The sequence below is a fragment of the Clostridium sp. CS1-1 genome (assembly GCF_056135525.1).
Genome location: NZ_CM148680.1, coordinates 3,517,963 through 3,575,633 on the forward strand (window position 1 = coordinate 3,517,963; position 57,671 = coordinate 3,575,633).

Sequence of the window (57,671 nt, forward strand, 5' to 3'; positions counted from 1 at the left end):
TCTTTGGTTGTATATTTAGCCCCATGCTTTGAGGTTCCATCTTTGGTTGTATATTTAGCCCCATGCTCTGAGGTTCCATCTTTGGTTGTATATTTAGTCCCATGCTTTGAGGCTCCATTTTTGGTTGTATATTTAGTCCCATATTTTGTGGTTCCATTTTTGGTTGTATGCTTACGCCCATAACTTGAGGTTGCATTTTTACCTCTTGTTTCACTGGCGCTTGTTGCTGTGGCATAGGTTGTGGCATCTGATGATATTGCATTGGCTGCGCTGGCGGCCTAATCGCTCTTTCATCCTCTAGATTTTCCATTCTGTACATCATCATTGGGCACATTACAGGATACTGGTAAGGTACATAATCTGTCATTCCATAATTTATATACATAACTTTCCTCCCACTAAACTTTGCATCAATTTATTATATGAATATCTTTCTATTATGTTCATGATTGTTTTTTTAAAATACTACTACTCAAAAGTAATATTTTAATATATAATAATTATTATTTAATTATTACTTTCAATATAAAATTAATAATTTAATAAAAACTTTTCATCAATTAAAATAACTAACTTAAAAGGAGTAATTTTATATGCTATTGTTATTAACAATAATTTTGTCTTTACTATACTCTTCTTTAGTTGAATACTGCATTCATAGATTTCTCCTTCATCATTCTTATAAACACAGTCATATAAAAGATCATCATAGGATCTTCCATGGGGTTAAATCTTATGAATTTAATGAACCGAATCCAGGAGATGTTGTTTCAAGTAAAAAGGATATTCTAATAAGTATTACTTTTTCGTTACCTATTGTTCTAGTTATATTTACTGAAAATAAACTTTTTGCAGTATTATTTCTATTGACGAGCTTTATTTATAATTTATGGGGGGAATACGTGCATCTTTGCTTTCATAGAACTAGTAATAGTACCTTAGATAGATTTACATTCTTCAAAAACTTAAAGAAGCATCATCGTATACATCATTACATTTATAATACTAATTACGGTATATCTTCAAATTTTTGGGACAAGATATTTAAAACAAAAAAATACCCTCATAATACAAAAGTTAGGATATGATTAAAAACCATCTCCTAACTTTTGTATTATTATATTTAACTATGCATAGTTAAATATAATTTTTTAATGTACTATTAAGGCAAATATAGTTATTAAATTAAAGGTTATATGTAGCCAATTTGTAATACGTATTGCGCTAGTTTTGGGCATAGCAACCTTCTTATAAGACTTAATAGCTATAGGTAAGGTTACATAAACTAATAGGGTTAACATAGGTAATCCTTTCACAATAACCAGCATTGTCGTCATTAAATATGCGACAACTATTAATGAAACATAAATTGCCTTACCAGCTTTAACACCTAGGATAACGGTAAGTGTTCTTATACCAAGATTTTTATCTCTTTCAAAATCTCTTATCTCGTTTGACATCATCATCAGAGGAATCATAAGCCCTGCCGGTAGTGCTAGTATTACAGGAGTTATAGAATAATAGCCTGTAAATACAACATAAGAACCTAATACCATTAAAGGCCCCATAAGTATAAGAGATAGAACAGCTCCTAACCCCCTTCTTTTATATACAAATGGTTCACCGGTATAGGCATAGGACCCAATAATGCCAGCTAGTCCAATATAAATCAACTTTGGGGTACTTAAGTACATTAATATTAACCCTATAAGACCTGTTCCTGCTATACACAACATACTAAAAGCAAATACTAAAAGGTCAAAAGCAGTTCTTTCGTATTTTAAAAACCTATATGTCTTTTCTCCTGGTCTGTGGTACTTAAAAGACCCCTCATAAAAATCATTTATTAAATTTGCACACCCTTGTACAAGCATTCCTCCAATTGTAACTAAAACTATTTTAAGCATATCTATAGTTAAATGTTCTGTAAATAGCTTTCCTTCTTTATGAGCCATCAGCATACCTAATGTAGTTGAAGCTACAGCAAGTGTAAGCGATAGAGGCCTTAGTGCAATCCATAAATCCTTTAAAAGCTTCAAAATATAATCCTTTGTATATTTCATTCTCTCATCTCCCATAAATTGATATAAGCTTAACTATACACAATTAATTATACATTAGCTTTTTGAAAACTCAACCTTAAAGGTAAAATATTGATTTATTTGCCTTAAAGTACTAAAATTGTTAGTGTGAATTAAATAACACAAGAAGGGTGATGTAATAATGAAAATTGCTAAAAAACTATCAGCAATACTATTAGCTGCCATGATGACACTTGCAGTTGGCTGTAGTAGTTCAAAGAATACTGTATCAGAGACTCCAAAAGAGAATTTAAACTTAAAGATTGGGGTTATGCCAGCGGTAGACTCTGCACCAATATTTCTTGCAGTTAAAAAAGGGTATTTTAAGGAGCTTGGCTTAAATGTTGATGTACAAGTTTATACGAATGCTATGAACAGACAAAGTGCTCTTCAAAGTGGCGAATTAGACGGAGCCATGACAGATGTTATCGCTTTAGTAAACAATGTTCAAAATGGTTTTGATATTAAGGTAACAACAAGTACAGACGGCTCCTTCCCTTTCCTAATTAAAAAAGGCTTTGAAGAAAAAAAGAATATTAAGGTTGGAATGATGGAAGTAAGTGTATCTAACTATTTAACTGATAAAAGCTTAGGCGATAAGTACAATGTGGAAAAGGTCTATATTAATGAAATTCCAGCTAGACTTGAAATGATTAACAAAGGAAACCTTGATATGGCTGTTATACCTGAACCTATGGCTTCTCAAGGTGAACTGAACGGGCTTGGTAAAAAAATGATTGAAAATAAGGATGAATTCTCACCAGATATAATGGTGTTTACAGGAAAAGCCATTAAGAACAATGAAAAAGCTATTAAGCTGTTCCATAAGGCTTATAATAAAGCTGTTGAGGAGATATCAAAGAATGATAGTGAGGCAAGAGAAATATTAATTCAAAACCTAAAACTAAAACCAGAGGTCAAAGATAAAATACTTTTACCAAAATACAACAAAGCAAGGGTACCTAGTAAAGAATACCTTCAAAGCATTATGGATTGGAATGAGAAGGTTCTAAAGAAAAAAGTTGATTTAAAATATGAAGACTTAGTTGAGGAGAAATTCGTAAAATAATGATTGAAGTTAGAAACATTGAGGTATATTACGAAAAGGAAAAAGCATTAGATAAAGTTTCTCTAAATATTGATAAGAATACTACCTGTGCTGTAATTGGTCCATCTGGTTGCGGCAAAACTACACTTTTATATACCTTAGCAGGAATCATAAAACCAACTTCAGGAGATATATTTATTAGTGGTGAGAAACTAAATAACATAAGAAAAAGCACAGGGTTAATTCTTCAAGACTATGGACTTTTACCCTGGAAAAATGTTTGGGATAATATAGCTTTCGCACTAAAAGCAAGAGGCTTTAAGAAAGAAGAAGTTAATAGTAAAGTTTCCTTTATACTTAAAAACTTAGGCATAGAAGAGTATAGAAAAAAGTTTCCCGCAGAACTTAGTGGTGGACAAAAACAAAGGGTTGCTATTGGGAGAACTTTAGCCCTAGAGCCTGACCTACTTCTAATGGACGAAGCCTCCTCGGCTTTAGATGCCATGACAAAGGAGCATATTCAGAATCTCATATTAAATGTATATAAGGAAAGACAGATTACTTTAGTAATGGTAACTCACAATATTGAAGAAGCTGTTTTTCTTGGACAGAAAATCGTAATCATGGGTAAGGGAAAGATTAAACATATAATGGATAACGCATACTTTGGTGCAGAAGATCTAAGAAATAATCTAGAGTTTTATAAGATATGCCTTGAGGTGAGGAAGTGGTTAAATGAAGAGGCTTAAAGCTATTATACAGAACAAAACCATGTATGGGAGCTTAATAGTACTGTTATTTTGGTACATACTTCATTGGATTGTAGTTTCTTCAGCAATACCATCTCCTTATAAAACAATTTTAAACTTTATTGAAATTTTCCCAGATACACTAAGCCTCCATCTATTAGTAAGCCTTGGAAGAATATCTGCAGCAGTCTTAATATCACTAGTATTTGGAAGTTTAATTGGACTCTGGATTGGTATGAGTGAAAAGGCGGATGAACTTATAACTCCTATAGTATATATTCTCTATCCACTGCCTAAAATAGCCTTTTTACCAATACTAATGATTCTATTTGGACTTGGCAATACTCCTAAGATTTTGCTTATAATCATAATAATTATCTTTCAAATTATTGTGGCAGCAAGAGATGGCGTTAAGGAAATACCTAAGGAGCTTTTTTACTCTGTAATGTCACTTGGATTAAACAAGATACAAATTTATAGGCACTTAATACTTCCCTCAGTACTTCCTAAGATAATAACTGCTTTAAGAATTAGTGTTGGTGTAAGTATATCTGTACTGTTCTTTGGTGAAAACTTTGCAACAACCTACGGTATTGGCTATTTTATAATGAACAGCTGGATGATGGTAAATTATGTTGAGATGTTCAGTGGAATACTAGCCTTGAGCATAATGGGACTATTAATATTTAAGTTTATTGATATATTAGAAGACAAGCTTTGCAGATGGATTAAAATAGGTAAAAAGAACCTTCCTCTAGGGTTCTAGTAAATTAATCTAAATCCTTTCCTGCAGTAAAGATAGAGTAAATGAAAATTTTAAAGTTATAATCCTATAAAAAAAGGTTGATGATAAATTCTCTATTATCATCAACCTTTTTCTTATCCGATGACTAGCCGCTCTAATACCCCCACTTTTCTCAAAGTGGGGGTAAAGAGCGGCTACGCCCCTGGATAACGAGTTCTAAGTGTCAAAGCCACTAAGAACTCTGGTTATCTTATTCTTCTTAACACAAACCTTGGAATTAATCTCACCAGTTTACGAGGCATAGTTTCTAAATCTTCTTTTCTGATTCCACCAGTAATCATTAATCCTATTAAATAGGCAAACATACCTATTATAATAGAAGCAGTTGTTAATAACACATTTGCAATGTATCCCTTAGCATTCACTCCAATTAAACTACCGATCTCGTAACGTACTAAAAAGATTATTCCCCACATAATAATGGATGCAATTGTAGGTTTAACACAATGTCTAAATAGACCAAGTCTTACCCCTAAAGACTTAATTATTATTCTATGATTTAGTATTATAGGAATAATAAAACCTATTACACTTCCACCTATTGCTCCCAATATGTTTATGCTTGGAATAGCAATTAAAAAATAATTAGCAATAATTTTACATATTATACCTAAGACTGAATATAAAGTCGCAGTATAAAGCCTTCCTATACTTTGAAGAATAGTTGTCTGAATCTGCATAACAGACATCAATACCAGTACAATAGAACCATAAGCCATAATATAAGATCCCCCTCCAAATCTAAGCATCTGGAATACTGGATCACTTAAAACAGCAAGTCCAACAGCACAAGGTATTGCAATTAAAAAGCAAAGTCTAAGTGCATAGTTAATATTCTTTTTTACCTTTTCCTTATTCTCAACAGCAACCGCTGCAGAAATAGCAGGTAAAATAGCCATGGACAGAGATGATATAATTGCTATTGGAACATTCAATAACTGTTGATACTTAGTTAAGAACCCATACAGAATTGTAGCCTGAACCTCAGGTACTCCCCCTGCCATTAATCTTACCTTTGTATTATATAAGTCTACTATATTACCAGCATAGGTCATTCCAACACAAACTGTTATAGGAACTCCGTATCTTATTATTCTTCTAACTAATTGCTTTGTAGTCAGACGTCTAATTTCTTCACTTAAATAACCTTTAGGAACTTTAAAGGTCTTATTTCTTTCATAGTAAAATATTAAAAAAGTTGCAGAAGCTAAAGCACCAAGAGAAGTACCTATTGGTGCCCCAATATAACTAGCTTCTATACCGTATTTCAAAAGATATATGGAAAAAATTAGTCCAAAAACAGTATTGGTCACTTGTTCTATAACCTGTGACACCGCTGTAGGAGTCATATTTCCTCTTCCTTGAAAATAACCTCTATAAGCAGAAGCAATTGAAGTAAATAAAACTGCTGGTGCCAGTGTTAAAATTGATAAATAAGCTTTATTATAATGTACCACTCTCGCTAAAGGTGCTGCAAAAATAAGTAGTAACACAGCCATAAAAATCCCTATAGCTAATAACATAAACCTTGCTATTTTAAAGCCTCTTACAGCATCTTTATAATTTCTTACTGCTGTAAGCTCTGAAATAAGCTTTGATATCGCTACAGGTATTCCTGAATTTGTAAGAACAAATACAAAGGCATATACCTGATATGAGGCACCATATATTCCATAGCCTTCATCACCAATTATTCCTCTTAAAAATGGTATGTAAAGCAAAGATAAAATCTTCACCATCATAGTTGCTGCAGATAATATAGCAAATCCTCTGGTGGTTGATTGTTCTTTCATATTAAAAACTCCCTATACACAACCTTAGTTAGGCATCTCTAAATATATAACATACTGACGAGTTTTTCCTTTGAAGATGCCTTACATGTAACACTCTAATATATGACTTCTGTACATCATCTTATCACTATAATAAAATTTTAAAACTTATCAAACAAATCCTTTTTAATCTTTTTAAGTACTGGTGGCAATGCTCCAGCAATTGTTTTATTCTCCATATAAGCTAGTTTCTCTGGACAATCCTTAAAAATCAATTTATATGCATATAAAAATTGATAATTTAACCCGTACTTATTAACAAAGAAACTATTCATTTTACTTGTACCATACTTAACATCTCCTACAATAGGATTTCCTAGGTGGCTTAAGTGTGCTCTTAACTGATGACTTCTTCCTGTATGAAGTTCTAATTCAACAAATGAAAATGTTCCAATACTCTTAATAGTTTTTACTTCAGTAGATATCATTTTAGTCCCGTTCTTTGGCTCATTGTAAACCTTAGATACATTTTCTCCCTCATCTTTAGAGATATATGCTTCATATAATCCATCTTTAATTCTACCTTGAACTACTGCGTAATAGTATTTTTTTATTTTTCTCTCTCTTATCATTTCATTTAAAAGCTTTAAGCCCTCAAAGTTTTTACCGAAAATTACTATTCCAGAAGTATTCCTATCCAATCTATTACAAGGAGCTGGAGTAAAAGTCACTTCACTTTCAGGTGAATAATCCCCCTTATCAAATAAGTAAGATAGTACATAATCTGTTAAAGTAGGTGCTCCATTCTTCTTATCAGAATGAACTAAAACTCCCGGCCACTTTTCTACCAAAAGCATATTTTCATCTTCATAAATTACCTTTAAAAATTCATTCTCTATTCTATTAAACTTTTCCTTCTTTTGTTCAGTAACGATTTCTCTAGTTTCTAATACATCTCCCTCAACTAATGAGTACTTTTCCTTAGCTTTCTTTCCATTTATTTTTACATCACCTTTTCTAATGCTTTTGTATATAGCACTTAAAGGCACATCTTTAAGCCACTTTCTTAAAAACTTATCTAATCTTTGACCTGCTTCGTTTGGTCCTATTTCAATTTTCATTTAATCCACTCCTATATTTTTAATGTAGCTGCTCTTTCTGATGTCCAAAGAGTAGGCTATTCATCGATAACAAACCTAAGTTCCTTGATTATTCTACATCAATCTTCAAATTTATGTTCATCCTGACAATTTATTCATTAAACAACATCTAATTATATACTACTATTATTCCCAAAATCAATACATTAAGTATTAATGCTCATTATTTTTTCTTTTCTATCCTTTTATAAATATAACTTTATCTGATATCAAAAATATTTTTATTCAGATAATATTATTGGTTCCTTCTTATATATCCAATCTCCTGAATTATATCACTAATTCCTTTATCAATATAATCTTCTTTCACATTTGAAACATTTATTTTCAGTATTGATTTCTTTGTTGGAAATGAATCTAAATAATTACTATCTGCTGTATCAACTATAATAGACTTCTTTCTTAATCTATTTATAAGCTTTTCACAAGAGATTTCTTTACCCAATTCTATATACGTATGAACGCATATATTTTTCAAGGGATTATACTTATAAATATGATTACAACTATTAATCTTCTTTTCCAATGAAGAAGTTAAACACTTTGCTCTCAAAAAATAGGACGCTTTAATTTTTTCTTTATGTCTTTCGAACATACCACTTTTAATATAGATTTCTAATGCAGCTTGAGAAAGCATTGAACTATCTATATCAAGAATGCTTTTATATTTACTAAATGTTTCAATAATGTCTTCTGGAATAACTGCTATACCAATCCTTAATCCTGGAAAAATAATTTTAGAATAACTTTTTAGATATATAACATGCGAAAAATTATCATATGAAAATATTGGATCAGCTTTTAAATCCTGTTCAAAATCAGCTAAATAATCATCTTCTACAACATATACATCATATTTTTGTGCTAGTTCTAAAATATTCTTCTTTTCTTTTTGTGAGTATGAAGTTCCTAAAGGGTTATGATATCTTGGCATAGTGTAAAAAAACTTAATGTTTTTTGTTTTAAATATACTCTCTAATTCTGACAAATTAATTCCTTCACTAGATCTTTTTATACCAACTACCGGTATTTTTTGCGCTTCCAGATAATCTATAAACAAATGATAGCTGGGTTGCTCAATTAGAATTGTTTCTTTATTATTGGGAAAAGGTATTGTTGCTAAAATTGATAATGCCTGCTGAACACCAGATGTAATAAAAATATTTCTCTTATTAGTAAACACCTGATAATTTGCCAATTGTTTTTGTATGACATCTATTAAAGAAGATGATCCTTTAGGTGTACCATATATAAACAAATCATTTTTGTATATATCAATCGCTTGATTAATGCAATGCTGAAAATCTAAATACGGAAAGACCTTTGGATCTGGGGCAGAGGATGAAAAGTCAAGCATAAGCTTATTACCTTGATCTAAGTTAGGTTTTCTCATCACAACATAGTATCCACTTTTGGGAAGAGAATAAACTATGTGTCTTCTTTCTAATTCACTCAGCGCACTAATAACCGTACTCTTGTTACAATTGTGACTTTGTGACAAACTCCGAATAGAAGGAATTCTTTCACCTTCTTTATATTTGCCACTTTTTATCATACTTTCAATCTCATTTGATAATACTAAATATTTATACATGACCTACTCCTTCGGACTACTGTACCGGTATAGATTGATTTTATTTATATTGTACCATAGTGCTTCATATACTAACATAGACATATAAAATTATAACTATGGAGGAATATTAAAATGAAAAACAGTAACAAAAAGAATGCCTACTTTGCCGCTTCCCTATATACAGTTATTATAGGATTCTCATTTCTATTCGTAAAACTAGCTTTAAATGTCACAGATCCACTAAGCATCCTTGCTCATAGATTTACAGTATCTTTTCTTGCTGCTTCTATTCCTATTATATTAGGATTTATAAAGTTAGACATAACTTTTAAAGATTTACTTCCTATCTTACCACTTTCATTGTTTTATCCAACCCTGTTTTTTGCTTTTCAGGCATTTGGATTAGTATATATATCATCCTCGGAAGCAGGAATTATCCAAGCTACTATTCCAATTTTCACAATGATTCTAGCAACACTTTTCTTAAAGGAGTATTCTAGCAGCTTGCAAAAGATTTCACTGATTTTATCTGTATCTGGAGTGATTTATATATTTGTTATGAAAGGTATAAATTTGAAATCTACTAATTTTACGGGAACAGTACTAATCCTTTTATCAGCACTTGCCTCAGCTAGTTATAATGTACTAGCAAGAAAAATAACAAAAAAATATAAAATAGTTGATTTAACTTACATGATGACCTTTATAGGCTTCCTAAGCTTTAATATAATATCTATTGTGGATCATAGTATTCACGAAACCCTTAATGTTTATTTAAAACCATTTATTAGTCCAATATTTATGATTTCAATACTTTATTTAGGCATACTATCTTCACTTGTAACATCACTATTATCAAATTATACTTTGTCTCAAATAGAAGCATCTAAAATGAGCGTATTTAGCAATCTATCTACATTGATAACCATGATTGCTGGAGTTATATTTCTACAAGAAAGCCTAGATTATTTTCATATAATTGGGGCAGTGATGATTATCCTTGGGTTAATCGGAACAAACTTTTCAGATAAAAAAGTTCTAGTAAATGAACCTGAAGCAAAGCATCCTAAGTTTCCCCTTTAAAATTCAAAATAAGAACCGGTATTTAATATTATCTGAATTGATACTATCAAATACCGGTTGTGGTTTATAAAAAATACTTTAAACTACTTAAGTAATTCAAAAGCTGTTTTACACTGTATTGCTACCCCAATAGGTAGGCAATCTTCATCTATGTCAAAAAGACTTCCATGTGCAGGATGTATTATACCCTTACCTTCATTTCTAGATCCTAAATAATAAAAAGCTGATGGCCTCTCCATTGAAAAATAAGCAAAACTTTCAACCCCCATACTTGGGCTATCTAATATCTTTACATTCTCTTTTCCTATAACCTCTTCAGCGGAACTTAATAGGGTTTCCAATGTTTTGTCATTGTTATAAAGACAAGGATAACTTTCCTCTATGTCTATCTCGCACTGTCCTCTCATTGAATGAACTATGCCTTCTACGACCTCAACTAATCTTTTCTTTACGTATTCTCTATGTTCTGTTCTCATAGTTCTTATAATACCTGAAATAGTAGCTTCCTCAGGTATTATATTTTGAGCTGTTCCTCCATGGAAGGAACCTATAGTTAAAACTGCAGGATCTGTTGGTGGTAATTCCCTACTAATGATGCTTTGAAGTGCCATAACTACAGAGCTTCCAATCACTATTGGATCTACTCCAGTATGAGGACGTGCTCCATGAGCTCCCTTTCCCTTTATATTTATAGTAAATGGATTTGAGGCAGCGTTAACCACTCCCCATTTAACTCCAATCTTACCTACTTCAATATTTTCGTCTACATGAAGTCCTATTACATTATCTACATGAGGATTTTCAAGAACTCCTTCTTTTATCATAACTGTAGCTCCACCAGTAGTTTCTTCTGCTGGCTCAAATAACAATTTTATATTGCCATTTAGCTTATCTTTTACTTTGTTTAATATCTTTGCCACTCCAAGAAGTATAGTAGTATGGGCATCATGACCGCAGGCGTGCATCTTTCCCTTTACTGTAGAACTATAAGCACAACCTTTTTTATCTTCTAAAGGTAATGCATCAATATCCCCTCTTATTCCTATTGTTTTTTCTCCGTTACCTCTTATTATTCCACATACTCCCGTACCTGCAGTTTCCGTATATTCTATGCCTTCCCTCTTTAGAAATTCTTTTATTTTATCAGAAGTTCTGTGCTCTTCATAGCCGAGTTCTGGATTCTTATGAAAATCTCTTCTTAACTCAACAAGTTCATCTTTCATATCATTTGCCATCTTTAAAAAATCTAGTTCCATAATAATCGCCCCAATCTTTATTTTATTATTCCCAGCCTATTTCTATTTGATCTCCATTTTTAAGTTTATCATAATAGCCAGCATTGCTGCCATTTACACGAAGATATAGATTGCCCTTAGGGATTGTTAAATCAAATTCAATATAATTGAAAATATCTACAAATATATAGCCTTCTTTTCCTGTTAAAATTACTGATTTTCCATTTGCTGTAACCTTAATTTCTGAAATGTCATTATTTATCTCATTAGTATTTTTTACGAAAGAACTAGCATTACTTTTTTCTAATTTTTTGTCTTCATCAATATTATTATCATTTAAATAGTTATTTTCCGACGACTCTAATGCATATTCTGTAAAGGAAATACTAGCAGATTCGTTATCCATTTTTTCGTCATTGTTACTACTATCTAAATTGTTATCAATGGCCTCGCTGTCCTCTGCTTTTGCCCAATCACTAATACTATTATCATTTTCTACTTCTTTTCTACTATCTATACTTTTTTCTAAATTTTCATTTTCTAACCTTTGCTCTTGAACATCATTCTCTAACTCTTCAGCTTTTATTCTATATATTCTGTCACCCTCTTGAATAATATACTCCTCAACTAGCTCTTCGCCATTTAAGAAATAATTATACTCTATAGAACTCTCTGTAAAATATCGCTTATAGTCTCTAAAAGTTTCGGGGAATATTATTTCCACTTCATCCCCTTCCTTAATATCTTCTTCAAGACTTGCTCTTTCACCGTTAATCACCGCCACAGGTTCTAAGTTTTCTATTATATCATTGATAAAAAAGCTTACTGAATAAAGTTTTTTAACATAATCTCTCACCTTTGGAGATGGACTTTCACCGTCCTTAGCATAGACAATCTCGATGTTGTCCCCTTCTTTTACTTCCTCATCCATACCTTTAGGCATTCCATTAATTCTTATTTCTGCACTAGAGGCAAGTGTACCAAAAGCAATACGTTTTATGCCATTTAAATTAAATCTTATATTCTTTCCATTTTTACCTATTAAGACCTTAGGGTTGATTCCAGCCTGCATCATAACATCCATTACAGTATGCTTATGAGAATTAAACAAACTGATTATAGTTCCATTTACCGTTACATCAATAAAATCATGTCCAAGTCTTTTTATTGAAACTAGAGCAATTCCAAGCACTGTTACTCCTATGCTCCCAAGAGAGTTATCTTCGCATACACAATCAACTACTGCCTCTCGTCCTCTTATTCCAATTCTTTGAGCAGGCATATTAAGCCTTTCCGCTAAAAACTCCTTAAGCTTTGGAGTGTGTGCTCCACCTCCTACTAAAAATATAGCACTTGGGGATTTTTCTCCATTTAATTTTATAACTGTGTCCCCGATTTCCTCAGATATTTTTCTCACCACTGGAGTTATTAGCTTAATTACTTCCTCGGAAGCAACTTCATTTTCTAGACCTAACACATCAATATAAGATATTGTTTCTTTATAATTACATTCCTTTTTTATCTTTTCTGCAGTGTTAAAGTCTACCAAATAACTTTGTGCAATTGTTTCTGTTACTTCATCACCTGCAAGTGGTACCATACCGTAAGCACTTATGCTTTCCTTATTGCTTATAGCTATATCTGAAGTTCCTGCTCCAATATCTACAAGAGCTATATTTAAAAGTCTTAAATTTTTAGGTATAGCAGCTTCTATAGCTGCTATAGGCTCTAAAGTGAGGCTTGCCACCTCAAGTCCAACCTTATTCATAACAGAATAAAGACTGTCTACTACGGATCTTGGTAAAAATGTAGCTATAATTTCTACTGATATCATTTCTCCTTTATGAGCTAGTAAATTATTTATTATATATCCATTTAAAAAATAATTTTTCACACTATATCCGACACAATAAAGCTTTCCTTCTGTTTGGTCTTTAATTTTTTCTTCAGCTATCTTGACTGCTGTAAGTTCAAGACTTCTTACTGTATCATTATCTATTTCTTTATCATAATCTATTTTGAGCTCTGCTTTTGAAACCACCGTTCTTAAAAATCTTCCTGCAGCAGCAATCGCTACTTTTTCCATTTTCATGCCTAGGCTCTCTTCTAGCTTCTTTTTTACAGTGCTCACCGCACTAGCAACTAATCCAACATCATGAATTTGTCCATCTATCATTGATCTTTCCTCGTGTTCCATGGAATACTCCTCAACCACTTGGAATTTCTTATCCTTCAAAATACCTGCCGTACCTATTACTGAACGGGTACCTATATCTAATGCAAATATAACATCCTGTGTATTAATATTAACACTGCCCATTTTTTTTACCTCTTTTTTGATAATTTAAAAGCTCATATTCTAAGAATATGAGCTTACTAGAATTATATAACATTATGAATAAACATTCAACAGACTACTCTGTTAACTTTAATGTACCTTCATTTTCATTTATATATGGTAGTGTTTTTATAATTTCATAAACATATTTTAATCCAGATTTCTTATCATCATTTAAAAGCTTTTCTTTTTCAATCTCGTTAAAGCAAAGCATATTGCACCAAATGTCAACAAAATCATCTTTAGTTACAAAATGAGTGTTATCGTTATCTTTAACTACAAAGCCACTGTTAAACTTTTCTATTATTTGAAAATCTTTAACTTCATCCTTTGATAAAATTACACTTACATCATTCCACATTCTTTGAAATGCAACCATTAGTTCACCCTCCTGAGTTATATCTAAGTATCAAATCTATATATAGTATATCATATATTATGCTTATGTCAAAGATTTCGTTAATCATTTCGTGCAATAATATATCACATATTATTAGTTTTTTGATAATAATCCACTATTCTTCAACACATATATGTCGAATTTTCTTTCTGTACCACTGTTAAAAATAATACTAATGTACCTTCCTTCAATTGTTGATACCTTTCCACTTCCATAGCTTTTATGAGTTATCTTCTCGCCTATTTCGTATGAATTTTCAAGTCCTTTTTCGACATTAGACATTTCTTTAATGTCTAAATTACACTCTTTGATAAATCTAGAGGTTTCTTTACCTTTCCCTTTCAGAAACTTTGTAGTATATATATTTATATTATGTATAGCTCTTGTGATTGCTACATAAAACAATCTTCTTTCCTCTTCTAGGTTTTCTGGAAGACTATTAATATGTGGAATTACTCCTTCGTTACAATTAATAATAAATATATTCTCAAACTCCATTCCTTTCACGCCGTGTATCGTGCTTAAAATTACGCCTTCTTCATTTTTAGTTTTTTTACTTAGCTGTTCTTTCACTACATCTACATGTACCAGAAATGATGTTATACTATTATAATCTTCAGCAGACTCTTTAAACTCTTCTATAATGTCTCTTAGTTCTGATACATCCATTTTAATTCTCTGACAGTATTCATTAATATATTCTAAGTATCCTAAATTTTTTACTATAAAATTTATAGCATCTTTTAGGCTCATCCTATTTAGTCTTGAAATATCATTTTCTAAAATGTCTATGTTTTTAATTTGAAAAACCGGTATATCTTCTATATCCTTCAATAACTCAAAGCAGTTATCCTTTATAATACTTTTTCTTACCTTTTCAATATTTATTTTACTAATATACCTAAAAGGCTTATTAATTATTCTAGAAAAGCTTTCCTTATCACTACTATCTACACCTAACCTTAGATAAGCTAGCAAATCCTTACAGACAAAGTGTTCAAAAAAATCATATTCCCTATCAAGAAGTTTAAAGGGAATATCTTTTTTTAAAAAGGCTTCTATAATGCTTCTACTTTCCATATTTGTTCTATATAAAATTGCCATATTTTGATAATTATAATTGTCTTCTTTTACAAGTCTTTCTATATTTCCAGATATTTTTTCAGCCTGTTCTTTTTCATTAGCCGCATTAAAAATATTTATATTTCCGATTTCACTCTTGCTTCCCTTTATTTCTTTATTGTTTCTATTTTTATTATTTTTTATTAATTTCTTTGACAGTGAAACTATATTTTCAGTACTTCTATAATTTGTATGTAAAAATACTTTCTTACCATTTACAAAATGTTTATTGAAATCAACCATACAGTCTGGCCTTGATCCCCTAAATCCATAGATACACTGATCTTCGTCTCCTACTGCAAAAATAGAATTACCATGTCCTATCATTTGGAGCAATTCAATTTGAAGCTTGTCACAGTCTTGGAACTCATCAATTAATATATATTTAAATAATCTTCTGTATCCAGCTAAAATTTCTGGTTTTTCTTCGAATAAATTTTTAGCCTTTAATTGAAGGTCATCAAAATCCATAAGATAGTTTTCTTCCTTAAAACTCTCATACACACTGAAACATTCTTTAAAAATACTTTTATCTATCTTTGATTTAAAACTCTCCATATCTACACCACTATTTTTCAATAGTGAAATATCATTTATAACCTCTTTTACTTTCTCATCACTGACAGAATCTAAGTATGAGACCAAAATTCCATTTATCAGTTTATAAACATCAGAGGTCTTTATTATATTTATATTACCTGTATGCCTGGATAATATTTTATAAAACAAGGCATGAAACGTCCCAAAAAACGGAGTTCTTTCGCTATTTGTTAGCTTAATGTACCTCTCTTTCATATTTACTGCTGCAGCTTTAGTAAATGTTATTACCACCATATTATCAGGATTTATTTCTTTATTATTTATAAGATGTGCTATCTTATTTATTATAACAGTAGTTTTGCCACTCCCAGGGGGAGCAACTACTAGGACGTTGTTCTCCTCTGTGTACACAGCCTCTTTTTGATATAAATCTAAACTTCTACTATCAAACATCATTTTCTCCCTTTACATAATTTAGCTTTTGTTTATAATATCTATTATATAATCATAACTTACATATTAATTCAAATAATACTTATAACTATAATTGCATTGCAAAAAGTAGTTAGTAGGTTACTATTATCTAATTATATCCTTTTCACCACTATTGTAATAACTTTAGCAAAGTATTACAATGTGTATATACATAGTTGTTAACTTTAGGCACTTTCAAAGAAATAACTAATCAGTATGCCAACCTATTTTGCATCACACTGCTTTGATAGAACCCGCTTATCAAATAACTATTAGCGAAATCTATCTACTTGTATGATACATATTAGGCATCGCATATTTAACTTGTTATTTCTTTTCAGATGAATTATTCAGAAGTAGAGGAGATTTTGTTATGGAATATACTAAGAACTTTGATGTGAGAAATGGCAGAAATCTTACAATGTTAGTAGATTTCTACGAACTTACTATGGGAAACGGTTACCTAGAAAGTAATATTGGAAATAAAACAGCTTATTTTGATATGTTTTTTAGAAGGGTACCTGATGGCGGCGGCTATTGCATTATGGCTGGAGTGCAACAGGTAATAGAATATTTATCTAATCTTAGATTTTCAAAGGATGATATAGAGTATTTGGAAAGTAAAAACTTATTCTCTAAAGAATTTTTGGACTACTTAAAAAATTTCGAGTTCAGCTGTGATGTTTGGGCTGTACCCGAAGGAAATCCAGTATTCCCAAATGAACCTTTACTTACAGTTAAAGGACCTGCAATCCAAGCTCAGTTTATTGAAACTATGATTCTTCTTACAATAAACCATCAAACATTGATAGCTACAAAAGCTAATAGAATATGCAGAGCTGCAGACGGTAAACAGGTAATGGAGTTTGGCTCAAGAAGAGCTCAAGGCTATGATGGCGCTATTTATGGAGCTAGAGCCGCTGTTATTGGTGGTTGTTCTTCCACCGCTTGTTCTATCGCTGAGCAAATGTTTGGAATACCTGCTGTAGGAACAATGGCTCACAGTTGGGTTCAATTATTTCCAACTGAATATGAAGCTTTTAAGGCTTGGGCTGATGTCTATCCTGATAACTGTTCTTTACTTATAGATACTTATAATGTTCTTAAGTCTGGCTTACCTAATGCTATTAAGGTGTTCAAAGAAGTTCTCATTCCTAGTGGATACAGACCTAAAAGCATTAGAATAGACAGTGGTGATATAACTTATTTATCAAAAAAATGTAGAGAAATTTTAGATGCAGAAGGACTTAATGATGTCAAAATTATAGTATCTAACTCTCTTGATGAATCTATAATTAGAGACGTTTTAAGTCAAGGTGCTAAAATAGACTGCTTTGGAGTTGGTGAAAGGTTAATTACTGCTAAATCAGAACCTGTTTTTGGCGGTGTATATAAACTAGCTGCAGTAGAAGATGATTTTGGAAATATAATTCCAAAAATAAAAATAAGTGAAAACCAAGAGAAAATAACAAACCCGGGATTTAAAAAGCTATATAGAATATTTGATAGAGCAGAAAATAAAGCTATTGCTGATTTAATAACCTTAAATGATGAAGTAATAGATGAAACCACTCCTATAGAGATATTTGATCCTGTTTATACTTGGAAAAAGAAAAAGATTACAGATTACTATGTTAAAGAACTAAGGGTTCAAATTTTTAAAAAAGGCGAACTAATTTATGAGAGTCCTGAGGTTATGGATATTAAAGAAATAGCTAAACAAGAAACCGATAAAATGTGGCCTGAAGTTTTAAGATTTGAAAATCCTCATAATTACTACGTAGATTTGTCTAAAAATCTTTGGAATTTAAAACAAGAGCTACTTCATAAACATTCTAGTAACTATGAATTATAGAAATTAATTGACCATAGGGGCATTATTAATTCCCCTATGGTCAATTAATTTGCTCTAAATGTTAATCTTTGCTAATCTAAATATAATACTTTTGTATCTGTTCAGTTATTTTTTAAATACTTAACCTTATCCCCTGAAAATCCCTATAGATAAAAATACAACTATATTAAAGCTTAATAGCTTGTCCTTAATCTATAAATATTGTTTGCTTTTTTCTAGATATGTTTCCCTTATATAAGTTAAGTCCCTTTCAAATAACTCCAGTTCATTTATATTCTTATCTAATCCATTTATCTTATAACTAGGGGTATTTTTAAAAGGACAAATACCACCTGTCCCCTTATAATTATATAGAGCACAATCTCTGAAACAATTTACATCAATTTCATAAGTCGATAAAAATGGACACTCCTCCATAACTAACATCCTCTCCCCAAAGCAATTACTATGTTAAATTCATTATACAATAATCGTTTACAAAAATGAATATAATTTACTAAATTTTAAAAATTTTCATTTCAATGACTGCATAATGTTCTAATATTACTTTTACCTTTTAACACTATGCACAATTTTATTAAAATATATTATTCAATTTATTTCTTTTTGGATACTAAATTAAATTGAATAATATATTTATAAATGATATAATTTTGATAGTAATTTTATTATATTATGGTACATAATTATTGGTGCAAAAGTATAAAATATATACTTAGTTTCTGATAACTAACTGATGCTAATACCTAGATGAATCAAGCTTAATATTATGAAGTAACTAAAGGAGAGTTGTTCCATGGAAAAAAATCATAAGGTAATGAAAATAAGAAATAAAGAATATACTTGTACAGTAGAATTAACTTTGGACATAATTGGTGGCAAATGGAAGCCTCTAATTTTATGGCATCTTGGAGTAGATGGCACTAAGAGATTTAGTGAAGTAAAAAAGTCATTACCAGGTATTACTCAAAAGATGTTAACTCAACAGTTAAGAGAGCTTGAAGCTGATGGAATGATTAGTAGAAAAATATATCCTCAAGTTCCACCAAAGGTTGAATATTCACTTACGGAAGAAGGACAAAGTCTTATGCCAATTTTAAATACTATGTGCAAGTGGGGAAAAGAATATTATGATAAGGTTCAAAAATCTTTAGAAATAAATACTGAACATCCTGTAGCAAAATAAAGTCCTAATAATAAGTAGTATTTGACTTTTTAGTATATACTACTTATTTTTTATTTTTTGGTTAAACTACTCTTAAGGCATCTAAAAAATAACTAGTCAATATACTAGTCTATTTTGCGTCATACTGTAATTTAATAGTTCTTTGGTAATAAGCTATCAATTTAATTTATCTTCTTATCTGATACAAAATATCTAATCAGTTTTTAACTAGTTATTTAATTTTGGATGCCTAAATAAGTTTTATTAAGGAGTGATTTAAATGTATCTTTCAGGTATATCACTTTCCTATTTCTTTTTAGCAGTAGGAATAGTTGCCATTGCAGCATACTTATATTTTAGGCTTCTAACTGTTAAAAGCTCTCCAGACAGTCCAGATAGAGATAAAATAATTGGTGCTATGAAAGATCCCGAAAACTGGAGGGATCGAAATAGAAGAATGTCCTATGTATGCATGTTCTGGTTCATAGTTTCTATACTTGCTTTTGCATACTTAAAATTTTTATATTCGATAGCACTCTTACCTATGATATATTTAATTATTTACGCTGTACTTATAGTTTTATCCATAATATTTGTTCCAAGAGCAAAAAAGAAGGCTTCTTCATAAAGGAGCCTTTCTTTTATTAAATATTTTTTATCCGCTGACTACCCGTTCTAATACTTCCACCTTCCCTAAGATGTCCGCTTCGAGCGGCTACGTCCCTGGATAACGATTTCTTAGTGTTAATGACACTAAGAAATCTATTAATAAGCATCAGGTGGAGTTAAAACTCCATCTGATGCCAAGAACTCTGTTTATCTTTATTAATTATGTCAACGAAGCTTTTTATTATTAAAGCCGTAAATCCCCATATAACATAATCTTTATACATATAAAAATATTCTGGAATTTTTCCTGTTCTAAACTTATATTCTCTACCATTTCTTATTAAATCATATGGAAATTCTTCTCCTGGGTTGGGTACTAATGGTAATTCAAAAAGCTTTGGTTGGTTTTCTATAAAGAAATCTATGGGAACTTTAAAAATGTGATCCACCTCACCTTTATTTGGTGTTATTTCAGCTTTATTTAGCTTAGCTATAAAAGGATACATTATAAAACCATAAGGTGTAACTAAATAGTCCATTTTACCAATGGTCTCTATATCTGATTTTTGTAAATTTAACTCTTCAATAGTTTCTCTTATAGCTGCTTCCTCAGGTGTTTCTCCATCTTCAATTTTTCCTCCTGGCAAACATATATCTCCTGGCTGATGCCTTAGATTTAAAGACCTTACCTCGAAGACTATATTAGTTTCTCCATCTTCCTCACAAAGTAATATTGTTACAGCATTTCTTTTTAATTCTCCAATTATATCCGCTTCTCTGTTTCTAAATATTTTTTCTATTTTACTTAACATAAAGCATCAACTCCCGTCTAATAGTCTTAAATTTAAAAGTATCTACTATTGATGTTTTTTGCATATACTCATAATTTAAAGGCATAATTTGATAAGCACATCCTAATTTCGATTAACTTTTCATAACCAAATTTATACACATTGTAAAAATTTGTTCTAAGTGTTATACTTTTAAATGGTTATGTAGACCATACTCTAATTATAATATTTTTTAATAAAATATGCACAAAAAGTTGAAATAATAATTTAATTACTTTATTCTATTTATTAATTAAACGTATCTAAAAACATACTGCCGCATGCAAGGTTGTAGAGCTTTAATTGGTTGAAAAAAATCATGACATATTCTATCCTGTTAAAGCTAATATATTTGTGGCAAATTGTTATTAGAAAAATTATAGCAAATGGAGAGATGAACCGTGAAACGAAAAAAGTTATCCTTACTATCTACACTTATTTTTACTCTCACCTTAACTTCTAATGTATTTGCTGCAGGAAATACTTCACAAGCAGAGCCTCAAATTTATGGTAAAGCAGGTATTTCCATAGACATGCAAACGGGTGAAATAATATATGCTAAAGACATAGACAAGCAAATGTACCCTGCTAGTACTACAAAGCTTTTGACAGCACTACTCCTTGCAGAAAACAAGAATAAATCTGATATGCTTAAGTACACACAAGGAGCTAAGAGTCAGCCAGAATATTCTTTAAATCTAAACCTACATTCTATCGATGTTGGTGAAACAATGTCCGCTGGAGATGCTATGGATGGGCTTCTGTTGTATTCTGGAAATGATGTTGCTTATATGATAGCTGAAAATGTAGGAACAGATGCTAAGGATTTTGAAAACAAAATGAATGAGGAAATCAAAAAATTAGGTCTAAAAAATACTCACTTTATTACACCTAATGGACTCCATGATCCTAATCATTACACTACAGCATATGATTTAAGTGTCGTTGCTAAGGCAGCTTCTCAAAACGCTTGGGTAAAGGAATCTATGGGCAAAGCAAAAAGTACTATAAAAACTGCAAAAGGTACCACATTTATCATAGAAAATAGAAATAAGCTTTTAGGCAAAGATGGTAATATCGGAGGAAAAACTGGTTATACTGTTCCTGCTGGTAGATGCCTTGTTACTGTATATGAGAGAGATGGCAGAAAAATTTTAGGTATCGTGATGAATTCCCTTTATGATGCAAATGATACTTTCGTATTTGACGATACGAAAAAAATTATTGACTGGAGCTACGCCGCGAAACCTGTAAATTTACATAAAAAAGATTCTGTCATAGCTAATAAGACAATTAAATATAAGCCTTTGGGATTTATTGGACCTGAAAAGAGTATAGATGTGCCTATTATAGTTAAAGAAGATGTTAATTACTATGATAATTCCATTAACAAACAAGAACTAAAAGAAGAGTTAAAATTAGATACAATAGCTGTTTCCAGTTTAAAAGGAGATAATCCTATTGGTAAATTAAATATCAAAGAAAGAAATGCTTCTAAGGATTATAAGTTATATACTAATGTCTCTAAAGGAGCGGTATTAAAAGCTAATTTACCTATTTACGGAGCTGCTGCTGGAATAGTTTTGGTTTCACTAGGTATAATAGGTTTTATTGTTAAAAAAATAATAGATATGAGAAGAAGAAAAAGAAGAGGAAAATATATTTAAATAATTAAGGAATGGAGATTTGCTCCATTCCTTAATTACTTTTTTGTAATAAGATTCTTATAAACAAAATATATAATTAGTGACTATAAGATAAAAATTTAAATTTTACTTCATATGTGGAGATGATATAGTATGAAAAGAGTATTTATCAAAATTCATGGAATAGTACAAGGTGTAGGCTTTAGACCTTTTATATATAATTTAGCAAAAAAATTAAATTTGAAAGGTTGGGTGAACAACAACTCTGAAGGTGTATACATAGATGCAGAAGGAACAGAGGATAGCATAGAAAGTCTTATTTATAGCTTAAAACATAATGCACCTCCTCTTTCAAAAATAGAAGATTTAATTATAACATCTAAAGTTATATTTAATTACACAAGCTTTTCAATAAAAGAAAGTGAAGTCAATAATAATCATACAACACTTATTTCCCCTGATATTGCTATGTGTACTGAATGCGAAAAGGATATCTGCAATGCACAGAACAGACGATATAAATATCCCTTTACCAATTGCACAAATTGTGGCCCTCGTTTTACTATTACTAGAAATCTACCTTATGATAGATCAACAACCACAATGAAAGATTTTAAAATGTGCGATAGTTGTAGTGAAGAATATCTAAATCCCGACGATAGAAGATTTCATGCTCAACCTAATGCTTGTGCTTCTTGTGGTCCAAAGATATGGGCAACCGACAAAAGAGGAAAAAAATTAGATATAGATGAAAATGAAGTTATCTCATGGGTTCAAAGTAAGCTTAAAGAAGGAAAAATATTTGCAGTAAAAGGTTTAGGCGGATTTCATTTGGTTTGTGATGGAACTAATCAAGTTGCGATTAAAACTCTTAGAGAAAGAAAAAGAAGACCTCATAAACCGTTTGCTATAATGATGAAAGACATGAATACTATAAAAAGCTATTGTTTGTGCAATCCACTAGAAGAAGCCTTACTTACTGGTACAAGAAAGCCTATAGTTATTTTAGATAAAAGTAACTCTTGCCATCTTCCTGAAAATATTTCTCCTTTTCAAAAAACCTTAGGTGTTATGCTTCCTTACACTCCTTTACATAGTCTTCTTTTTTTCGGAGATATAATAAATATACTTATTATGACAAGTGGAAATTTAAGTGGTTTTCCAATAGAATATAAAAACACTAGTGCTATAACGAATCTTCAAGATGTAGCAGACTACTTTCTTATGCATAATCGGGATATTCTAATTCCTCTAGATGATTCTATTGTTAAGGTAATTAATAATGAGGCGCGTATATTAAGAAGAGCAAGAGGGTATGTACCTGAGCCCTTTAGATTGAAAATAACTAATAAAATTTTAGCCTGTGGATCAAACATGAAGAATACCTTTTGTATATCCAATAACGACTTTCTATTTTTAAGCGGATATAATGGAGATTTAGAAAACATACAGACTTTTAATCATTTCAAAAGAAATATAGAGCACTTTAAAGGAATTTTTTCATTTGACCCATGTTATATATCCCACGATATACATCCTAATTACACTTCTACTAAATATGCAGAAAGCTCATCTTTACCTAAAATACCAGTACAGCATCATCATGCTCACATAGCAAGCTGTATGACAGAAAACAACCTTAATGAAACTGTTATTGGTATAGCTTTTGATGGTACTGGTTATGGGGAAGATAAAAAAATTTGGGGTGGAGAATTTTTTATTTGTAATTTTACTAATTTTAATAGAATATCTCACTTAGATTATATTAATATGCCCGGTGGAGAGAAAGCTATTAAGGAGCCTTGGAGAATGGCAGTATCCTATGTTTTTCAAACCATTATGTACTATTTAAATCGTAATGATGAGGAACTTTCCTTATACTTGGCTTTAGAGAACTTAACCAAAGAAAAGATTTCTCAATTTATTAGCAAAAATATATTTAAAAATCAGAATACAGATTGCTTAAACTTGATTAATATGATTCATAGTAATATTAACTGCATCCAAACTTCAAGTATGGGGAGGTTTTTTGATGCTGTATCCAGCATTTTAGGTATAAGGCACATTATTTCCTATGAAGGTCAAGCTTCAATTGAATTGGAAGCATTAATAGATGAAAACTGTAATGATTTTTATCCGTATGAGATATGCAATGATTTTTCCACTGATATATTTTCATCATGTAACAACCAAAATCATATCAGAAATAAAAAGATTAACTATTATGTAATAAAACCTTATGTAACGATAAAAGCTATACTGTTAGATATACTGAATAATAAAGCCTTAGAATACATCTCAGCAAAATTTCATAATACAGTGGTGAAGTTGTCTACTGAAATGTGTATAATCATAAGAAAGGATACTTTATTAAACAAAGTAGTTTTAAGTGGTGGAGTATTTCAAAACTCATATATTTTGAAAAACTTAATCATTTCTTTAGAAAGAGAAACCTTTAATGTTTATTCGCACAAAACCATTCCAACCAATGATGAAGGAGTATCTTTAGGACAAATTATTATAGCTAATGAAAAATTAAAATCGCAACACTATTAAAGTTACTAAATTACGTATATTTTTGTATATATTTGTAAACAATACATTTTACTAATAGATTAGTGATATTATTTTAATAATCGAACTATAATATTTATTTTAACACTAAATTAAACATAAAATTGTTAAGGGGGGATTTAATTGAAAATTGAATTCAATGGTGCTGCAGGCTGTGTTACTGGCTCTTGCCACCTTCTTAAAATTAAAGGTAAAAATGTTTTGTTAGACTGTGGCATGTATCAAGGAAAAGATGAACACGAAAGAGGTAATGAGACCTTTGCATTTAATCCAAAGGATATTGATTTTGTACTGTTATCTCACGCACATACTGATCATAGCGGTAGAATTCCTCTTCTATATAAACAAGGGTTTAAGGGTACTGTTCTATGCACAGAGGGCACCCTAGACTTATGTAATGTTATGCTAGCAGACAGCGGTCATATTCTAGAATCTGAAGTAGAATGGAAAAATAGGAAGAGAGCAAGACAAGGCCTTCCTTTATTAGAACCTTTATATACCTCTAAACTGGCTCAAGTAGCAATGTATCTTTTTAAAGGATACCCTTATGATCAATGGATAGAGGTTTTTGATGGATTAAAAATTAAGTTTAGGGATGCAGGTCATCTCTTGGGATCTGCAATAATAGAGATGCTTATAACAGAAGAAAATAAGCAAATTAAAATAGTTTATACTGGCGATCTTGGAAATAAGCATATACCAATCTTAAAAGATCCAACCATTATTGATTATGCAGATTATATTATCATGGAAACCACCTATGGAAATAGGCTTCATGGTAATTTATCCACAGAGTTACAAGACTTTGCAAAAATTATTAAAGATACTTTCAGGAAGGGAGGCAATGTAATAATCCCATCCTTTGCTGTTGGCAGAACCCAAGAAGTTTTATACACTCTTAATAAGTATGTTGAAGGTAATGTGCTAACTGGTGCTTCCATTTATGTAGATAGCCCTTTAGCTTCTGAATCTACTGCAATTTTTTCAAAGTACCATAAATACTATGATGAAGAAGCAACTAAGCTTTTGAATAATGGAGATGATCCTTTAAGTTTCAAAGGGCTAACCTTTACAAAGTCAGCTGAAGAGTCTATGAAACTTAACAAAGTCCAAAGTGGATCTATAATAATTTCTGCTAGCGGTATGTGTGAAGCGGGAAGAATAAAGCACCATTTAAAGCATAATCTATGGCGAAGAGAGTGCTCCATAGTCTTTGTAGGGTATCAAGCTGAAGGAACTTTAGGAAGAAGTATTTTAGATGGCGCTAAAAAAGTTAAGATACTAGGTGAAGAAGTTGCTGTTAACGCTAAAGTCTATAATTTACACGGTCTTTCAGGTCACGCCGACCAAACCGGGCTCATAGATTGGCTTGAAGGCTTTAAAGCTAAGCCCGAGAAGGTTATATTAGTACATGGTGATGACAATGCACAAAAAGGCTTTAACGAATTACTTCAGTTAAATGGTTATTCTACTTTTATTGCTAAACCCGGTGATAGCTTTACACCTGGCATTCTACCACAAAAATTTAGTGTAGTTCGAAACAAAATTCTCTCTCTTATAAATTCTATCGAAGACCCTGACTCCATGGATAAAAACCTTTTATTAGAACAAATAAAAGATGCACTGAAAAATATTTAGTATGATCAAAGGTAGAGGAAATACTTCCTCTACCTTTAATTAACTGTATGGTGGAATAATCTTCTTTATTCGGGGTATATTAAAGAGTATTGAAAATAAATTTTTTTATAAACAAGGAGTGATCTTTTTGGAAACTACAATTATGGCGATAACTATTGATCCGAGAACTGCTCATGCACCTCAAACTCAAACAGTCTTAACAAAGCATGGATGTATAATAAAAACTAGACTTGGATTACATGAGGTTCATTCAGACTCTTGTTCTGAAAGAGGACTAATAATTCTACATATCTGCGCAGAACTAGAAAAGATAAAAGACCTTGAACGAGAGCTACTTGACGTTGAAGGCGTAAATGTAAAGTATATGCAATTATAAGATAAACGCAGAAGCGTAAAAATCAACTTTTATGCTTCTGCGTTTTTAAAATTTCTTATATGCTTTATCCGATGACTACCCGCTCTTTCCTCCCCCTTTTTCAAGGGAGAGGAAAGAGCGACTATGTCCCTGGATAACGACTTCTAAACTTTACTTTATTGCTGATTCTGGACATCTAGTTAAACATAAACCACAGCCAAAACATTTTACTTTACTTATTACAGCCTTATCTTTAATCTCAATAGCATCATAAGCACAGCTTTTAAAACATTCTCCACAAGATGTACATCTTTCTTCATTTACTTGTGGTGTAATTGGATCAGTTATGATCTTTCTTTCACTTATCTTTTTAGCAGTTAATCCTCTTATTTCTTCGACACTCTTGTAATTATGACTGTCTAGCCAATCATTTAGCTCTCTAATAACTTTGGCATATACAGTAGGGCCTTCCAGAATAGCTGCAGTACAGATTTGAACTGCTGTTGCTCCTGCCATAATCATGGCAACTACGTCTGCACCACTTGAAATCCCTCCAACCCCAATTACAGGAACTCTAACAGAATTCGCAATAGAATAAACATATCTTAAAGCTATAGGATTTAACGCCTTGCCAGAAAGCCAACCATACCCTTTTTCATTCCCAAGATAAGGTAGCCCAGTCTCTATATCAATATTAAGACAAGGCCCTAAAGAATTGACAGCTACGAATCCGTCAGCTCCCTCTTCAACCAATCTTTTTACATACCATCCTATTTTAGTTATACCAGGACTTAATTTTATATACACTAGTTTATCGCTCTTTTTTGCTGCCTTTAGAGACTTTATTACAGATTCAATATCCTTTTCCATATAATGAGTCGAAATTTCAATTATATCAGCGTAAGGAGCTACTATAGGCGTTAACTTTTCAATTTCCTCCGCTGTATATCCTAAACTTACGATAAATGGAATATCTAAATCTTTACATCGATTATATTCCTCTTCCATCCATTGCTCAACAGGCATCTCAGAGGAAAGCTCACTACTTAAAAATGCTCCATGTCCAATCTCCTGCATATAGGGTCTTGGTGTTTTAGTACATTCCGTAGAAAAAGTTTTTGTAACTATTGCACCAACTCCCTGATTTGCACATTCAATTATACATTTAGCATCTCTTACCTGTGGACCGGAAGCAGTCATAACTGGATTTTTCAATTTTATCCTATTAATATTTACGCTTAAATCAGCCATATAATCTCCCCCTTAAATATTTATCCGATGAATTCTCTACTTAAATTATTTTCTACATAACTTAAGCTTTTCCTGCATAGTTTAAAGAGATATTGCTATAAACAGAGTTCTTAGTGTCTTTGAGACTTAGAAATCGTTATCCAGGGACGTAGCCGCTCTTTACCCTCACGTAAATAAAAGCACATATTCCAAATCTCCAATTTGGTGATAGTCGCTTTCACACCGTGCGTTAGGGTATTAGAGCGGGTAGTCATCGGATAAGCTACTTTCACCATCAAATCATATAATTCTTATTATATGATTCTTACAAAAAAATTATGGCTCTCCTTTTCGGAAAACCATAAGATTTTTTATGCATTAACTGCCATTACCATATTATATTCATATTGCTCAATCATTTGTTCTGCTACATAGTTAACTAAGTCCACAGTTCTACATGAATATCCCCATTCATTGTCATACCATGCAACTACTTTTATCATATTATCACTAATTACCATTGTTGAAAGCCCATCTACTATTGATGATCTATCATCACCTTTATAATCTATTGAAACAAGTGGCTCTTCAGAATATCCAAGTATTCCTTCCATATATCCTTCAGCAGCTTCTTTAAAAGCATTATTAACCTCTTCTACAGTAACTGGTCTTGAAAGCTCACAAACTAAATCTGTTAGTGAAACTGTAGGAGTTGGTATTCTAACTGAGAATCCGTTTAGTCTTCCTTTTAGATTTGGAAGAACTTTTGCTACAGCTTTAGCAGCTCCAGTAGTAGTTGGAATTATTGACTCACCAGCAGCTCTAGCTCTTCTTAAATCTTTATGAGTTTTATCTAATATTCTTTGATCGTTAGTATATGAATGTATGGTTGTCATTAATCCTTTTTCAATTCCAAAGTTATCATCTAGTACTTTAGCAAAAGGCGCTAAACAGTTAGTAGTACAAGAGGCATTTGAAATTATATTATGTCTATTTGTATCAAAATCTTTTTCATTTACTCCCATAACTACAGTTAAAACGTCATCATCTTTTGCAGGAGCAGTTAGTATAACTTTTTTTGCACCAGCTTTTATATGCTTATTTAACTTTTCACTATTGGTAAATATTCCTGTAGATTCTATAACTATATCTACACCAAGCTTTTTCCAAGGTAATTTTTCAGGATCATTTTCATTAAGTATTTTTATTTCTGACCCATTGATTATAATCGATTTCTCTGTAGTCTTTAAACTACCCCTAAACGTTCCATAGCAAGAATCGTATTTAAAAAGATGAGCTAATGTTTTACTATCCGCTCTAGCATTTATAGCTACAATCTCTATATTATCATCTAATCTTTCCTGAGCAATTCTTAACGCAGCTCTTCCAATTCTTCCAAATCCATTAATAGCAACCTTTATAGACATTTGACCTTCCCCCTAAATTTATATGATATTATTTAAAATAATGTTATATCACAATATAATTTATTAATATTAATGTATGCACACTAATAACGATATGTGCTATATTATTTATAACAATAATACTCATTTATGTCAATTTACCTTTATATGATGTTATTCCAAAATAGCTACATTTTTCTCATTGAAACTTGTATTTACTAAGTCGTATGTAAAATTAAACATATTTTATCCAAGATTACCCGCCTTAATAATCCATCTCCTAAAAAGAGGAATTAAAGAACGGCTACATCCTTAAATAACTATTTTTCCAAAGGATACTGATTTGTAAGTGCCAAATCTACTAAGAACTCTGTTAATAACCGCCAGGTGGAGTTAGAATTCCATCTGATGTTTAGAAATCTGTTTATCCTATTTAAGCCAATAGAATAACACTTATATAATATTTCCTTTGTACTGAAAACTAAAAACCTGACAAAATATACTTTCGTCAGGTTTCTTAATATTATAATTTAATTGTTATTCGATACGCTCTATTTTTTTACTTAATTCCTTAGATTGTTCATCAATCTTGCTAGATAAATAACAAACCTCCTCAGTGGATACTAAAAGTTCTTGTGTAGAAGCCGAAATTTGTTCAGAGGCTGCCGAAACCTCTTGAGCTGCTTCTGATATATTTTGTACTTTCTTCAGAACCATATCATTATTATCTATAACACCTTTTAGGGATTTTTCAGTTTCATTTATCAATTGAGGAACATTTTTTACAGAATGAATAATATCTTCAAAAGATATTATTGTATCATTTGCTACTACTGCCTGTTCTTCTAATAATTGTCCAACCTTACCCGAGTTTTCCATAACCTCTTCAGTTTCTACTGTAATAGATTTTACCAAATTAATAATTTTTTCTGAAGAACCTTTTGATTCTTCAGCTAGTTTTCTTACTTCACTCGCGACTACTGTAAATCCTCTACCATGTTCACCTGCACGTGCAGCCTCTATAGAAGCATTTAGAGCTAGTAAGTTAGTTTGCTCTGATATCCCACTTATAATGTCAGTAATTTTACCTATCTCCCCTACAGTTGTTGAAAGTCCGTTGATCTTATCCTTCACAATGTCAAAAGACATTTTTATCTTCACGATAAAATTAATCAAATCATAAATTTGATTTTCTCCTTCTATAGCCTTATTTTCTGTTTCTTTTGTGTTTTCTGCAACAACCGTCAATTTCTGCTGAACTAAACTAATTTCATCTGTTAAGTTAGTTAATAAATTAACCACATCAACTATCTCATTAGCTTGTGTGTTAGCTCCAGAAGCAATATCCTGTATAGAATGTGAAACTTCATTAGCAGCAGCTACCATCCCCTCAGAAGAAGGTGCCAATGCTGCAGCAGAATCCTTTAATAAAACTGCAGATTCTTTAATTAAAATAAAGTTTTGCCCATCTATATCGCTTCCTAAGCTTGTCTGCTCTTTAGGATATGTAGTTAGTTCTTTACTCATAAATTTTGATAAAATAATTGAAATAATAAATGTAATACATATCAACGTGAAAAGTGTATTAAGTGCCAGTTTTATCGACACGCTTTTTCTATCACTTAATATATACATTGATATAGCCGCTATAATTAAAGGAATTACTGTAGTACTTGTTAAAATTAGTGCAAACTTATTTGTTTTTTTCATAATTGCCTCCTTTGTAAAATTCAATGAGTAAGTAGCTTTAAAAACTAATAATAAAAACTTATTTCTAAAGATTATTGATTTGACTCTATAAAAGAATTATACTAAAATTTAATAAAATTTAAAAGCTTTTTTATATAGCTGCTTTATTTGTCAAATTATTTTGTAAATTACATCTTATTTAATAAACCAATCATGCTATTATGCAGGAAGCCCTAAGTAAAATCCACCTTGACACAAAATGTTCATTAGTATATTATTTAATAAGAGTAATATTCTGCTAATGTACCTTTCGTCCAGGTGATGAGAGGTTTTTATTTTAAGAAATAGGAGTGAAAAAAATGGCTAAAATTAGAACTAGATTTGCGCCAAGCCCAACAGGCTATATGCATGTTGGTAACTTAAGAACTGCATTATATGCTTTCTTAATAGCTAAACATGAAGATGGCGACTTCTTATTTAGAGTTGAAGATACTGATCAGGAAAGATTCGTAGAGGGAGCTTTAGATATTATCTATAACACCTTGAAGATTACAGGATTAAAGCATGATGAAGGTCCTGACATAGGTGGACCTGTAGGACCATATGTTCAAAGCGAAAGGACCCCTATATATTTAGAATATGCTAAAAAGTTAATAGAAAAGGGAGAGGCTTACTATTGCTTCTGTTCAAAAGAAAGAATTGATGAGTTAAGAGCAAATGCAGAATCTGAAAAGCAGACCCCTAAATATGATAAACATTGTCTACATTTATCAAAGGAAGAAATAGAAGAAAATTTGACATCTGGTGTTCCTTATGTTATTAGACAAAATAATCCAACTACAGGAACAACAACCTTTGATGATAAAATCTATGGAACTATATCTGTAGACAATTCTGAACTTGAAGACATGGTATTAATAAAATCTGATGGCTTCCCTACATACAACTTTGCCAATGTTGTAGACGATCATCTTATGGGTATAACACATGTTGTTCGTGGAAGTGAATACTTATCCTCATCTCCAAAATACAACAGATTATATGAAGCCTTTGGATGGGAAGTTCCTATTTATGTCCACTGTCCTCCAATAATGAAAGATGCTCAGCATAAACTAAGTAAAAGAAATGGAGATGCTTCCTTCGAGGACCTAATAAAAAAAGGTTATTTAAAAGATGCTGTTGTTAACTACATAGCTCTCTTAGGTTGGAACCCAGGTACTGAAAAGGAAATATTTAATTTAGAAGAATTAGTCCAAATATTTGATTATAGAAATATAAATAAATCTCCATCAATATTCGATGACGTAAAACTAAGATGGATGAACAGCGAATACATAAAAATGTTACCATTAGATGAATTTAATCAAATGGCTCTTCCATATTACAAAGAATTAATAACAAAAGACTTAGATTTTATGAAGATAAGCGAATTAATGCACACAAGGGTTGAAATATTAACTCAAATTCCTGAGCTCATAGATTTATTTGAAGAATTACCTGAATACTCAATTGATATGTACATACATAAAAAGATGAAAACAACCTTTGAGAATTCACTAGAAACCCTCGAAAAGATTCTTCCTAAGTTTGAAGGTATATCTGAATGGAATCTTAATAATATCCAAAATACTTGCATGGAATTAGTTGAAGAATTAGGAGTTAAGAACGGAATAGTATTGTGGCCTATAAGAACTGCTGTATCAGGCAAACAATCTTCACCTGGTGGAGCTTTTGAAATAGCAGAGATTTTAGGTAAAGAAGAAACATTAAGAAGAATAAGTGTAGGTATTCAAAAACTTCAGGCTGCTCAATAATGAATAGAAGTACAGATAACATTTATGTTATCTGTACTTTTTTTAACCTTTAAACTTGATTCTATTTTCTATAAAAATAAAAAGAAGTAGTCATAAAACTACTTCTTTTTGGTGGACCTTCAGGGACTCGAACCCCGGACCAACCGGTTATGAGCCGGTTGCTCTAACCAACTGAGCTAAAGATCCATGTTAACCTAGCAGCGACCTACTCTTCCACACAGTCTCCCGTGCAGTACCATCGGCACTGTGAAGCTTAACCATCGTGTTCGGAATGGAAACGGGTGTAACCTTCACGTCATAACCACTAGATTTACAAAAATTGCTATAAGCTTCGCATTTCTGCGTCAAATCCTTCGCTGTGGTGCTCATTTACTGAAGTAAACTCTGCTCCTCGCTCAAGCTTTTCCTTGAACTGCTCGCTTCTATCAATTTTTATTGTTACTTTTTGTTTGAAAGAGTTATTCTCTCAAAATTGCACAGTGATGTTTTAGGTCAAGCCCTCGACCTATTAGTATCAGTCAGCTGAACATGTTACCATGCTTACACCTCTGACCTATCAACCTTGTGTTCTTCAAGGGGTCTTACTAGCTTACGCTATGGGAAATCTTATCTTGAGGTGGGCTTCACGCTTAGATGCTTTCAGCGTTTATCCCGTCCCGACATAGCTACCCAGCTGTGCTCCTGGCGGAACAACTGGTGCACCAGAGGTCAGTCCATCCCGGTCCTCTCGTACTAAGGACAGCTCCTCTCAAATTTCCTACGCCCGCGACGGATAGGGACCGAACTGTCTCACGACGTTCTGAACCCAGCTCGCGTGCCGCTTTAATGGGCGAACAGCCCAACCCTTGGGACCTACTTCAGCCCCAGGATGCGACGAGCCGACATCGAGGTGCCAAACCTCCCCGTCGATGTGGACTCTTGGGGGAGATCAGCCTGTTATCCCCGAGGTAGCTTTTATCCGTTGAGCGATGGCCCTCCCACGAGGTACCACCGGATCACTAAGCCCGACTTTCGTCCCTGCTCCACTTGTTTGTGTCGCAGTCAGGCTCCCTTCTGCCTTTGCACTCTACGAACGATTTCCAACCGTTCTGAGGGAACCTTTGGGCGCCTCCGTTACTTTTTAGGAGGCGACCGCCCCAGTCAAACTGCCCACCTAACAATGTCCCGTGACCAGATTCATGGCCGCCGGTTAGAATCCCAGTACTGTCAGGGTGGTATCCCAAGGACGACTCCACAAAGGCTGACGCCTCTGCTTCGCAGTCTCCCACCTATCCTGTACAGACAATACCGAGACTCAATGCTAAGCTACAGTAAAGCTCTACGGGGTCTTTCCGTCCAATCGCGGGTAGCGAGCATCTTCACTCGCAATACAATTTCGCCGGATTTGTTGTCGAGACAGTGCCCAAGTCATTACGCCATTCGTGCGGGTCGGAACTTACCCGACAAGGAATTTCGCTACCTTAGGACCGTTATAGTTACGGCCGCCGTTTACTGGGGCTTAAGTTCACACCTTCGCATGAAGCTAAGTGTTCCCCTTAACCTTCCAGCACCGGGCAGGCGTCAGCCCCTATACATCAGCTTTCGCTTTAGCAGAGACCTGTGTTTTTGCTAAACAGTTGCTTGGGCCTATTCTCTGCGACCACCTTGCGGTGGCACCCCTTCTCCCGAAGTTACGGGGTCAATTTGCCGAGTTCCTTGACAACAATTCTTCCGCTGGTCTTAGGATTCTCTCCTCACCTACCTGTGTCGGTTTGCGGTACGGGCACCAGTTTACTCCATAGAGACTTTTCTTGGCAGCGTGGAATCAGATACTTCGCCCAAAAGGGCTCCCCATCACGCCTCAGCTAATACAGGCGGATTTGCCTATCCTGTATACCTAAACGCTTAGACGCACATCCAATAGTGCGCAAATCTTATCCTCCTGCGTCATCCCATTTGTAATAACGCAAACTGGTGGTATCGGAATATCAACCGATTGTCCATCACCTACGCCTTTCGGCCTCGGCTTAGGTCCCGACTAACCCTGAGCGGACGAGCCTTCCTCAGGAAACCTTAGGTTTTCGACCAATAAGATTCTCACTTATTTCTCGCTACTTATGCCAGCATACTCACTCCTGTACAGTCCACCGCTCCTTACGGTACGACTTCAACCCATACAGGAAGCTCCTCTACCACTGATACTTACGTATCAATCCATAGCTTCGGTGGTAAGTTTTAGCCCCGAACATCTTCGGCGCAGGATCTCTCGACTAGTGAGCTATTACGCACTCTTTAAATGAGTGGCTGCTTCTAAGCCAACATCCTAGTTGTCTTAGAAATCCCACATCCTTTTCCACTTAACTTACACTTTGGGACCTTAGCTGATGGTCTGGGCTGTTTCCCTTTTGACCACGGATCTTATCATTCGTAGTCTGACTGCTTTGATTCAAGTATATGGCATTCGGAGTTTGATAGGGTTCAGTAACTGTTGTCAGCCCCTAGCCCATTCAGTGCTCTACCTCCACTACTCATTCAAAACGCTAGCCCTAAAGCTATTTCGAGGAGAACCAGCTATCTCCGAGTTCGATTGGAATTTCTCCGCTATCCACAGCTCATCCCATGGTTTTTCAACACCAATGTGGTTCGGTCCTCCACGGAATTTTACTTCCGCTTCAACCTGTCCATGGATAGGTCACCCGGTTTCGGGTCTACGACATGCAACTTTTTGCCCTATTCAGACTCGGTTTCCCTTCGGCTACGTATCTTAAATACTTAACCTTGCTACACATCGTAACTCGCTGGCTCGTTCTACAAAAAGCACGTCGTCGCAGGTAAAACTGCTTCGACTGATTGTGGACACACGGTTTCAGGTTCTATTTCACTCCCCTTCCGGGGTTCTTTTCACCTTTCCCTCACGGTACTGCTTCACTATCGGTCACCAGTTAGTATTTAGCCTTGGGAGGTGGTCCTCCCTGCTTCCCACAAGGTTTCACGTGTCTCGTGGTACTCTGGATCAGATCTGACTGTTATTCTTTTTACCTACAGGGCTGTTACCTTCTATGGCGGAGCCTTCCAGCTCTCTTCAATTAAGAAATCACAGTATTTAATGATCTGTCCGCAACCCCAGGAACAAGTTCCTGGTTTGGGCTCTTTCCCTTTCGCTCGCCGCTACTTAGGAAATCGATTTTTCTTTCTCTTCCTCCGGGTACTTAGATGTTTCAGTTCCCCGGGTCTACCTCTATAAACCTATGAATTCAGTTTACAGTACATAGCGTTAGCTATGTGGGTTGCCCCATTCGGAAATCTCCGGATCGCAGGCTATTTGCGCCTACCCGAAGCTTATCGCAGCTTATCGCGTCCTTCATCGGCTACTGGTGCCAAGGCATTCACCATGCGCCCTTTGTAGCTTGACCTATTCACCGAAAATTGCTATAAACTTCGCATCTCGACCTCAGATCCTTCGCTTCGGTGCTCATTTACCTGAAGTAAACTCCGCTCCTCACTCATGCTCTTCCTCGACCTGCTCGTTTCTATCAATTTTCTAGTTTTAGTTTATAAATCTACAAAGGTGTTATTGATACTTTAGTACAGATATAGATGTCCATATTTAAGTAATCATACCTTTAGCTTTACTTAATTTATGTTAAATAACTTTCATTATTTAACGCTTATCACTGTGCAATTTTCAAAGAACAATGGTGGAGATAAAGGGATTCGAACCCTTGACCCCCTGCGTGCAAGGCAGGTGCTCTCCCAGCTGAGCTATACCCCCATATATAAATTAACAGTCAACAATTGATATGAATAACTATCCATATCAAATTAACAACACTTAATTTTCGAAAGACCTATTTATGATCCCTCAAAATTAAACAGAGTGTAAACCAGAATTCCAATGTAACTAAAAACCTAAGTTCTTAGTTATTATTCCTTAGAAAGGAGGTGATCCAGCCGCAGGTTCTCCTACGGCTACCTTGTTACGACTTCACCCCAATCACTGACCCCACCTTCGGCCGCTGGCTCCTTACGGTTACCTCACGGACTTCGGGTGTTGCCAGCTCTCATGGTGTGACGGGCGGTGTGTACAAGGCCCGGGAACGTATTCACCGCGACATTCTGATTCGCGATTACTAGCAACTCCAGCTTCATGTAGGCGAGTTTCAGCCTACAATCCGAACTGGGATGAGTTTTTTAGTTTGGCTCCCCCTCGCGGGTTTGCATCTAATTGTACTCACCATTGTAGCACGTGTGTAGCCCTGGACATAAGGGGCATGATGATTTGACGTCATCCCCACCTTCCTCCCGGTTAACCCGGGCAGTCTCACTAGAGTGCTCAACTTAATGGTAGCAACTAATGATAAGGGTTGCGCTCGTTGCAGGACTTAACCTAACATCTCACGACACGAGCTGACGACAACCATGCACCACCTGTCTCCCTGCCCCGAAGGGCTTCCTCCATTACGAGTAATTCAGGGGATGTCAAGTCCAGGTAAGGTTCTTCGCGTTGCTTCGAATTAAACCACATGCTCCGCTGCTTGTGCGGGCCCCCGTCAATTCCTTTGAGTTTTAATCTTGCGATCGTAATTCCCAGGCGGAGTACTTATTGTGTTAACTGCGGCACAGAAGGTTGGACCCTCCTACACCTAGTACTCATCGTTTACGGCGTGGACTACCAGGGTATCTAATCCTGTTTGCTACCCACGCTTTCATGCCTCAGCGTCAGTTATGGTCCAGAGAATCGCCTTCGCCACTGGTGTTCTTCCTAATCTCTACGCATTTCACCGCTACACTAGGAATTCCATTCTCCTCTCCCACACTCTAGATATCCAGTTTGAAATGCAGCTCCCAAGTTAAGCCCGGGAATTTCACATCTCACTTAAATATCCGCCTACGCATCCTTTACGCCCAGTAAATCCGGACAACGCTTGCCACCTACGTATTACCGCGGCTGCTGGCACGTAGTTAGCCGTGGCTTCCTCCTTGGGTACCGTCATTATCGTCCCCAAAGACAGAGCTTTACAACCCGAAGGCCTTCATCACTCACGCGGCGTTGCTGCATCAGGCTTTCGCCCATTGTGCAATATTCCCCACTGCTGCCTCCCGTAGGAGTCTGGACCGTATCTCAGTTCCAATGTGGCCGATCACCCTCTCAGGTCGGCTACGCATCGTCGCCTTGGTGAGCCTTTACCTCACCAACTAGCTAATGCGCCGCGGGTCCATCTCAAAGCGGATTACTCCTTTAATTAGTTCTTCATGCGAAGAACTAATGTTATGCGGTATTAATCTCCCTTTCGGGAGGCTATCCCCCTCTTTGAGGCAGGTTACCCACGTGTTACTCACCCGTCCGCCGCTAATCCACCCCGAAGGGTTTCATCGCTCGACTTGCATGTGTTAGGCACGCCGCCAGCGTTCGTCCTGAGCCAGGATCAAACTCTCAATTTAAAAGTTTGCTTGCTCATTACTGTTTTGTTACTTTAAAGTAACTCAAAGAATTGCTGGTTTATTTAAAAACAAGTTTTAACTTATCTTCACTCTGTTTAATTTTCAAGGATCAATGTGTTTTATTTCAACACTTACAAAGTTTATCACCTTTACTGCTCTATGTCAAGAACTTTTCAAAACATTTTTTATTTAGTCTCATTCTTGACTGCTTTCATATAATAACACACATTTAAATTTATTGTCAACATGTTTTTTAAAATTTTCACCTTATAGGAGAATATTTCTCAATTCACTACTACAAAATCATAAAATTCCGTTCTAATTAATAATATTACTTTTTTTGTGGTTCAGCTTTGAGATATTCTTAATATATTTCTAACATTAAATACACACTTTTCAAGCCTCAGAATCTCGATTACTCTTTTCAAAATTTCTATAACTTCAAACTCATTAATTGGTTCAACGATATAATATTCGACTCCAAGTGAATATGCATATGCGATAGCTTGTTTATTCTTTATTCGCGAAATCACGATGACCTTTCCATCAAAAGAATTAATTAAGTTATACAGTTCTTTGGATCTTTCACTAAGAGATACTAAGGAGTGTATAATAAGTATATCTATTTCTTTATTATTTAATAAACAATCATCTGGAGTGTCGTTAGCTTTTATCACTTGTCCTAGACTGTTATTCTCAATAATTTGGCTTAGGGTAAGGTAGGCATTCTCATCATAACTTACAATAAAAAAATTCATATTCTCTTCCTCTACATAGCTACGCCATAGAGTAACTTAGTTGCTACAACTAAAGCCATGGTGACAAAAATAGGTTTTATAAGTTTTGCCCCCTTCTTTAAAGCTACCTTTGTTCCTAAATTTGCACCTATTATCATGCATATAGCAATTGGTATACCTATCTTATAGTTAATTTCTCCTCTTATTGCAAATAAAAGCACAGATGCAACATTACCAGTAAAGTTCAATACCTTGCAGTTTCCACCAGCTCTTACAAAATCAAACTTATATATACTTACTAATCCGAAAATCAGGAAAGCGCCTACACCGGCCCCTAAAAAGCCATCGTAAAACCCTAATATTAAAGCAAGAAGGATGCCTGAAAATATGTTCTGTCTTGAAATACCTTGAAATTTATCCTCTAAACCTACATTTTTCGAAAATAAACTGTACAGCCCAACAAATAATAAAAGAATTAATATTATTACGTTAAGATATTTTGTTTTTACGCTAAGAACAGCAGTTACACCTAAAACAGCACCTACAAAACTAAAAGGTACTAAATATTTTAATATATTGAAGTCAACTTTATTAGATTGAGCAAATTTTATTGAACTAGAAAAAGTAGAACAACAAGATGTAAATTTATTTGTACCTAGTGCCAAGTGTGGTGGTATCCCTGCTAATAAAAAAGCTGGTAGACTTATTATGCCACCACCACCAGATATTGAATCCACAAAAGCTGCAAAGAAACAAGTTATACATAAAAAAATTAAGTTATCATTCAAGATAATCCCCCCCCTTGAAAATATACATTAAGCATATCTACAAATAATATTGGCTTATTATTTAGTTAAATGATGAGTAATATTTTTTTGATTATACTCAATCTTTCATATATTATTATAAATGAGAATATTGCATACAAAAAATATCTAAAAAGTATACCATTTATACTAATAATATATAAATAAGATTTAGGGAGTGATTATTCATATGGATATCAGACAACTTAAGTATTTTCTTGCTATTGCCGAAGAAGAGAATATAACCAGGGCTGCTGAAAGATTACATATCTCTCAACCTCCACTTAGCCATCAGTTAAAACTCCTCGAAGACGAGTTGGGGTTTAAATTAGTAGATAGAAATACCCGAAAGGTCCAACTAACGGATATTGGTAAAAAACTACAGTTCCGTGCAGAGCAAATGTTAAAATTAATGGAAACCACAGTAAAAGAATTAAATGATATCAATGAAGGGCTTCACGGAACATTATCAATTGGCACTGTGCCCTCTTCAGGTGCAACACTTTTACCCGAAAGAATACGCAGCTTCTATGAAAAATATCCTGGTATCGATTTTCAAATATGGGATGGAGATACCTATAGAATACTAGAGTTATTAAATAGCGGAATAATAGAGATTGGAATTATACGAACTCCATTCAATACGGAAACTTTCGAATCTATATATTTGCCAAAAGAGCCAATGGTAGCTGCTAGTAGTAATTTATCTTGGCCAGAGGAACAAAAACATATAGAGATTACTGAACTTATTAGTAGCTCCTTAGTAATCGATCGAAGATTTGAAAACGTGATAGTTAAGGCATGCGAGCAACAAGGCTTTCAACCTAAAATTATTTGTAGAGGCGACGATGTCAGATCGATACTATTGTGGGCAAGCACTGGTATCGGAGTGGCTATTGTCCCTAAAGCTGCTATAGGGCTTATTCCAAACTCAAACCTAAAGTACAAAGAAATTAATTTAGCTTCTGTAGAAACACGAACGGCTATAATATGGATGAAAAATCATTATCTTTCTTCTGCCGCTAAACATTTTCTAAAAACCTTTGAAGTATAGACTTAGGATTTAACTAATTGACTATTAATTCAAAACTTGTGTTTTATGAACAAGCGTAAAAATAATCTGCTTTTAAATATTTATTAACCTAAGCTTTGCAAAAGTATATAAAAACCTTCCTTAGCCAACTTGTAACTAAAGAAGGTTTTTGTCTTTTAAACTCTATTTATTTCAACTACACACCACATAGATATCCATTCTAGCCTATAATAACAGATTTAGTTGAATCTAAGTTACAACATCTCTACAAAGGCAGAAATTCTAGTATTTATTTGTCCAACATCTGTCTGAGAATAATCTGTTTCTATACTCATATATGGTATATTCTTTTTGTCATTTACGAATCTTTTAATGTTAAAGGTTTCTACACTGTAAGTGTGGCAAGCTTGTAAAATAACATCTACCACTCCATCTACCTTATAATCATCAATTAATTCAGAAAGAAGATTTATTCTGTTATCATTTGGGCTCATGCAAGAACACCCAATATTTAAATATTTGTCAGCAATTGCATCTATTGGGTCAATAGTTTCATCTACTAATTTACTAATTTCCTTAATCCCTGTACAGTTTTCGTAACAAACAACTACTCCCCCATTTTCCTCTATAGCCTTTATTATCTTTTCTGTAGCTTCACCCATAGGACATCCTGTAATTAGGATTCTCTTTGCATTAGCTGAAACCTTTCTTGCTCCTTCTTCATATTCATCTTTAGATTTATTTATTAACTGGTCAAGTTCCTTTATTTCTCCATTCTTGTCCCATTTAAAAGAAGCTCCATTTAATACCTTTAGCATCTCTAACCCGGTTATCGGTGGTGGACACATTTTTCCTAATTCATAAAACTCTTTTAATGCCAACCTCTCCCTATTACGAAGCTTAATGGATTGTTTTAATTTCTCCTCTGTTATCTCTACATTAAATTCCTTTTCCAGTTTTTCTTTTAGTTTTACTATTTCATTTCTCCATACTCTATAAGCATCTTCCCCTTTATATGTTTGTGGAAGTTGCATAACGTGTACATTTTTTATCTCACCTAAATATTCGTACATCTTTTTCTTTCCATCACATGTAGTTTCTCCTACAATCATATCTGAAAAATAAAAATAAGGACATTTGTCTGTAATTGCAAAACCATAACTTGATTTTATTAATGGACATAAATTTCTTGGAAGATGTTTCTCCGCATCTGGTATTGTCTCATCGCTTTTTGCACATAGAGAAACTGCCACTGCGCCTGCTGCATTTATAACCTCCCAAGGAGTAAAAGTACAAAAGGTACCTACGACTTTCTTTCCTTGATCTTTTAAATTTTTAATAGATATAAAGCCTTGTTTTCTTGCTTCACTAAATTCCTCAAACATTTCAGGTAATTTATTCACTAATAACACATCCCTTATTTAATTATATCAATAGAATATCTTTACAGATAAATTCTATCATAAATTTGTTCAAGGCTTTATTTGTGTTATTTATAGTTCCCTCGCTTTCTATAACGAAAACAAATCTTGCACCTAATATACTTTTAACTTTGCAAAAACGACTATCGTGAGCTGAGAGGTTTCTTTAAAGTGAGCCTTATAGTATTACGTCAGCCATCATTTCAGGAACAAAATCTAATACTAGCTTATTTTTAAAGTAATGCTAATCCTTTATGCAGACGACCATAAAAGTATTTTCTTTCTAGATTAGACTTATCCTATAAAATCTAGTAAGATAATGTCTATAATAACTCTAATATGAGTTTACAAATATTGGATCATAACCATATCTTATAATTTATGGTTATTATTTAAACTTGATATAATACATAAATAATTTATATTATGGGAGGCATAAAAATGGATGACTATGATGTTGTAAAAACTGATTTTAATGAAATTTCACAACTTGACGAATTAAAATGGAATCACAACAACTGCTATTTCAACCATCTCATAAAATTTGTACCAAATAATGTTGAAACTTGCCTTGACATAGGTTGTGGCAAAGGTGAACTCTCATTTATGTTATCAAAAAAATCTAAAAAAGTAATAGCAGTTGACCTTGCAGATAAAATGATTGAAAAAGCAAAAACTTTAAATCGTAACAAGAATATTGAGTATATTTGCGGCAACATTCTCGATATGAAATTTGAAAACAATGGTATTGATATTATTATAACAACAGCAACAGCACATCACTTACCTTATGAATGGTTACTTAATTTTGCAAAGAATAAACTTAAAAAGGGTGGCAAACTGATTATATTAGACCTTGTAAAAGCGAAGTCATTAAGTGATTACATTATATGGTACAGTGCTGTTATACCTAATATTGTAATGAACTTGGTAAAAAATAAAAGATTACAAAAAGATGATGCCCATTCAAAAGAAGTTTGGGAAAGACATGGTGAACATGACACATATATGACAATGAATGATATAAGGTCATTGGCTAAAAAACACATACCAACAGCTAAGATTAAACGCAAACTCTTTTGGAGATATTCACTGGTATGGCAAAAATAAACTGAAAAATAGGCGAAGTTTGTACAGAGATTAATATAACACATTCATATTATGTTCATTAATCATAAATCTGCGATACTTGAGCAATCTCAAAAAAGTACGACTTAAATTAAGGTTAATACGCTGTTTTAAGGTTAGGTTCACAGTGTTACGTCAGCCCTCCCTTCAAGAACATCATCTAATACTAACTCATTTTTAAAGACTCCAATTTTTTTCAATGTTTTCTTATAGAAAACTGTGAAAAAAATTGAGAGTCTTTAAATTCGTTAGCATAAGATGATGTAGTCTTTTGGTCGAAGCTGACTCCACACTATAAACCTAACCTTAAAACAGTTCTAAACTTTATCCTTAACCTTGTTTTAAGTGCATCCATCTGACAAGTGATAAGTTAAATATTAAATATAACTTTTTAATAAGATTATTAATATTTAGTTATCCATAAAGGCATGCTAATGCCTTATGCCGGAGGCTTCAAAAAGTATACCCTTTCTAAATTAGACTCGTATGACAAAATATAACAAAGCAAAGTCCGTAAGGACTCTAATATAATCTTGTTTTTATACTTAGTAAAAACATATAGATAGAAATTTATCTGATACCTACCTATTAATGTACGTAAGTACTCTAATATAAATTTTTGTAATTCTTAGTGGAGAGTTTTGATGATATAAACGAATTTGAAAATTAAAACAGCTCATTATTAGAAAAATTTATAATAATGAACTTAAAAGTTCTCGATTTCTCCAATATTTTCTCTAATAATATTCAACTTGCCACTTGCCAGGTGAGTGGCACCTAACCTCTATTATCCTTGAGTCCTAACGGACAATATTCTTAATATTTCTTAAACTCGTCTAGATTATAAGATAATACTTTTCTAAGTCTCCGATATCAGGCATTAGCATGCCTTTAAGATGGCAAAAACTACAATTACCTTATTAAAAAAGTTAGAATAATAATCCAACTTTTGATATGTTTGAATAGTAGGTTTATAGTGTGGAATCAGCTTTGAGCAAAAGATTACAGAATCTTATACTAATGAACTTAAAATCCCTCAATTTGTTTCACAGTTTTCTGCAAGAAAACATTGAAACAAATTGGGGATTTTAAAGGTGAGTTAGTATTAGATTCTGTTCTTGAAGCGAAGGCTGATGAAACACTATAAACCTACTATTCAAACAGGTTGCTATATTAGAGTTAAGTCGCCTTTTCCTTTTAGTTCATCTCTACTTCAATGCCTGAAGTTTTTCCCATAACTCAGCATGAGTCTTTTTCAAATTCACTATTTTAAAGTTATTGTTTATAAAAGTTTGAGTTGTTTTTCCTTTTGCTAGTAGCTTTTGATCTCTTTCTCTTATAACATTATAATTAAAAATAACTTTTATAGGACTTAGTTCCTCAACATATGTTTGTATTATTATATCATCTTCATACTTAGCCCCCTCATGATACTTACAATAAGTTTCTACCAATGGCATCATAATTCCTTCCTTTTCCATATCACTATAGGTCATTCCAGATTTCTGTATAAAATCTCCTCTCCCTACCTCAAACCATGCGTAATAGTTTGAGTGATGTACAATTCCCATCTTATCTGTCTCTACATATCTTACCTTCAGCTTAGTCTCACTAATATACATTTATTTTCACCTTCTTCACCATTTTGCATATAATATTATTTTACTCCTAATCTATATTTTGTCTATATATGCTCTATAATTTTATAGTCTCCATTAAACTATGATTTGCATATTATATATAATTAAGTTGAATTAACTTTTACGTAAAATCGTATTTCAAATTTAAATATTATAATGAGAAATGAAGGTGATATTATGTCAAAACAATTAGAGTTAAAAGCAAGTGATTTGAGCTTAAACTTTGATATGCTTCCTGATTTTCAAACGACTGCAGAAATATCTCCATATAAAAGTATAATAGGTCAAACTAGAGCCGTTAAATCTATAGATCTTGGTCTATTAATGGATAAGAAGGAATATAACATTTATGTTTCAGGTCCCAGTGGTACTGGTAGAACTAGTTATATAATAAATAAAATAGAGGAACATGCGAAAAAACTTCCTGATTCACCTGATTGGTGTTATGTTTATAACTTTAAGGATAGTCGTAAACCTTTAGTTATTTCTTTGCCTACTGGCACTGCTCCATTATTTAAAGAGTCAATTCGAGTATTTATAAATGATCTCTTTAATAAAGTCCCTACCATATTTGACAGCAAAAATTATGAAAATGCTAAAAGAAAAATAGTTGAGAAATATGAGAAGGTAGTATTCGATCTTTCTAGAGAAATACACGATAAAGCATCTGAAAAAAACTTTGCTGTAGATCATGATGGAAATGGTAATTTCGTTTTTATACCTCTAAATGAAGGAAAGAAAATGGATATTGATACTTATAATCAACTTTCTACAGAGGAAAAAACATCTATAAATGAAAACTCAAATGAATTAAAAATGCTTTCATCTGATATTTTAAGAAAAATAACAGCTATAAATAAATTAATGCTAAACGAACTAAAAACTTTAGACTATAAACTTTCAAAAGCTATTATCTATGAACAAATAGAAAATCTTAAAAATAAATACGATGAAAATAAAAAGATTGTCTATTATTTAGATATGTTAGAGTCAGATATAATACAAAATATCAATGCTTTTCTCGGTGAAATTACGGAAGAAGAGTCTAACGAGGAAGATGGTAAAAACACCGCAAACACCAACTCCGATACAAGTCCAGTTAAATTTCCTAAACACTTTTTCAGAAGATACGATGTTAAAATTTTAGTTACTAATAAAATAGGCAAGGGAGCTCCTGTTGTTTACGAAGATTCTGCTTCCTATAGCACAATGTTTGGAAAAATCGAGTATGAAAGTATTGAAGGAAACACTGTTACTGATTTTACAATGATTCGACCAGGCAGCCTTCATTCTGCTAATGGAGGATTCTTAGTTGTTAACGCAGAGCAACTGTTAAGTAATCCCAATTCCTGGAAGTCCTTAAAAAGATTTTTAAAATCCGAGGTACTATTTATACAGAATTCAAAAAATAATATGGAACTTTATCCTATAATAACACTTACACCAGAAGCAATTCCTCTAAAAGTTAAAATTATTCTCATAGGGACTACTTCCACCTACTCCCTACTCTCTCAATATGATAATGATTTTAATAAGCTTTTCAAGATAAAGTCTGAATTTGATAGTAAAATTGAGAATAATGAATCTAGTATTGAAAATATCTTAGGATTTATAAATAACTATATGAATGAAAATAAATTTATTCATATGGCTAGAGATGGAATAAAGGAACTTTTAAAATACTCCTGTAGATTGGCTGAAAACAGAAATTACTTTACTGCTTATATGAATAAACTACTTGAAGTTATAGATATTGCAAATGCTCTTGCTAAGAAGGAAAACTCTTTATTAATAGATGAAAATCACATTATTAAATCAATAGAAGAACTTCATTTTATGCATGACCTTACAAAGAAAAAAATATTGCAGATGTACAAAGATGGTAAATATATCGTAGAGCTTAAAGGGTCTAAGGTTGCACAGATTAATGGCTTATCTGTTATGAATTTCGGTGACTCTACCGTAGGACAGCAGCATAGAATAACTGTAACCACATTTACCGGAAAACAAGGAGTTACAAATATTGAAAGAGATGCTAACATGAGTGGCAATATTCACAGTAAAGGTATTATGATTCTATCAGGCTTTATTGGCGAATTCATAGGTCAAAATACTGCTCTTTCCTTTAATGGAAAAATAGTTTTTGAGCAACTTTATTCTGGTATTGAAGGCGATAGCGCCTCCGCAGCTGAATTACTAGCACTTATATCTAGCCTTAGTGATATACCTATAAAACAGAGCCTAGCTATTACTGGTTCTGTAAATCAAAAAGGAGAAATCCAACCAATCGGAGGAGTAAATGATAAAATAGAGGGCTATTTCGATATATGTAATATATTTGATTTAGACGGAAACCACGGTGTAATAATTCCTAATACCAATGTAGATGACTTAGTATTAAATTACAGAGTAATTGATGCTGTTGAAAAGGATACTTTTCACATTTACTCTGTGAAGACTATTGAGGATTGCATCAACATCTTGTTTGATTTTGAAAGTATCGATAAGGGAGACCTTCCAGTCATGGCTTTTGTAAAACAACGTATTTTAAGTAAGCTTGGTAGATACAGAAGTCTTTTAAAAAAATAGCACGCCTAAGAAGGTAAACTGTACCCTGTAAGATAGACACAGAAAAGAGGCTGTGCTATCTTACAGGGTATTTTTGTATTTAACAATTTAGTATAATGAAGAAAAAAGGGGAGAGTTCTATGGGCAAGTCAAGAAACAGAGACTTCATACAAGCTGAAATAGATATTTTGTCCAAAAATATGCATGTTAAAAATGTTACTCCAAAACAAATTACGTATACAGATGCCTTTAAAGAATTATTTATCGCTGAACATAATGAGGGGATGCTTCCTAGAGATATTTTTATAGAGAATGGATTTGATCCTGAGATGATAGGACAAAATCGAATCGATCGTTGTAGTGTAAGATGGCGTTCAAAAGCAAATCGCCCCGAAGGGGTTAGAGACATACGAAAAGGTAACTCTGGAACAACCAGAGGTTTAGAAGGCGAAATAAGTATTGAAGAGGAGTTAACGCGTTTAAAACAACAAAATCAATATCTAAAGCAAGAAAATTCATTTCTGCGGGAACTACGAAGATTGGAAAGGCAGGTGATGCCCAATTCAAAATTAAACCAGATGAAAAGTACAAAATAATTAGAAGATTGTCAGAAAAAAGTAAATGTTGTCTTGACATAAAATATATGTGCGAAATGGCTGGTGTCTCACGGTCGGGCTATTATTCATGGTTGCAAAGAGAAGATCACCGAATCAAAAAGGAAGAGCAAGACAGGAATGACTTTGAGCTTATTTTAAATGCGTTTCAGTTCAAAAACAGAAATAAAGGTGCAAGAAGCATAAAAATGTTCTTATTCAGGAAACTTGGTATCAATATGAATCTTAAAAAAATTCGTAGGCTAATGGCTAAGTATGGGGTACGTTGCCCTATAAGGAAACCTAATCCATATAAAAAGATTGGTAAAGCTATAAAAAGCCACGCTGTAGGGAATAAAGTAAATAGAGAGTTTTGTGTGGGTAAGCCTGGTAAAGTTCTACTGACAGATATAACTTACATATACTATGGTTCTGGAAAATGCGCATATCTATCAACTGTCAAAGATGGATGCACACGTCAAATACCATCTTATGTATTAAGTGAATCGCTTGAACTTCCTATTGCAACAGATACGATTAATTTTCTGATGGATAATAAAGCATACGTTATATCAAAAGATGCTTACTTGCATTCAGATCAAGGTATCCATTATACAAGCAGAAAGTTTCAAAACTTGATAAAGTCAAAAGGATTTATACAATCTATGTCAAGAAAAGGAAATTGTTGGGACAATGCTCCTCAAGAATCATTTTATGGTCATATGAAAGATGAGCTCAATCTTAGTCAATGTGAAACCTTTGAACAACTTAAATCAGAGATTGATGAATACATAGAGTATTACAATAATGAACGTTACCAGTGGGATCTTATGAAAATGACTCCCAATGAATACTATAGTTATTTGACTACAGGTATTATACCATATTAAAAATTTCACCTAGAAATTAATTTCTAGGTGAACAGCCTGTTTTATTGTGTACTTGACAAAGGGTACAGTTTACCTTCTTTCTAATTTATTTCCTCTACTAGAATAATTTTAGAGATAGCTATAACTATAGTATTATCCAAAATAACAAAGCTTTTTCCTACGCTTGTTATCTTCATTTTTCCGGTATATTTAAACACTCCATCACCTTTAGTTCTTAGAATAACACTTCTACCAATACGTGAACTAAAGTATCTACTTAGCTCTTTGCACTTGTCACAACAAAAATCGTTTGGGTTAAACTTATCAGTAAAATTAGTCGAAATAATCGGATCACTTTTTACTCCAACCACTTCTTCAATTGGAATTAAAATTATATGTTTTTCCTTAGATAGTAATTTTATAACTGAATTTTCAACACTTAGAACTACTAGATCATTTATTATACCTTCCATTGAATCTTCAATACAAATACTTATTTTTTTATTTAATAAGTTATTGAGTATTATTTTCAGTTCGTATTCAAAAGAAGTCCCTACTTCCTTTTTATGATATTTCTCTTGTTCCTTCCTCCTGAATCTAAAGTTATCTTCATCTTTTGATTGCAGTTTATCCTTTTCTTTGTGAGACAAGTTTTTTGTACTGGTATTTTTCTTTAAATTGCCTTCTTTTTCAATTACTTTACCTTTTTCAGCTTCATTTTGAAACTTTGTATTTTCAGCTACTTTCTTTTCATAGTATTCCCTAAGGTCTTTAAAATCAAGTTTTTCTATAAATTCTTCTAGTAAGTAATTGTCTGTAAAATCTTCTATTCTATCTCTTTGATTATTAATCTTAATTAGGTATTTGGGAAAAATGTATAAAATCATGCCCATTAGTCTATCAAAATCATTATGCCTCCTCAATTTACCCCCTCCCAAAGCTTATAATACATAATATGTTTTCCTTCAAATACCAGTTACAGAATTATAACATAATCAAGTTTTCTGTTTATGATAATATATGCCCTAGCACCTTTTATTTCTATATTTCATCTTTAAATTTGTATTCTTTATAAAGCGCCCAGGTGTTATCCTTCCACTGGTATAAAGATAAATTATCAAGGTAACTATTAAAATCACATTCCTGTTCATTTACATAATGCCAAATTTCATTGAATTTATCTTGTATCCTTCTTGAAACAATAGTACAGTGAAATACTTTATCCTTTCCTTCATTAGGTTTAAATTCAATCCAAGAAATCTCCTTAATTTCATCTATCAGTTCGTCATGTACTTTCTTAGCTTCCTCTGATACCTTTACATCCATAAACACTACATCACGTCTAAACTTACCAAATCCTTTAATTTCTATAGGAGTTTTTTTCCGTGTCGATACAAATCTCTCCAAAATCTTTAATAAGTCGTCTATTTTAGAAGTTTCAAAGGGCGCCTTTAGTGTGATGTGCGCTGGAAGCTTTTGACGCCTTTTATTAAATTTATGACAAACATTATTTGTAAGTTTATTATGAAATCTACCTGCTTCCCCACCTATAGCACATACTAAAACATATCTATCCATTTACAATCAATCCTTTCTATATGTTTCCTAGATAATTTTAATGCCTAATAAATCTTAACTCCTATCCTATCTATATACTACTTATCCTTCCTTTACAAAGTAACAACCTTATGATATGCTAAGATTGTTGATTTCATTTTATATACACTTATCTAATTACATGTAAAAGAATATTCTATTTTTACATGTATTATGTATCATAATAATCAGTACAATTCTCAAATCAAAATCAGATATTCAATATAAAAATTTAAGATTTCAACTCAATAATTATTGTTTCTAATTATCCCTATTTAAATGTTTAACTTTTATAAAAGAGATAAAAATAAAAACATTAGTAGGCCATAAATATTTAAGCGAACAATTAAAATTCAAAAATATGCTAAGTCATTACAAGTATTGGCATTGTTCATAAAAATAGATATGTCTCCTTTATGAAAATATATTTTCTCTAAAGTAACAGTTTGTTATTTTATAAGGGTTTCTACATATAGAGCTTATTATGTCAAGAAACTAAGGAGGAATTAAACTATGAAATTAGGTTTTATTATTCCAAGCTTCTCTAATGAAAAAAGAGTAGCTTTATTGCCACAACACGTAAATAACTTTCAAAATGAGTTGTTTATAGAGAAGAACTTTGGAATGAATTTGGATGTAAGTGACAGGGCTTACGAAGATGTAGGCTGCACTATTGCTTCTAGAGAAGAAATATTCTTAAAGTGTGATGCCATATTTTCTATTAAGCTTATTGGCGAAGATGACTATAAACATATTAGGAAAAATCAAATGATTATTGGATGGACTCATCCTTTTGGCTCAGGAAAAAAATTTATGGAAGAGCAAGCAAATATCAAAGACTTAATAATTGTGGATCTTGATAACATACACCCAACTGTTTATTATAAAAATACCGAAAAGATAATAGATTGGATTAAGCCAAACTTTATAAAAGATAACAGTTATATAGCTGGCTACTCAGCTACACTACATGCCTTAATTAGCTTTGGAAAACTACCTGATTACAATACCAATATTGCAATTTTAGGATCAGGCAACGTATCTCAAGGTGCATTCTGTGCAATTTCCAAGTTTAGTAATAATATAAGATTATTCTATAGAAAAACTATGGATGACTTTATAGACACTGCTCACACATACGATATCATAATTAATGGTATCGAAATGGACAATTCAAATCTTCATATATTAACTAAGGAGGCTCAGAAAAAACTAAAGAAAAACTGTCTTATAATTGATGCCTCTGCAAATGCAGGTAAGGCAATCGAAGGTTCCTCAAATACCTCAATAGGCAATCCTATATATAGAGAGAATGACGTTTACTATTATGTAGTAAACAATACGCCTTCTATCTTATTTAGACAATCAAGTGAGAGAATAAGCGAAGCTTTCAGCGAAAATGTTTATAGAAAAGATGTTAAAATATTTAAAGAATTAGTAACTAAATAAATAATCAATTTAAAGGAAGCAGCTTTAAATGTGATAAATCTTAAAAACTGCTTCCTTATTAAATCTGTGCCTTACTATGAGCATCAACTCTGATGCTTTTTGATATCCTTTAAGGGTGGTTTTTACCCAACTAGAGATTTGAACTCTGTACTATTCTTCAAATATAGCAGCCCGAACATTTTCAAATCCAATTCTATCGATAGTATCGCCAAATCTTTCATGAGGATTACCATATTTATTATAGTAATCTATAACTTTGTCAGTAATTCTCTCTGCTTCTTCTAATGAAAATATACTTTCAATACGATTACCTATTCTATGCTTTCTTCCGAACTTTCCACCTAAAAATACCGCAACTCCTTCTTTTTCTGGGACCATAGCTTTGAAAGGGCATACTTTTACACATCTACCACAATGTATACATTTGTCATAATCTATTTTTACTACCTTGTCCACTTTTTCTATTGCTTTTACTGGACACTCTTTCACACAAAGTTGGCAACCCTTACACTTATCTTCTAGAACTGCAGGAATTCTCTGCCCCATAAAACCTAAGTCATTAACAGGTGCTTTTACACAATTATTAGGGCAACCCACTATACCTATTTTAAATTTTGCTGGTAAATCCTTTGCAAAATGTCTCTCATGCAGCTTACTGCATAAGTCTTGTGTATCTACTAATCCGTAAGAACATACAGTTCCCTTACAAGCTAATATCGGTTCAACCTTCAAACCTGTACCACCTGTTACTAGCCCTGCCTCTTCCATTTCTTTCTTCACTGTTTCTATATCCTCATATTTTATCCATGGAACTTCTACACACATACGTGATGTAAATCCCATCTTTCCTCTCCCATACTGTTGTGAAATCTCCGCTATTTTTATCATCTGCTCTGCAGTCATATTACCTGCATCAGATATAACTCTTACTGAATAATACTCTTTGTCTTGCTGCTGCAGATACCCTTGAAGTTTTAATTCTGCAATCTCCTTTTTGTTCATAATAAGACCTCCATACGATATTAAGTACAATATATATAATTTATAATTATTTTTAGTAACTATGACTATTAAAACATTGTGAAAGAAGTTACTATCTATAACTTAGTGCTTTAAAGACAAAATCCAATCTCTGAATTTAGTTTTTTTACAATTTATATTTAATAATTTAAATAATAATGCAATATGTATTCTGACTCATCTATAATTTTGTCGTTATTTGTCTGTAAAAACACACAAATATGATTATACCAAAAATCTAATTAAAATCAAATATTAGTTATTATTTAGAAATCGTTTTTCACGCAAAAAAAACTAAAAAAGAGCCTTCAAGCTCTTTTTCAGTCATAGATTCATAAATCAATTATATGCTAAAATTATTATATCATTTTATATTCATAACTTCACTTCTTTTTGCCCTTTTCGGAAGAATGGAAGAGCCTTCTCCTCTTAGCACAACCTCTTCTATAGGTATATTTAGCTCCCTTGATATGATTTCCTTTACCCTAGAACCGCAAAAGGCTCCTTGACACATTCCCATACCTGCTCTTGTTCGTCTCTTAACAGCATCTATAGAAGTAATTTGAATAGGCCTATGAATAGCATCTACAATTTCATCCTCAGTAACATTTTCACATCTGCATATAATGTGCTTTTTAGGATCCTTTGAATTAACATCTCCATCAAAACCTTCTTCTTTCTTTATTACAATACCTTTTCTATAAGAATTAAAATTTTCTTTCTTCTCTAGAGTCAATCCTATTTTTTCAAGTATTCCCACTACCTTATCTGCAATTGCCGGTGACGATGTAAGGCCTGGTGAATCAATCCCTGCTACATTGACAAATCCTCTAATTTCTGTTTCCTCAATTATGAAATCCTTTCTATTACTAGTTGCTCTTACCCCTGAAAATGAGGTTATTGCCTTTTTCATATCAAATCCATTCACAGATTTTCTTGCAGTCTCCACAATGTGTCTCAGTACTTCTTCGTTTGTAGATACATCCTCCTTATCTGCTGCTTCTTGAGCATTAGGACCTATCATAAGATTTCCATGATAGGTAGTTGTAACTAGTATTCCTTTTCCTTCTTCAGTAGGTACTTGAAATATTACACTATTTGCTAAGTAAGATTGGTCTTTATTAAACAATACATACTGTCCCTTCCTCGGAATAATATAAAAATTATCTACTCCAACCATTCTTGATATTTTGTCACTATACACACCTGCTGCATTTATCACATATTTAGATTTAATATTTCCTTTATTAGTAGTTATATTAAAATAGTTATCTATTTTATTTATCCCTGTAACTTCATGCCCCAGTTTTAAATGAACCCCATTTATAATTGCATTTTCAATAAGCGCTATTGTAAACTCATAGGGTGAACATACTCCGGCATTCTTGCAATAAAGAGCCCATTTAACTAGTTTACTTACATAAGGCTCCATTGCTTCTACTCTAGCTCCATCTATTATTTCCATTCCTTCTACACCATTTTTGAGACCATCATTATAGAGTTTTTCTAGATAGCTCCTCTCATTATCAGAAAAGGCAAGCACTAAAGAACCTGTTTCCCTATAACCAAAATTCAACTCTTTATTAAGTACCTCAAACATTCTATTGCCCTTAACACAAAGTTCTGCCTTTAATGTCCCTGGTTCATCAGAATAACCAGCATGAACTATTCCACTATTAGCCTTTGAAGCTCCACTACTTACATCTTCTCCTTTTTCTAAGATACATATGCTTAACTTATATCTAGACAATTCTCTTCCTATTGCCGCGCCAACAACTCCTGCACCAATTATTGTCACATCATACATATCCATTCCTCCACTCACTTAGGTTATATTTTAAATATTTATTATCACTTACTTTTTATCTTTATATAATATATTTTATCATATTTTTCTTACAATGTAATCATTTTACTAATACAGTTATAAGTCATTTACCTTCAAGTTCATATAATATTGCTTTACAAATAGATAAACTAACCGCAAACTTGACTCATTCAGAAGGATATATTGTCGGTCCTGAGAGCACATTTAAATACTTTTTTAATGATTCTTAGCGAAGGACTTTATAAAAATCTTAGAACTTTAGATTGTCTGAGTGAAACGAGTTTTCTAAAGTTCTTAGGTTTTTATAAAGCCCGAGCTTTAGAATCATAAAGAGTATTTATAGTGTCGAAGAACTGACAATATATCCTGGCGGATAAGTCATGCTTTGGTTTTGTTTGTCTATGCTGAAATCTAGAAAGTCTTGGGTAAACCCAAGACTATTGAATACACTCCATTATTATTCTATTATACTTTTTATCATCACTTAACCTCAGCAAACTTTCAATAAAGTGTTTACTTCGACTTTTGGGTACAAGCTTTCTTTTTATTAATTTAATCATAACTAAACATGTATCATATTTTTTAACGTGTGTATGACCATCTTTAAACTTCTTGTGTGTATTATGAACTATATATCCATCTCCCGCCTTATAAATTTTAAAATCAGCATTTTGATATATTTGTGTACACACTATGCTCACCTCATAATCATAATATCATGCTGTTGTTACTAAAATATTATGAAAAATTCTGGATTATGACACTATAAAAATAAAAAAACCAGTACATACTTTTTTAGTATGTACTGGGACACTTTATTACTTACACTAATATTTAATTTTGCACAACTATATAACTAAAATTTTTACTTAACAGTAACAATATTCTTTTCACCGCGTTTAATTTGTTTTCCAGCTTGAACTGATACTGCTTCTCCTTCAGCTAAATTTGTAAATATAATAGGAGTAATAACTGATGGAACTTTTCCTTTTACTTCTGCTAAGTTTACTTTTAATATTGGCTGGCCTGCTTTAACCTTAGCACCTTGTTCTACCAATGCATCTAATCCTTCACCCTTTAGGTTTACTGTATCTATACCAAAGTGAATTAATATTTCTCTTCCATTATCTGCAGTAATTCCTATAGCATGTTTTGTTGGGAAAACAGTTGTTACTGTTCCATTTACAGGTGAAACAACTTCACCGTTTGCTGGTTCTATAGCAAATCCATCACCCATCATTTTTTGTGAGAAAACTTCATCTGGAACTTCTGATATAGGTAATATTTTACCATCAATTGGAGCAACAAATGTATTGTCATTTGCATTCGTATTTGTAACTGCTACTTCCTTAACTGCCGCCTTAGCTGCTACCGGAGTCTTGCCTGACATTATATCTTTTATCTGTGACTTTAATTGGTCTGATCTTCCACCAAATATAGCCTGAATGTTATTTCCTACTTCCATAACACCTGCTGCACCTAGTTTCTTAAGTTCAGCTTTGTTAACATTTTTAACATCATTTACACTTACACGAAGTCTAGTTATACATGCATCTAAGTTAGTTATGTTTTCTTTTCCTCCAAGAGCTTGAAGTATGGCATATGGAAGTTCTCCAGCTTCAACTGTGCCTGTTCCCACTTGCTCATCTGTATCATCTTCACGACCTGGAGTCTTAAGATCCCATTTTCTTATAGCAAATCTAAATCCAAAGTAATAAACTACTGCAAATGCTAATCCTACTGGTATTACTAACCACCATGTTGTACGGTTTGGTATAACTCCGAATAGCATATAGTCAATCAAACCACCTGAGAATGTCATACCTATTTTAACATTTAATAATTGCATTACCATAAACGAGAATCCTGCAAACACAGCATGGATTGCGAATAATGCTGGTGCAACGAATAAGAATGAGAACTCTATCGGTTCTGTTATACCAGTTAAGAATGAAGTTAACGCTGCTGATGCAAGTATACCTGCTGCTAATACTTTCTTTCCTGGTTTTGCTTCATGATACATTGCAAGTGCTGCTGCTGGTAATCCAAACATCATGAATGGGAATTTACCAACCATAAATGTACCTGCTGTAAATTGTGTACCACCGTTACTTAGAGCACCAAATTGAGTAAAGTCTTTTAATTGAGCCATGAATATTGTTTGGTCTCCTCTTACAATTTGACCAGTTGCTTTACTTGCATACTCTCCAAATTGATACCAGAAAGGATTATAGAATATGTGATGTAATCCAAATGGTATTAATGATCTTTCAATAACCCCAAATACAAATGCTGCCAATGTAGGATTTGCATCGATCATATTGTGTGAGAAGGCATTTAATCCGTATTGGATTGGTGGCCATACAAA

At 32.8% G+C, this 57,671-nt stretch carries 42 protein-coding genes, 2 tRNA genes and 3 rRNA genes (2 of these 47 only partly in view); 18 read left to right on the plus strand and 29 right to left on the minus strand.

Features of this window, described 5'->3' with window-relative positions; translation table 11 throughout:
* Positions 1–385, minus strand: the 5' end (the start) of a protein-coding gene (locus AC0N0V_RS16570; protein ID WP_474459370.1) for a hypothetical protein. It extends 638 nt beyond the left edge of the window; only the first 385 of its 1,023 coding nucleotides appear in the window; the start codon lies at positions 383–385; its stop codon lies beyond the left edge, outside the window.
* A 208-nt stretch (positions 386–593) separates the two neighbouring features.
* Here AC0N0V_RS16570 and AC0N0V_RS16575 point away from each other — a divergent pair, with 208 nt between their 5' ends.
* Complete coding sequence (locus AC0N0V_RS16575) at positions 594–1,088, plus strand: sterol desaturase family protein (RefSeq protein WP_474459372.1); 495 nt, start codon at positions 594–596, stop codon at positions 1,086–1,088.
* 63 nt (positions 1,089–1,151) lie between these two features.
* Here AC0N0V_RS16575 and AC0N0V_RS16580 read toward each other — a convergent pair whose 3' ends face one another.
* A complete protein-coding gene (locus AC0N0V_RS16580; RefSeq protein WP_474459374.1) occupies positions 1,152–2,063 on the minus strand; it encodes a prenyltransferase in 912 nt (303 codons plus the stop codon).
* 160 nt (positions 2,064–2,223) lie between these two features.
* Here AC0N0V_RS16580 and AC0N0V_RS16585 point away from each other — a divergent pair, with 160 nt between their 5' ends.
* Genes AC0N0V_RS16585 through AC0N0V_RS16595 form a run of 3 tightly spaced genes read left to right on the plus strand, consistent with a single transcriptional unit; the run spans position 2,224 to position 4,644 of the window.
* On the plus strand, positions 2,224–3,150 hold the full coding sequence (locus tag AC0N0V_RS16585) for an ABC transporter substrate-binding protein (RefSeq protein ID WP_474459377.1): 927 nt from the start codon (positions 2,224–2,226) through the stop codon (positions 3,148–3,150).
* Positions 3,150–3,878: an ABC transporter ATP-binding protein gene (locus AC0N0V_RS16590; protein ID WP_474459379.1), complete on the plus strand. Its 729-nt coding sequence runs from the start codon at positions 3,150–3,152 to the stop codon at positions 3,876–3,878. Before AC0N0V_RS16585 ends, AC0N0V_RS16590 begins: the two co-directional genes overlap by 1 nt.
* Positions 3,865–4,644 carry an ABC transporter permease gene (locus AC0N0V_RS16595; protein ID WP_474459381.1) on the plus strand — a complete coding sequence of 260 codons (780 nt, stop codon included), beginning with the start codon at positions 3,865–3,867 and terminating at the stop codon, positions 4,642–4,644. The genes AC0N0V_RS16590 and AC0N0V_RS16595 overlap by 14 nt, the downstream gene beginning before the upstream one ends.
* Before the next feature lie 224 nt (positions 4,645–4,868).
* Here the strand turns inward: AC0N0V_RS16595 and AC0N0V_RS16600 are convergent, their stop codons facing one another.
* From AC0N0V_RS16600 to AC0N0V_RS16610, 3 genes are all read right to left on the minus strand, one after another.
* A complete protein-coding gene (locus tag AC0N0V_RS16600) occupies positions 4,869–6,476 on the minus strand; it encodes a putative polysaccharide biosynthesis protein (RefSeq protein WP_474459383.1) in 1,608 nt (535 codons plus the stop codon).
* Between the two features lie 140 nt (positions 6,477–6,616).
* Positions 6,617–7,576, minus strand: coding sequence for an RluA family pseudouridine synthase (locus AC0N0V_RS16605; RefSeq protein ID WP_474459385.1), 960 nt, complete (start codon positions 7,574–7,576; stop codon positions 6,617–6,619).
* Positions 7,577–7,850: 274 nt separating this feature from the next.
* Positions 7,851–9,209 carry an aminotransferase-like domain-containing protein gene (locus AC0N0V_RS16610; protein ID WP_474459387.1) on the minus strand — a complete coding sequence of 453 codons (1,359 nt, stop codon included), beginning with the start codon at positions 9,207–9,209 and terminating at the stop codon, positions 7,851–7,853.
* A gap of 114 nt (positions 9,210–9,323) precedes the next feature.
* Between AC0N0V_RS16610 and AC0N0V_RS16615 the strand changes: the two genes are divergently transcribed.
* The gene (locus tag AC0N0V_RS16615; RefSeq protein ID WP_474459389.1) at positions 9,324–10,274 is read left to right on the plus strand and encodes a DMT family transporter; all 951 of its coding nucleotides are present in this window, start codon (positions 9,324–9,326) and stop codon (positions 10,272–10,274) included.
* 83 nt (positions 10,275–10,357) lie between these two features.
* Here the strand turns inward: AC0N0V_RS16615 and AC0N0V_RS16620 are convergent, their stop codons facing one another.
* From AC0N0V_RS16620 to AC0N0V_RS16635, 4 genes are all read right to left on the minus strand, one after another.
* On the minus strand, positions 10,358–11,530 hold the full coding sequence (locus AC0N0V_RS16620) for a M20 metallopeptidase family protein (protein WP_474459391.1): 1,173 nt from the start codon (positions 11,528–11,530) through the stop codon (positions 10,358–10,360).
* 25 nt (positions 11,531–11,555) lie between these two features.
* Positions 11,556–13,829: a cell division protein FtsA gene (locus AC0N0V_RS16625; protein WP_474459393.1), complete on the minus strand. Its 2,274-nt coding sequence runs from the start codon at positions 13,827–13,829 to the stop codon at positions 11,556–11,558.
* 94 nt (positions 13,830–13,923) lie between these two features.
* On the minus strand, positions 13,924–14,226 hold the full coding sequence (locus AC0N0V_RS16630) for a hypothetical protein (protein WP_474459395.1): 303 nt from the start codon (positions 14,224–14,226) through the stop codon (positions 13,924–13,926).
* Between the two features lie 114 nt (positions 14,227–14,340).
* On the minus strand, positions 14,341–16,362 hold the full coding sequence (locus AC0N0V_RS16635; protein WP_474459397.1) for an ATP-dependent helicase: 2,022 nt from the start codon (positions 16,360–16,362) through the stop codon (positions 14,341–14,343).
* Positions 16,363–16,756: 394 nt separating this feature from the next.
* Between AC0N0V_RS16635 and AC0N0V_RS16640 the strand changes: the two genes are divergently transcribed.
* A complete protein-coding gene (locus AC0N0V_RS16640; RefSeq protein ID WP_474459399.1) occupies positions 16,757–18,238 on the plus strand; it encodes a nicotinate phosphoribosyltransferase in 1,482 nt (493 codons plus the stop codon).
* Positions 18,239–18,430: 192 nt separating this feature from the next.
* Here the strand turns inward: AC0N0V_RS16640 and AC0N0V_RS16645 are convergent, their stop codons facing one another.
* Positions 18,431–18,655: a hypothetical protein gene (locus tag AC0N0V_RS16645; RefSeq protein WP_474459401.1), complete on the minus strand. Its 225-nt coding sequence runs from the start codon at positions 18,653–18,655 to the stop codon at positions 18,431–18,433.
* A gap of 379 nt (positions 18,656–19,034) precedes the next feature.
* Here AC0N0V_RS16645 and AC0N0V_RS16650 point away from each other — a divergent pair, with 379 nt between their 5' ends.
* Positions 19,035–19,424: a winged helix-turn-helix transcriptional regulator gene (locus AC0N0V_RS16650; protein WP_474459404.1), complete on the plus strand. Its 390-nt coding sequence runs from the start codon at positions 19,035–19,037 to the stop codon at positions 19,422–19,424.
* A 259-nt stretch (positions 19,425–19,683) separates the two neighbouring features.
* The gene (locus AC0N0V_RS16655) at positions 19,684–20,031 is read left to right on the plus strand and encodes a hypothetical protein (RefSeq protein ID WP_474459406.1); all 348 of its coding nucleotides are present in this window, start codon (positions 19,684–19,686) and stop codon (positions 20,029–20,031) included.
* Positions 20,032–20,188: 157 nt separating this feature from the next.
* Here the strand turns inward: AC0N0V_RS16655 and AC0N0V_RS16660 are convergent, their stop codons facing one another.
* Complete coding sequence (locus tag AC0N0V_RS16660) at positions 20,189–20,824, minus strand: NUDIX hydrolase (protein ID WP_474459408.1); 636 nt, start codon at positions 20,822–20,824, stop codon at positions 20,189–20,191.
* Positions 20,825–21,243: 419 nt separating this feature from the next.
* Here AC0N0V_RS16660 and AC0N0V_RS16665 point away from each other — a divergent pair, with 419 nt between their 5' ends.
* From AC0N0V_RS16665 to AC0N0V_RS16680, 4 genes are all read left to right on the plus strand, one after another.
* A complete protein-coding gene (locus AC0N0V_RS16665; RefSeq protein ID WP_474459410.1) occupies positions 21,244–22,509 on the plus strand; it encodes a D-alanyl-D-alanine carboxypeptidase family protein in 1,266 nt (421 codons plus the stop codon).
* A 132-nt stretch (positions 22,510–22,641) separates the two neighbouring features.
* Positions 22,642–25,044 (plus strand): carbamoyltransferase HypF, encoded by a 2,403-nt coding sequence (hypF, locus tag AC0N0V_RS16670; protein ID WP_474459412.1) that lies wholly within the window; start codon positions 22,642–22,644, stop codon positions 25,042–25,044.
* 141 nt (positions 25,045–25,185) lie between these two features.
* Entirely contained in the window at positions 25,186–26,700 is a 1,515-nt protein-coding gene (locus tag AC0N0V_RS16675) for an MBL fold metallo-hydrolase RNA specificity domain-containing protein (RefSeq protein ID WP_474459414.1), read from the plus strand.
* A gap of 127 nt (positions 26,701–26,827) precedes the next feature.
* Entirely contained in the window at positions 26,828–27,076 is a 249-nt protein-coding gene (locus AC0N0V_RS16680) for a CPF_0552 family protein (RefSeq protein WP_474459417.1), read from the plus strand.
* Positions 27,077–27,226: 150 nt separating this feature from the next.
* Here the strand turns inward: AC0N0V_RS16680 and AC0N0V_RS16685 are convergent, their stop codons facing one another.
* From AC0N0V_RS16685 to AC0N0V_RS16695, 3 genes are all read right to left on the minus strand, one after another.
* On the minus strand, positions 27,227–28,306 hold the full coding sequence (locus AC0N0V_RS16685) for a dihydroorotate dehydrogenase (RefSeq protein WP_474459419.1): 1,080 nt from the start codon (positions 28,304–28,306) through the stop codon (positions 27,227–27,229).
* Between the two features lie 350 nt (positions 28,307–28,656).
* A complete protein-coding gene (gene gap, locus AC0N0V_RS16690) occupies positions 28,657–29,712 on the minus strand; it encodes a type I glyceraldehyde-3-phosphate dehydrogenase (protein WP_474459421.1) in 1,056 nt (351 codons plus the stop codon).
* A gap of 516 nt (positions 29,713–30,228) precedes the next feature.
* Complete coding sequence (locus tag AC0N0V_RS16695; RefSeq protein WP_474459424.1) at positions 30,229–31,401, minus strand: methyl-accepting chemotaxis protein; 1,173 nt, start codon at positions 31,399–31,401, stop codon at positions 30,229–30,231.
* A gap of 338 nt (positions 31,402–31,739) precedes the next feature.
* Between AC0N0V_RS16695 and gltX the strand changes: the two genes are divergently transcribed.
* A complete protein-coding gene (gene gltX / locus AC0N0V_RS16700) occupies positions 31,740–33,194 on the plus strand; it encodes a glutamate--tRNA ligase (protein WP_474459427.1) in 1,455 nt (484 codons plus the stop codon).
* A gap of 109 nt (positions 33,195–33,303) precedes the next feature.
* On the opposite strand, the gene AC0N0V_RS16705 is transcribed toward gltX, so the two are convergent.
* The 7 genes from AC0N0V_RS16705 to AC0N0V_RS16735 form a co-directional block, all read right to left on the minus strand.
* Positions 33,304–33,380: transfer RNA gene (locus tag AC0N0V_RS16705), tRNA-Ile, on the minus strand.
* A gap of 6 nt (positions 33,381–33,386) precedes the next feature.
* Positions 33,387–33,503: ribosomal RNA gene (gene rrf, locus AC0N0V_RS16710) — 5S ribosomal RNA — on the minus strand.
* Positions 33,504–33,682: 179 nt separating this feature from the next.
* A 23S ribosomal RNA gene (locus tag AC0N0V_RS16715) occupies positions 33,683–36,586 on the minus strand.
* A 283-nt stretch (positions 36,587–36,869) separates the two neighbouring features.
* A tRNA-Ala gene (locus AC0N0V_RS16720) sits at positions 36,870–36,945 on the minus strand.
* 163 nt (positions 36,946–37,108) lie between these two features.
* Positions 37,109–38,615 (minus strand): 16S ribosomal RNA (locus tag AC0N0V_RS16725).
* Together the 16S, 23S and 5S rRNA genes with 2 tRNA genes alongside form the textbook arrangement of a ribosomal RNA operon.
* Before the next feature lie 347 nt (positions 38,616–38,962).
* Complete coding sequence (locus AC0N0V_RS16730) at positions 38,963–39,373, minus strand: response regulator (protein ID WP_474459429.1); 411 nt, start codon at positions 39,371–39,373, stop codon at positions 38,963–38,965.
* Between the two features lie 11 nt (positions 39,374–39,384).
* The gene (locus AC0N0V_RS16735; RefSeq protein WP_474459432.1) at positions 39,385–40,140 is read right to left on the minus strand and encodes a TSUP family transporter; all 756 of its coding nucleotides are present in this window, start codon (positions 40,138–40,140) and stop codon (positions 39,385–39,387) included.
* Positions 40,141–40,348: 208 nt separating this feature from the next.
* Here AC0N0V_RS16735 and AC0N0V_RS16740 point away from each other — a divergent pair, with 208 nt between their 5' ends.
* Positions 40,349–41,212, plus strand: a complete 864-nt coding sequence (locus tag AC0N0V_RS16740) for a LysR family transcriptional regulator (protein ID WP_474459434.1) — start codon at positions 40,349–40,351, stop codon at positions 41,210–41,212.
* A 233-nt stretch (positions 41,213–41,445) separates the two neighbouring features.
* On the opposite strand, the gene AC0N0V_RS16745 is transcribed toward AC0N0V_RS16740, so the two are convergent.
* Positions 41,446–42,594, minus strand: coding sequence for a double-cubane-cluster-containing anaerobic reductase (locus AC0N0V_RS16745; protein ID WP_474459436.1), 1,149 nt, complete (start codon positions 42,592–42,594; stop codon positions 41,446–41,448).
* A 459-nt stretch (positions 42,595–43,053) separates the two neighbouring features.
* Here AC0N0V_RS16745 and AC0N0V_RS16750 point away from each other — a divergent pair, with 459 nt between their 5' ends.
* Positions 43,054–43,722, plus strand: a complete 669-nt coding sequence (locus AC0N0V_RS16750) for a class I SAM-dependent methyltransferase (protein ID WP_474459438.1) — start codon at positions 43,054–43,056, stop codon at positions 43,720–43,722.
* A gap of 1,226 nt (positions 43,723–44,948) precedes the next feature.
* Here the strand turns inward: AC0N0V_RS16750 and AC0N0V_RS16755 are convergent.
* On the minus strand, positions 44,949–45,362 hold the full coding sequence (locus tag AC0N0V_RS16755) for an acyl-CoA thioesterase (protein WP_474459441.1): 414 nt from the start codon (positions 45,360–45,362) through the stop codon (positions 44,949–44,951).
* A gap of 195 nt (positions 45,363–45,557) precedes the next feature.
* Between AC0N0V_RS16755 and AC0N0V_RS16760 the strand changes: the two genes are divergently transcribed.
* Both AC0N0V_RS16760 and AC0N0V_RS16765 read left to right on the plus strand, forming a co-directional pair.
* Complete coding sequence (locus AC0N0V_RS16760; protein ID WP_474459443.1) at positions 45,558–47,969, plus strand: Lon protease family protein; 2,412 nt, start codon at positions 45,558–45,560, stop codon at positions 47,967–47,969.
* Between the two features lie 119 nt (positions 47,970–48,088).
* Positions 48,089–49,431, plus strand: a protein-coding gene (locus tag AC0N0V_RS16765) for an IS3 family transposase (protein WP_474464388.1) whose coding sequence is annotated in 2 segments (ribosomal slippage) — positions 48,089–48,496 and positions 48,499–49,431 — 1,341 coding nt in all. Because the reading frame shifts where the segments join, the coding sequence is not laid out codon by codon here.
* Positions 49,432–49,511: 80 nt separating this feature from the next.
* On the opposite strand, the gene AC0N0V_RS16770 is transcribed toward AC0N0V_RS16765, so the two are convergent.
* Positions 49,512–50,333, minus strand: coding sequence for a hypothetical protein (locus AC0N0V_RS16770; protein WP_474459445.1), 822 nt, complete (start codon positions 50,331–50,333; stop codon positions 49,512–49,514).
* A 118-nt stretch (positions 50,334–50,451) separates the two neighbouring features.
* The gene (locus AC0N0V_RS16775) at positions 50,452–50,988 is read right to left on the minus strand and encodes a 2'-5' RNA ligase family protein (protein ID WP_474459447.1); all 537 of its coding nucleotides are present in this window, start codon (positions 50,986–50,988) and stop codon (positions 50,452–50,454) included.
* A gap of 531 nt (positions 50,989–51,519) precedes the next feature.
* On the opposite strand from AC0N0V_RS16775, the gene AC0N0V_RS16780 reads away from it, so the two are divergent.
* Positions 51,520–52,455, plus strand: coding sequence for a Rossmann-fold NAD(P)-binding domain-containing protein (locus tag AC0N0V_RS16780; RefSeq protein WP_474459449.1), 936 nt, complete (start codon positions 51,520–51,522; stop codon positions 52,453–52,455).
* Between the two features lie 150 nt (positions 52,456–52,605).
* Here AC0N0V_RS16780 and AC0N0V_RS16785 read toward each other — a convergent pair whose 3' ends face one another.
* The 4 genes from AC0N0V_RS16785 to ptsG all read right to left on the minus strand — a co-directional run.
* Positions 52,606–53,457, minus strand: coding sequence for a 4Fe-4S binding protein (locus tag AC0N0V_RS16785; protein ID WP_474459452.1), 852 nt, complete (start codon positions 53,455–53,457; stop codon positions 52,606–52,608).
* A 382-nt stretch (positions 53,458–53,839) separates the two neighbouring features.
* On the minus strand, positions 53,840–55,282 hold the full coding sequence (locus AC0N0V_RS16790) for an FAD-dependent oxidoreductase (protein WP_474459455.1): 1,443 nt from the start codon (positions 55,280–55,282) through the stop codon (positions 53,840–53,842).
* 458 nt (positions 55,283–55,740) lie between these two features.
* Positions 55,741–55,995: a hypothetical protein gene (locus tag AC0N0V_RS16795; protein WP_474459458.1), complete on the minus strand. Its 255-nt coding sequence runs from the start codon at positions 55,993–55,995 to the stop codon at positions 55,741–55,743.
* Between the two features lie 173 nt (positions 55,996–56,168).
* Positions 56,169–57,671: the 3' portion of a glucose-specific PTS transporter subunit IIBC gene (gene ptsG / locus AC0N0V_RS16800; protein ID WP_474459461.1), read on the minus strand. The gene runs 567 nt beyond the window's last position; 1,503 of the gene's 2,070 nt are visible here — the last part of the coding sequence; the start codon falls outside the window, past its right edge; the stop codon is at positions 56,169–56,171.

What these genes read in the sequence shown, in the direction of transcription:
- hypF (WP_474459412.1), top strand. Translation starts at nt 22,642, where the DNA reads ATGAAAAGAGTATTTATCAAAATTCATGGAATAGTACAAGGTGTAGGC.
- AC0N0V_RS16620 (WP_474459391.1), bottom strand. Translation starts at nt 11,530, where the DNA reads ATGGAACTAGATTTTTTAAAGATGGCAAATGATATGAAAGATGAACTT.
- AC0N0V_RS16610 (WP_474459387.1), bottom strand. Translation starts at nt 9,209, where the DNA reads ATGTATAAATATTTAGTATTATCAAATGAGATTGAAAGTATGATAAAA.
- AC0N0V_RS16605 (WP_474459385.1), bottom strand. Translation starts at nt 7,576, where the DNA reads ATGAAAATTGAAATAGGACCAAACGAAGCAGGTCAAAGATTAGATAAG.
- AC0N0V_RS16740 (WP_474459434.1), top strand. Translation starts at nt 40,349, where the DNA reads ATGGATATCAGACAACTTAAGTATTTTCTTGCTATTGCCGAAGAAGAG.
- AC0N0V_RS16750 (WP_474459438.1), top strand. Translation starts at nt 43,054, where the DNA reads ATGGATGACTATGATGTTGTAAAAACTGATTTTAATGAAATTTCACAA.
- AC0N0V_RS16760 (WP_474459443.1), top strand. Translation starts at nt 45,558, where the DNA reads ATGTCAAAACAATTAGAGTTAAAAGCAAGTGATTTGAGCTTAAACTTT.
- AC0N0V_RS16645 (WP_474459401.1), bottom strand. Translation starts at nt 18,655, where the DNA reads ATGGAGGAGTGTCCATTTTTATCGACTTATGAAATTGATGTAAATTGT.
- AC0N0V_RS16685 (WP_474459419.1), bottom strand. Translation starts at nt 28,306, where the DNA reads ATGGCTGATTTAAGCGTAAATATTAATAGGATAAAATTGAAAAATCCA.
- AC0N0V_RS16660 (WP_474459408.1), bottom strand. Translation starts at nt 20,824, where the DNA reads ATGTTAAGTAAAATAGAAAAAATATTTAGAAACAGAGAAGCGGATATA.
- AC0N0V_RS16635 (WP_474459397.1), bottom strand. Translation starts at nt 16,362, where the DNA reads ATGTTTGATAGTAGAAGTTTAGATTTATATCAAAAAGAGGCTGTGTAC.
- AC0N0V_RS16640 (WP_474459399.1), top strand. Translation starts at nt 16,757, where the DNA reads ATGGAATATACTAAGAACTTTGATGTGAGAAATGGCAGAAATCTTACA.
- AC0N0V_RS16785 (WP_474459452.1), bottom strand. Translation starts at nt 53,457, where the DNA reads ATGAACAAAAAGGAGATTGCAGAATTAAAACTTCAAGGGTATCTGCAG.
- AC0N0V_RS16730 (WP_474459429.1), bottom strand. Translation starts at nt 39,373, where the DNA reads ATGAATTTTTTTATTGTAAGTTATGATGAGAATGCCTACCTTACCCTA.
- AC0N0V_RS16775 (WP_474459447.1), bottom strand. Translation starts at nt 50,988, where the DNA reads ATGGATAGATATGTTTTAGTATGTGCTATAGGTGGGGAAGCAGGTAGA.
- AC0N0V_RS16755 (WP_474459441.1), bottom strand. Translation starts at nt 45,362, where the DNA reads ATGTATATTAGTGAGACTAAGCTGAAGGTAAGATATGTAGAGACAGAT.
- AC0N0V_RS16615 (WP_474459389.1), top strand. Translation starts at nt 9,324, where the DNA reads ATGAAAAACAGTAACAAAAAGAATGCCTACTTTGCCGCTTCCCTATAT.
- AC0N0V_RS16790 (WP_474459455.1), bottom strand. Translation starts at nt 55,282, where the DNA reads ATGTATGATGTGACAATAATTGGTGCAGGAGTTGTTGGCGCGGCAATA.
- AC0N0V_RS16585 (WP_474459377.1), top strand. Translation starts at nt 2,224, where the DNA reads ATGAAAATTGCTAAAAAACTATCAGCAATACTATTAGCTGCCATGATG.
- gap (WP_474459421.1), bottom strand. Translation starts at nt 29,712, where the DNA reads ATGTCTATAAAGGTTGCTATTAATGGATTTGGAAGAATTGGAAGAGCT.
- AC0N0V_RS16595 (WP_474459381.1), top strand. Translation starts at nt 3,865, where the DNA reads ATGAAGAGGCTTAAAGCTATTATACAGAACAAAACCATGTATGGGAGC.
- AC0N0V_RS16655 (WP_474459406.1), top strand. Translation starts at nt 19,684, where the DNA reads ATGTATCTTTCAGGTATATCACTTTCCTATTTCTTTTTAGCAGTAGGA.
- AC0N0V_RS16695 (WP_474459424.1), bottom strand. Translation starts at nt 31,401, where the DNA reads ATGAAAAAAACAAATAAGTTTGCACTAATTTTAACAAGTACTACAGTA.
- AC0N0V_RS16780 (WP_474459449.1), top strand. Translation starts at nt 51,520, where the DNA reads ATGAAATTAGGTTTTATTATTCCAAGCTTCTCTAATGAAAAAAGAGTA.
- AC0N0V_RS16590 (WP_474459379.1), top strand. Translation starts at nt 3,150, where the DNA reads ATGATTGAAGTTAGAAACATTGAGGTATATTACGAAAAGGAAAAAGCA.
- AC0N0V_RS16625 (WP_474459393.1), bottom strand. Translation starts at nt 13,829, where the DNA reads ATGGGCAGTGTTAATATTAATACACAGGATGTTATATTTGCATTAGAT.
- gltX (WP_474459427.1), top strand. Translation starts at nt 31,740, where the DNA reads ATGGCTAAAATTAGAACTAGATTTGCGCCAAGCCCAACAGGCTATATG.
- AC0N0V_RS16630 (WP_474459395.1), bottom strand. Translation starts at nt 14,226, where the DNA reads ATGGTTGCATTTCAAAGAATGTGGAATGATGTAAGTGTAATTTTATCA.
- AC0N0V_RS16575 (WP_474459372.1), top strand. Translation starts at nt 594, where the DNA reads ATGCTATTGTTATTAACAATAATTTTGTCTTTACTATACTCTTCTTTA.
- AC0N0V_RS16600 (WP_474459383.1), bottom strand. Translation starts at nt 6,476, where the DNA reads ATGAAAGAACAATCAACCACCAGAGGATTTGCTATATTATCTGCAGCA.
- AC0N0V_RS16580 (WP_474459374.1), bottom strand. Translation starts at nt 2,063, where the DNA reads ATGAAATATACAAAGGATTATATTTTGAAGCTTTTAAAGGATTTATGG.
- AC0N0V_RS16650 (WP_474459404.1), top strand. Translation starts at nt 19,035, where the DNA reads ATGGAAAAAAATCATAAGGTAATGAAAATAAGAAATAAAGAATATACT.